This window comes from Umezawaea sp. (assembly GCF_036375055.1).
Classification (GTDB): Bacteria; Actinomycetota; Actinomycetes; order Mycobacteriales; family Pseudonocardiaceae; genus Umezawaea.
Genome location: NZ_DASUSQ010000013.1, coordinates 1 through 57,671, shown reverse-complemented (window position 1 = coordinate 57,671; position 57,671 = coordinate 1). Strand labels below are relative to the sequence as shown.

Genomic DNA, 57,671 nt, shown 5'->3' with positions numbered 1-57,671 from the left:
CGCCCTTCGTCAGCGGGTGCGCGGGCTTGGTGCCCTCGTAGCGCTGGTTCCACGTGAAACCTTGGCGCTTCACCTCGACGTCGACGGCGGTGGACAGCGCGTTCACGACCGAGATGCCGACGCCGTGCAGACCGCCGGAGACGGCGTAGGAGTCGCTGTTGAACTTGCCGCCCGCGTGCAGCTTGGTCATGACGACCTCAAGGGTCGGGACCTTCTCCACGGGGTGCATGTCGACCGGGATGCCACGGCCGTCGTCGATCACCCGCACGCCGCCGTTGGCCAGCAGCGTCACGTCCACGAAGGTGGCGTGACCCGCCATCGCCTCGTCGACGGAGTTGTCCACGACCTCCTGGATCAGGTGGTGCAGACCGCGCTCGCCGGTGGACCCGATGTACATGCCGGGCCGCTTGCGGACCGCCTCCAGGCCCTCAAGGACGCTGATTGAGGACGCGCCGTACTCATTCTTGTCTGCCACGGGCCTGGTGTCTCCTCGACATGAAGCGACAGGACGTCGCCGAGCGGCGACGCTGATGGTCATGCTCCCCATTATTCTACCGGTCGGGTACGACGAGGATGCACCAAGGACACCCCTGATTTGGCCTCAGAGGCTCTGAACTTGACCCGGTTGGGTTGGATCGGCTGACCCCAGTGGTCAATTCGGCTGGTGAGCGCTCAGTGCGCCACAGGATCGCCGCTGAACGATCGGCGGCCCTCAGCCATAGGTATCACGTGGGCCGCGCCCTGGAGCGTGCCTGGGGCCGAATCGCCAGTTGGGAGCCTGGGGGCCCTGCACCTTCAGCTTCTTCACCACGCCGTCGCCCACCCCGGCGGCGATGCGCTTGATGAGCTCGCGCTGGAGCAGCCTGAGCTGCGTCGCCCACGCCGTTGAGTCCGCCTGCACCGTCAGTTCGCCGTCGCTCAGCGTGATGGGTTTCGCGTGCTCGGCCACGTCCTCGCCGACGAGCTTGGCCCACTTGCCGAACACGTTGCCGCCCGCGAGCCGCTCGGCCCACCCGTGCTCGGTGGCGACCCGCGAGGCCAGCCTGCCCAGCGGCTGGGGGTCCCGGTCGTCCGGACCCGCGCCCGACCAGCGGCGGCGCTTCGAGCGGTTCGCTCCCCCGGTCGTCCGGCGTCCCGGCTGCTTGGCGCGGCTCTTCGCGGAAGCCCGCGCGGCGGCCAGCGCGGCGCGCGCGAGGTCGGGTCCCCTCAACGTTTCACCGTCTGCTGGGGACAGAACACCCTCTGGAGTGACATCGCCTGTGGATATGTCCGCAATTTGTGGTGAGTTATCCACACCATCCACAGGGTTGTCCCCAGCTGTGCGACTTGTCACACCCGTTCGAGGGACGTCCTCAGACACTGCGCACCTCTCCGTCGCGAACGTCGAACCGAGCACCCGACAGTTCCTCCGGCACGTCCTCGGCCACGGCCGCGGTGATCAGCACCTGCTCCGCGCCCGCCGCCACCTTGGCGAGCTGGCGCCGGCGACCCCGGTCGAGTTCGGCGAACACATCGTCCAGCACGAGCACGGGTTCGGTGCCGTCGACACGCAGCAGTTCGTACCCCCCGAGCCGGAGCGCCAGGGCGAACGACCATGACTCCCCGTGACTGGCGTAGCCCTTGGCGGGCAGCTCGCCGAGCGCCAGCTCCAGCTCGTCGCGGTGCGGGCCGACCAGGCAGACCCCCCGGTCCACCTCCTGCGAGCGGACGCGGTACAGCTCCACGAGCATCGCGTCCTCCAGCTGGCTCCGGTCGGCCCTCGGCCCGCCCGGCACGCCGAAGCCCTCGGGCTGCGACTCGCCGAGGCTCGACCGGTACCGGATCCGCGCGGGCCGCGACTCCGGGGCGACCTCCGCGTACGACGCGGCCACGTGCGGCGCGATGTCCGCGACGAGGTCGAGCCGGGCGGCGAGCAGTTCCGCGCCGTGCTTCGCCAGGTGCCCGTCCCACACGTCCAGGGTGCTGAGGTCGCCGGACCGCCCGGCCCGCTTCGCCGCCCCCGCCGTCTTCAGCAGTGCGCCGCGCTGCTTGAGCACCCGCTCGTAGTCACCGCGCACCCCGGCGTACCGGGGCGCGCGCGCCACGAGCATCTCGTCCAGGAACCGGCGGCGTTCACCGGGGTCGCCGCGCACCAGCGCCAGGTCCTCCGGCGCGAACAGCACGGTGCGCAGGATCCCCAGCACGTCGCGCGGGCGGGGAACCGGGCCGCGGTTGATCCGCGCCCGGTTCGCCTTGCCCGGCGTGATCTCCAGTTCCACCAGCAGTTCGCGGCCGTCGTTGACGACCGCGGTCCGCACCACCGCGCGGGGACTGCCGTGCCGGATCAGCGGCACGTCCGTGGCCACCCGGTGCGACCCGAGCGTGGCCACGTAGCCGAGCGCCTCGACCAGGTTCGTCTTGCCCTGGCCGTTCGGCCCGACCAGCACGCTGACCCCCGGCTCGAACGCCAGGTCGGCGCGCTCCCACGAGCGGAAGTCGCTGACCTGGAGGTGCCTGACGTACAACGGCGGCGTCAGCTCTGCGTGCTACCGCTGCCGGACGTGGGCCCGGCGGCTTGCACGGCGTGACCACCGAACTGGTTGCGCAGCGAGGCGACCGCGCGCATGGCGGGCGAGTCGTCCTGGCGCGAGGCGAACCGGGCGAACAGCGCGGCGGAGATCACCGGCGCGGGCACGGCGAGGTTGATCGCCTCCTCGACGGTCCACCGGCCCTCGCCGGAGTCCTCGACGTGGCCGCGCAGGTCGTCCAGCTCGGGGTCGGAGTCGAGCGCGCGGACCAGGAGGTCGAGCAGCCAGGACCGGACCACGGTGCCGCGCTGCCACGCCTTGATGGTCGCGGGCACGTTCTCCACGAGCTTGGAGGCCTCCAGCAGCTCGAAGCCCTCGGCGTAGGCCTGCATCAGGCCGTACTCGATGCCGTTGTGGATCATCTTCGCGAAGTGGCCCGCACCGACCTGACCGGCGTGCGCGAAACCCTCCTCGCGCGGACCCTCGGGCCGCAGCGCGTCGAAGATCGGCATCGCCTTCTCGACGTCCTCGGCGGCGCCGCCGACCATCAGGCCGTAGCCGTTCTCCAGGCCCCACACGCCACCGGACACGCCGGTGTCGAGGTAGCCGATCCCCTTGCCCGCCAGCAGCTCCGCGTTCACCTTGTCGTCGGTGTAGCGGGAGTTGCCGCCGTCGATCACGAGGTCGCCCTCGGCCAGCAGCTCGCCCAGGTCGGCGATCGTCTGCCTGGTGATGTCACCGGCCGGGACCATCACCCACACGACGCGGGGGGCTTCGAGCTTGTCGACCAGGTCGGCGAGCGAACTCGCGTCGGTGACCTCGGGGTTGCGGTCGTAACCGACAACCTCGTGGCCCGCGCGGCGAATCCGCTCGCGCATGTTGAAGCCCATCTTGCCGAGGCCCACAAGTCCGAGCTGCACGGTGCTGACTCCCCTGTTTTCGAGTTGACGTTTAGCCGGGCAGGCGAACGGGCATCAGCAGGTACAGGTAGCCCGGCGCCACACCGCCCTCATCATCGACCGGCTTCAACAGGGCGGGCCTGCTGGGGGTCGTGAAGGACAGGTGGGCCTTGGCCGTGCGCACGGCGTGCACGCCCTCCAGGAGGTACGTGGGGTTGAACGCGATCGTGACCGGCTCACCGGTGTACTCCACCGGCAGCTCCTCCTCCGCGCTGCCCTCGTCGTCGCCACCCGCCGACAGGCGCAGACCGCCGTCGACGAACTCCAGCCGGACCTGGGTACCCCGCTCCGCGACGAGCGACACGCGCTTGATCGCCTGGACGAGCGAGTCGACCTCGATGATCGCGGCGGCCGAGTGCTCGCTCGGGAGGAGCTGGCGGTACTTCGGGAAGTCGGCGTCGAGCAGGCGGGTCGTCGTGCGCCTGCCGTTGCCGGAGAGGCCGAGGAGCCCGTCGTTGGCCGCGAGCGACAGCTCGACCTTGTTGCCGGAACCGCCGAGGGTCTTGGCCGCGTCGGCGAGCGTGCGCGCCGGGACCAGCACGGCGGTCTCGCTCAGGGTCTCGTTCGGCTCCCACGCGAACTCGCGCATCGCCAGCCGGAACCGGTCGGTGGCGACGAGGGTGAACTTGCCCTCGCCGATCTCCAGCCGGACACCGGTCAGCATCGGCAGCGTGTCGTCCTTGCCCGCCGCGACGGCGACCTGGGCCACGGCCTCGCTGAAGACCTCACCGGCCAGCTCGCCCGCCAGCTGCGGCATGTTCGGCAGCGCGGGGTAGTCCTCGACCGGCATCGTCGGGAGGCTGAACTTGGCGCTGCCACAGGTGATCGTCATGCGGGAGCCGTCGACGGAGATCTCGACGGGGTGGTTCGGCAGCGCCTTGGTGATGTCCGCGAGCAGACGACCGGAGACGAGCGTCTTGCCGCCGTCCGCGATCGTGGCGGGGACGCCGACCGTCGCCGAGACCTCGTAGTCGAAGCCGGAGACGGTGAGCGAGTCGCCAGGCGCGCCGTCCGGGGAACCGGCGTCGAGCATGACTCCACCGAGCACCGGAACGGGCGGCCTGGACGGCAGGCTGCGCGCGACCCAGGCGACGGCGTCGGCCAGGCCGTCGCGCTCGACGCGGATCTTCATGAGCGTCCTTCCTCAGATCGGCATGACCGACCGAGGGGACGGTCGGTCCAACGTGGCGAAGCGTTGGGTGCTGTGGGGGGTGGTGAACCGCTGGGAAGCGGACCGCGTTCGCCTCAGGAGGGGCGGGTTTGGGCTCCGACCTCCCGGCGTGGTTGCTCCACCGTAGAGCGTCCGGAGCCCTCACGTCATCTCGGGGCGGGGAGCGCGGGAGCGCCGTCCGAGCGCTTGTCCCCGGGTTTCGCCACCCCCTGTTTTTCTTTTGTTCTTCTCTTCAAGAGAGAACAACAGCAGTAACAGTAAGGGCTGTGGATAGTGTGGACAACGCACGTCCTTGCTGCTCAGAGGCCCTTGGAACCTGTGGGCAACCGGGGGGTCCCACCCGGGGACAACTCGACGTCCCCGGGGACAACTCGTGGACTGCTCCGTTTGGTCCACAGGAAGGCCGACTTGTCCCCGGGTGCATCCCCGGGTGTGGGTGCAGTTGTACCCGGGTGCTGCACAGGGTCCGAGGCCGAAAACTCCCCCGTTCGGACAACTTTTCTGAGGTTGTGCACAGGCCTTGACCCGTGGTCCAGGAGAAAAGTGGCGGTGCCGCACGGGCTTCCCGGCCCGCGGGAGGTGCTCGCCCCGGTCGTCGTCGAGGGGGCATGGCGGCCTGCGCGGAGGGGTTCGGCGGGGCGCGCGGACGCCGTCCTGGTTTCTGGTCGGGCGCTCGCCGCGGGTCGGGGGCGTCACCGAAAAGCACGCCGCGTCCGACCGGAGGGTCGGGGGTCCCGCGGAACGCAGCGGGCGGGACCACCTCCGTGAGGTGGTCCCGCCCGCTGCCCGGTTCCCGTACTAGACGGTGTGCCGGGACCTCTGCTTGATCCGCGAGGTGAGTTCCTGGACCTGGTCGTAGATCCGGCGGCGCTCGGCCATCTCCTTGCGGATCTTCTTGTCCGCGTGCATCACCGTCGTGTGGTCGCGACCGCCGAACGTCTGGCCGATCTTCGGCAGCGACAGGTCGGTCAGCTCGCGGCACAGGTACATGGAGATCTGGCGGGCGTTCGCAAGCGCTTTCGTCTTGCCCTTGCCGCACAGGTCGTCGATCGTCACGCCGAAGTACTCCGCCGTGACGGCCATGATCGTCGGCGCGGTCACCTCGGGCGCGTGCGAGTCCGGGATGAGGTCCCGCAGCACGATCTCCGCGAGCTGGACGTCGACCGGCTGCCGGTTGAGCGACGCGAACGCCGTCACCCGGATCAGCGCGCCCTCCAGCTCGCGGATGTTCCGCTCGATCCGGGCCGCGATGAACTCCAGCACCTCGGCGGGCGCCGCCAACCGGTCCTGCGCCGCCTTCTTGCGGAGGATCGCGATCCGGGTCTCCAGCTCGGGCGGCTGGATGTCCGTGATCAGGCCCCACTCGAACCGCGTCCGCAGCCGGTCCTCCAGGGTCTCCAGCCGCTTGGGCGGCCGGTCCGAGGACACGACGATCTGCTTGTTCGAGTTGTGGAGCGTGTTGAAGGTGTGGAAGAACTCCTCCTGCGTGCCCTCCTTGCCCTCCAGGAACTGGATGTCGTCGACGAGGAGCACGTCGATGTCCCGGTAGCGGCGCTGGAAGGCGACCTTGCGGTCGTCGCGGAGCGAGTTGATGAAGTCGTTCGTGAACTCCTCGGTCGACACGTACCGCACGCGCATCCCGGGGAACAGGCGCTGCGCGTAGTGGCCGACCGCGTGGAGCAGGTGCGTCTTGCCCAGCCCGGACTCGCCCCAGATGAAGAGCGGGTTGTACGCACGGGCGGGCGCCTCGGCCACCGCGACCGCGGCGGCGTGGGCGAACCGGTTCGAGGCGCCGATGACGAACGTGTCGAAGTTGTACTTCTCGTTCAGCCGGGTCTGCGACGTCGGCGGGTTCGCGGGCCGGGTGAACGGCGTTCCGCTGACCGGGGCGCTGCCGCTGAACGTCGGCCAGATCTCGTGGACGGTCGCGAGCGCCTCGCGGGCCTCGCGCTCCTCGTCCACCTCGTCGCTGTCCGACTCGCCGTCGCCGTCCTCGCCGCCCGGCCCACCCGGCACGGGCGGACCCGGAACGGGCTGGCCGGGCATCGGCGGACCCGGCATGTGACCGGACATGTGGCTCGGCATCTGGCCGGGCATCTGCCCCGGCATCGACTGGTCGAGCAGACCGATCGGCTGGCTGATCCCGTTGCCGCCGGGAACGCCGTGCGCGACCGGGATGGGCGCGGTCGGGGTGTTCACCGGTTCAGGTGAGTCGACCTTCACGGCCAGCGAGACGGCCCGGCCGAGGTGGCGGGACAGCGCGGCGGTGATCGGTTCGCGCAGCGCGCGCTCGATGGCTTCCTTGGCGAAGTCGCTCGGCGCGGCCAGCAGCGCGGTCCCGTCGAGCAGACCGATCGGCCTGGTCACGCGCATCCACGCTCGCTGCTGCGGGGACAGGGTGCTGGCGGCCAGTTCCGCGACCACCTGCTCCCACACGAGACCGAGATCGGTCTGGTGGTTGGACACCTCCGCGCTCCCCTCCCCTCGACGTGCTCCCCCCGTGGAGCTGCCCGCTTCACGGTGTGGACTCGGAGAATAGAGGCATCCACAGAGTTATCCACAACTGTGCACGAACGTGCGTCGGGACGCGGCGGATCCCGACGGTGATTTCAACGCACCGCACGGGCCGTTCGGCGACATCCAGGTGCGCCTCGAAATCCGCGGAGGGTGCACGCTAACAAGCTGGGCGCCGCGTCACAAGGTGGTGCCCCCGCCGATCACCGGGCGTGTCGGGGACCACCCCGATTTGAGAACCGGGCACCCGCTTGCGTACCCTCGGAGAAGTCTCCCGCGAGCGACGGGTGCGTTTGGCGCGCTCTTGCCGCGACCGTCCTGCCCAGGTGCCGGACGGCGCCGGATTGTTGATCGGCTGGGGACGCCCACAGACCTGCTTGGTAGTCAGCACCGGGAGATCCAGCCGTGAGCAAGGGTAAGCGCACCTTCCAGCCCAACAACCGCCGCCGCGCCAAGACGCACGGCTTCCGGCTGCGCATGCGCACCCGCGCCGGCCGGGCCATCCTCGCCGCGCGGCGCACCAAGGGCCGCGACCGCCTGTCCGCCTGATAACAGCAGCGCCGTGCTCCCCGCGGCCGCCCGGCTGACCCGCAGCCAGGACTTCGGCCTGGTGGTTCGCCGAGGCCGCCGTGCAGGACGGCCCCGGCTGGTCGTGCACGCCCTGGTGCGGTCCACAGGGCAGCAGACGTCTACTGAATCCTCGGCGCGGCCCACCTTGGACATGTCCAAGGTGGGCTTCGTCGTGAGCAAAGCCGTCGGCAACTCGGTGGTCCGCCACCGGGTCAGCCGCAAGCTGCGCCACGTCGTCCGCGACCGGCTGGCGCGGCTGCCCGAGGGCACCTCGCTCGTCGTGCGGGCACTGCCCGCCTCGGCCGAGGCGTCCAGCGCGGATCTCGCGGCCGACTTCGACGCCGCATTGCGAAAGCTGTTGCGATGACCACCACGCAGTCGAGTCCACTGGCGCGGGTGCTCATCCTGCCGGTGCGGCTCTACCAGCGGTTCATCTCGCCGTTCCTGCCGCCGAGCTGCCGGTTCTACCCGAGTTGCAGCGCGTACGCCGTCGAAGCGCTGACCGTCCACGGCGCGCTCCGCGGCACCTGGCTGACCCTTCGCAGGCTGGCCCGCTGCGGACCCTGGCACCCTGGAGGCCTGGACCCCGTTCCACCGAGGAGACCTCGCCAGGAACAGGTCCCCGACACATCCGCCGAGGAGTAGCTCAGTGCTCAACTTCATCTACTACCCGGTGTCCTTCATCCTCTGGTGTTGGCACTGGGTTTTCGGCCACGTCTTCGGCGAGTCCAGCGGTGTCGCGTGGGCGCTGTCGGTGGTCTTCCTCGTCTTCACCCTCCGCGCGCTGCTGTTCAAGCCGTTCGTCGGCCAGGTGCGCTCCATGCGGAAGATGCAGGAGTTCGCGCCGGAGCTGCAAAAGATCAAGAAGAAGTACGGCAACGACCGCCAGCGCCAGGCGGCCGAGATGCAGAAGCTCCAGTCCGAGCACGGGGTCAACCCGCTCGGCGGCTGCCTCCCCATGCTCGTCCAGATCCCGGTGTTCATCGGTCTGTTCCACGTGCTGCGCTCGTTCCGGCCCGGCTGGGGCGAGGTCTACTTCTTCGACGCCAAGGGTGTCGAATCCTTCGTCCAGGCGAAGCTCTTCGGCGCGAACCTGTCGACGTTCATCACGATGCCCGCCGACCAGCTCGCCGCGTTCAGCACTCAGCGCAGCTCGGTCATCATCGTGGCGATCCCGCTGATGATCATCGCCAGCATCGCGACCCACTTCACCGCACGCCACTCGGTCGCCCGGCAGACGCAGTCCGCCATGGACAACCCGCAGACCGCCATCATGAACAAGCTGACGCTGTACATCTTCCCGCTGGGTGTGCTCATCGGTGGCCTCTTCTTCCCCATCGCGATCCTGCTGTACTGGCTGAGCAACAACGGCTGGACGCTCGCGCAGCAGCACTTCGTGTACCGGCGCATCGACCGCGAGGAAGAAGCGAAGAAGGTCGAGGCGATCAGCCAGCGCAAGGACCTCGCCCCCAAGCCCGGCGCGAAGCCGAACGCCCCCCGCGCGGGCCAGAAGCCCGCTCCCGGCGTGCGGACGGGCAACGCGAAGGCCATGGGTACCGCGAAGAAGCGACCCGCCCAGCCCGCCCAGGACAAGCAGCCCACCGCGGCGGACTTGACCCCTGAGAGCAACGGCAGCAGCGCGTCGTCCAACACCGAGATCCCCGGCCTGATCACAGGTCGATCCCCTGGCAAGAAGCAGGGCAACAAGAAGCGTCGTTGACCGGGCGCTGGCCCTGGAGAGGAGACATCGTGTCGGAGACGTTGCAGGCGGCCGAGGTGGACGCGGTGGAGGAGACCGCCGAGGCGGAGCCGAAGACGCGTGGCAGTTCGGAAGACCTGCTCGTCCAGGAGGGCGACATCGCGGGTGACTACCTGGAGCGCCTGCTCGACCTGCTCGACTACGACGGCGACATCGACCTGGACGTTGAAGCCGGTCGGGCGATCGTCAGCATCGACGGTGGCGAGGACCTGGAGAAGCTCGTCGGCACCCGCGGCACCGTGCTGGAGTCGTTGCAGGAGCTGACCCGCCTCGCGGTCCAGCAGGAGACCGGCGTGCGCAGCAGGCTCATGCTCGACGTGGCGGGCTGGCGCGCGGGCCGCCGCGCGGAGCTGGCCGACCTCGGCCGCACCACCGCCGAGAAGGTGCTGTCGTCGGGTGAGCGCATCCGCCTGCACCCGATGACGCCGTTCGAGCGCAAGGTCGTCCACGACGCCGTCGCGGCCGTCGCGGGCGTGCACAGCGAGAGCGAGGGCGAGGAGCCCCAGCGTCGAGTGGTGATCCTGCCGCAGGCCTGATCCAGCCAGACCAAGCGAGGCCCGCTCCCCCGTGGAGCGGGCCTCGCTTGGTGTTGGGCGTGTTTCACGTGGAACACCGAGCAGCGGCTCCTGTGACGGGACTCGGGTAGTCGACCGGCGTGTGAGAGCTGGTTGGCGGAGGTGCGGCCCGCCCGACCCTGGTCGCCCGGTGCCGAGCGCCGCCGGAGTCGGCTGGTCGACCCGTTCACCCGCCTGGACGAGTGAGTTCGGGCGGTGTGCCGATGCGGCTCCTGTTCACCAGGTGGTCGTCGATCTCGACGTGGAGTGCGGTGAGAAGGGTGTTCAGGTCGGTCGTCACGCACTGAGCTTGGACACCCTCCGTCCGTCCCGGCTACTGCCTCGTCCAGCCCCGGATCGTCACGCGCGTCGACTCCGGGCCGTTGCCACGGCGCGACACCGCCGGACGACCCCGGTCCAGGGCGGTTCGGTCCACCTCGCCGATCAACCGGTTCGCGGTGATCGACCGCTCAGCCGGTCCGCCGTCGGTGGTGGCGTCGAACTGGGGGTCCACCGCTCACACCCGGCTCGGCGCGTCCGCGTCGAGCCGGGTGCCGCGAGCAGGCGTCGCTGAGCGCCCCGGTGCCGCCTGGTTCACCTGGCCGGTGAACCGTCCGCGCATCAGGTGGTCCACTGCTTCCCGCCGTCGGCCATCGACCCGCCGAACTCCCGCGGGCGCTCGATCAACTCGACGTGGTCGTGCCACCTGTTTCACGTGAAACGCGATCCGTCGGTCGGTCGTGTTTCACGTGGAACGGATCAACCCAGGAACGCTGCTCGGCCGTCTCCGGCACGGCGACGCCCCGCGCGTCGGAGATCAGCCGCCACGCGTCGTCCGGCTCGACGCCGTCCAGGACGAGGAGGCTGGCGGCCAGGAGCGAGGACCGGCCGATGCCCGCCCAGCAGTGGACGACGAGGTGCGCTCCCCCGTGCAGCCGATCCAGGAGGTGCGCCAGCGTCGGGGTGATCTCCTCGCGATCGGGGATGCCGAAGTCGCCGATCGGCGCGCCGTGGAACTCCAGTCCCGCCGCGCTCGCCGCTGCCGCCTCTCCGGTCAGGTCCAGCCTCCGCTGCTCCCCCGGCGTCAGCGCGGAGACGAGGATGTCGGTTCCGCGTGCCCGCAGCGACTCCAGTTCGGCGGCGAGGTGACGTCCGCCCGAGGGATGTGGCATCGTGCTGACCCTGCCCGGAAAGTGGTGCAGGATTGGGTAGGTCTTCGGCTTCGCCATGATTCCCCCTCGTTTCACGTGAAACGCGACCGATCTAACCACCCGATTTGGCGTGTCGACGGGTTCATCCGTCATCATGGACGGCGGCAGTTTTCGCGGATTCTGCGGACGCCCTACCTACTTGCCCATCCACCCGGTCGCCCTCGTGTGCCGCGTGGTTTCACGTGAAACGTCACGGATGGAGACATGGTCGGAGACATGGAAGACCGCGCGAAGCGAGTCTTCGGCGACCACCTCGACCGCGCGATCTCGTTCGCCCAACTGCTCGCCGACCACGGCGTCGAGCGCGGGTTGATCGGACCTCGTGAGGTCGAGCGCCTGTGGGAACGCCACCTGCTCAACTCCGCGGTGATCGCGGAGCTTCTTCCTCAAAATTGTCGGGTGGTGGACGTAGGCTCTGGCGCAGGCCTGCCGGGCGTCCCCCTGGCGATTGCTCGACCTGATCTGGACCTGACCCTGCTGGAGCCGATGGCCCGCCGGGTGGCGTGGCTGGACGAGGTCGTGGAGACGCTGGGGTTGTCATCGGTCACGGTCGTCCGGGGTCGAGCCGAGGAGGCTTCCGTGCGTGAGCAGTTGTCCGGCGTGGATGTCGTGACAGCACGCGCGGTGGCTCCGCTGGAGCGGTTGGCGCGGTGGTGCCTCCCCCTCCTCAAGCCCGGCGGCCAGCTCGTTGCTCTCAAGGGCGAGAGCGCGTTGGAGGAGATGGAGCGCGACGCCGAAGCGGTGCGCCGTGCCGGGGGTTCCCGGCAGCGCGCCGTGTCGTGCGGCGCGGATGTACTCGAAGTGCCGACCACGGTGGTGCTCGTCGAGCGTTCCGAGCCGAGTGGTCGTCGTGACGGAGCACGTCGACGAAGGAAGGATCGGTGAGCGTGTATCCGGATCCGGTACCCCCGCCCGGCAACCCAGCTCTGCAGCCGTTGTTCCAGACGGCTGATGTTCCACGTGAAACAGCGCGTCCGACCGCTTCCGACGGCGCTGTCGGAGCAAGCGAACGTCCCCCGATCAACTCGCACACTGGAACGGCAGGAGACAGCGCCGTGTGGACACCGATCGCCGAAGAGGCCGCCCGCGCAACCCGCGTGCTGCACCCCGACTCCTCGCAACTCCCCCGCCCCACTCGCCGCCGGATCCTCACGGTGGCGAACCAGAAGGGCGGCGTCGGCAAGACGACCAGCACGGTGAACCTCGCCGCGGGTCTGGCGATCCACGGGCTCAAGGTGCTCGTGATCGACCTCGACCCGCAGGGCAACGCGAGCACCGCGCTGGCCATCGAGCACCGCTCCGGCACCCCCTCCGTGTACGAGGTGCTGATCGGTGAGATCTCGGTCGCCGAGGCCGCTCAGGTCAGCAACCAGTCCCCCAACCTCTACTGCGTGCCCGCGACGATCGACCTGGCGGGTGCCGAGATCGAACTCGTCTCGATGGTGGCGCGCGAGTCGCGGCTCAAGGAGGCGCTCAGCTCCGAGGCGCTGGCCGAGCTGGACCCGGACTACGTCTTCATCGACTGCCCGCCGTCGCTCGGTCTGCTGACCGTCAACGCGATGGTCGCCGCGCAGGAGGTGCTGATCCCGATCCAGTGCGAGTACTACGCGCTGGAGGGGCTGGGGCAGCTGCTCCGGAACATCGAGCTCGTCCAGGCGCACCTGAACCCCACGCTGAACGTCTCCACCATCCTGCTCACCATGTACGACGGCCGGACCAAGCTGGCCGACCAGGTGACCAGCGAGGTGCGCGGCCACTTCGGCGACACGGTCCTCCGCACGGTGATCCCGCGCAGCGTGAAGGTCTCCGAGGCACCGGGATTCGCTCAAACGGTGCTCACCTACGATCCGGGCTCACGGGGCGCGATGAGCTACCTGGACGCAGCACGCGAGATCGCCGAGTTCGGCGCGAGGATGGGGTTGGCATGACGGAGCAGCGCAAGGGTGGACTCGGACGAGGGCTCGCCGCCTTGATCCCGAGCGGCCCGCCACCGGGGTCGGGCCCGGTTCGTCCGCCGGCCACGAACGGCAACGGCTCCGCCCCTGCGCGCACCGACACCGCGGAGATCGGCGGCGAGGTGGCGGGCGCGGTGTACCGGGAGCTTCCGGTCAACGCGATCCGCACGAACCCGAAGCAGCCGCGGCACGTCTTCGACGAGGCGGCGCTCAACGAACTCGAACACTCGATCCGCGAGTTCGGCCTCATGCAGCCGATCGTGGTGCGCGAGCTGGGCGGCGACACCTACGAACTGGTCATGGGTGAGCGCCGGTGGCGGGCCACCCAGCAGGCCGGGCTGAAGACGATCCCGGCGATCGTGCGGCACACGCACGACGACGTGATGCTGCGGGACGCGCTGCTGGAGAACATCCACCGGGTTCAGCTGAACCCGCTCGAAGAGGCGGCGGCGTACCAGCAGCTGCTCCAGGAGTTCGGTGTCACGCACGAGGAGCTGGCCGACAAGATCGGTCGCAGCCGCCCGGTCGTGACGAACACGATCCGGCTGCTGAAGCTCCCCCTCCCCGTTCAGCGGAGGGTCGCGGCGGGCGTCCTGTCGGCCGGGCACGCGCGCGCGTTGCTCAGCCTGGAGGACCCCGGCGCACAGGAGGACCTGGCGACGAAGATCGTCGCGGAGGGCATGTCGGTGCGGGCGACCGAGGAAGCGGTGACGCTGGCGAAGAGCGCCGAGCCCGCCAGGGCGAAGGTGGTCCGCAAGAAGACGATCCACGCGCCGGGGCTCCAGGATCTCGCCGAGCGGCTCTCGGACAACTTCGACACCCGCGTGAAAGTCGAACTCGGGCAGCGAAAAGGCCGAATCGTGGTCGAATTCGGGTCCGTTGACGATCTTGAGCGGATCATCCAGCTGATGGCGCCGGAAGCGACAAATCGGACATCGTTGGAGGCCTAAGGGATCCCACCAGGCCCCTTTGTCACGGTGACGATAGCCCTCCGCATCTGAAAGGACACGGAGGGCTATCGAATGTTCACCGTGAAACAGCGCGCTCGATGAGGCCGGCGTAGATCTCCCCGAGCGACTCCCCGGCCGCTTCGACGGCCATCGGGAGCAACGAGGTCTCGGTGAGACCGGGCGACACGTTCACTTCGAGGAACTGGACGGTGCCGTCGTGCGCCACGATCGCGTCCGTCCGCGACACGTCCCGCAGACCGAGCAGCCGGTGCGCGGCGACCGCCAACTCCCCCACCGACTTGGCCGCGGCGGCGTCCAGTCGCGCGGGCGCGTGGAAGTCGGTGAGCCCGGCGGTGTACCGGGACGTGTAGTCGTAGATGCCGCCGCTCTCCGGGACGATCTCCACGGGCGGCAGCGCGTACGGCCCGTCGGGCCCGTCGACGACCGCCACGGCGACCTCGACCCCGTCGACGTACCGTTCGGCCAGCACCGTCTCCCCGTACGCCAGGCACCCGACCATCGCGGTCGGCAGTTCCGCCGCGTCCCGGACGACCTGAGCCCCCAGCGCGGACCCACCCTGGTCGGGCTTGAGCATCAGCGGCAGACCGAGGCTCTCGACCATCGCGTCCAGCACGGGCTGCGCGCCGAGTTCGCGGAACGTCGCGTGCGGCAGCACGACCCAGTCCGGCGTCGACAGCCCCGCCCGTGCCAGCTCGGCCTTCGCGGTCGGCTTGTCCCACGCCCGGCGGCACGCGCGCGAGTCCGTGCCCACGTACGGCACGCCGGTCATCTCCAGGATCGTCTGCACCGACCCGTTCTCGCCCTCACCGCCGTGCAGCGCGACGACGACGGCGTCGGGGCGGTGTTCCCGCAACCGGGCCAGGAGGCCGCGGTCGGTGTCCCACTCCTCCACCGTCACGCCGACCGAGCGCAGCGCGGCAGACAGGCGGCGGCCGGACCGCAGCGACACCTCGCGCTCGTGCGACAGCCCACCGGCGAGTACCGCTACCCAGCGTTCCGACACGACTTACTCCCCAACTAGACGATTGACGTGGAACTGACGAGGCCATCCGCATACCGTCCACAGTGGACAATACGCGGATGGCCTCGGGACGAACTCGGCGGACGGCTCGGGCTAGGCGGTGTCCGGTGACGGGTTCTGCGGACCGGACAGCTCGCGGCTGGTCGTCGGCCCGAACGTGGCGTGCAGCTGGGCCTCGTCCTCCAGGACGTTCGCCAGCCTGCGGACACCCTCGCGGATGCGCTCCGGCGTCGGGTAGCAGTAGGAGATCCTGAGCTGCCTGCTGCCGAGCTTGTCCGCGTAGAACCCGGTGCCCGAGGCGTACGCCACCCGCTGGGTGATCGCGCGCGGCAGCATCGCCTTGGTGTCGATGCCCTCCGGCACCGTCACCCACACGTAGAACCCGCCGTCCGGCCGGTTCCACGAGCAGCCCTCGGGCATGTGCTGCTCCAACGCCGAGATCGCCGCGTCCCTGCGGTCCCGGTAGGCCTCGCGGTAGGTCTTGATCTGGCCCTTCCAGTCGTGCGTCGCCAGGTAGCGCGACACGATCATCTGGTTGAGCGTCGGCGGGCACAGCGTGGCCGACTCGGCCGCCAGGACCAGCTTCTCGCGCACCGCGTGCGGTGCGAGCACCCAGCCGACCCGCAGGCCGGGGGCGAACGTCTTGGAGAACGACCCGAGGTACACGACGTTGTCCGGGTCGGTCGACCGCAGCGCCGGGTACGTCTGGCCGTCGAAGCCGAGCAGCCCGTACGGGTTGTCCTCGACGACGAGCACGCCCGCCTGGCGGCAGATCTCCAGGACCTCGGCGCGACGGGCGACGGACAGCGTCACACCGGCGGGGTTGTGGAAGTTCGGGATCGTGTAGAGGAACTTGACCCGGCGGCCGGACCTCTCGACGGCCGCGAGGGCCTCGCGCAGCGCCTGCGGGACCAGCCCGTCCGCGTCCATGGCGACGTGCACCACCTGCGCCTGGTAGGCGGCGAACGAGCCGAGCGCGCCCACGTACGACGGCCCCTCGGCCAGCACGACGTCACCGGGGTCGACGAAGATCCGGGTGACCATGTCCAGCCCCATCTGGGAGCCGACCGTCACGACGACGTCGTCCGGGTGGCCGTGGATGCCTTCGAGGGCCATCACGTCGCAGATCTGCTCGCGCAGCTCCGGCATCCCGTGCGCCGAGGCGTACTGGAGCGCGACCAGGCCGTCGGTGGCGACCATCTCGCCGATCTCGGTGGCGAGGCCGTCCAGCGGCAGCGCGGCGAGGTGCGGCATCCCACCGGCGAGGGACACCACCTCGGGGCGGCTGGCCACCGCGAACAGTGCCCGGATCTCCGATGCCGTCATGCCCGCTGTCCGTGCCGCGTAGCGGCGCAGGTGGGGGTCGAGGCTTCGGTTGCCCTGCTTGGCGGGCTGTCCGGGTGTGGTCACGGTGTACTCCTGCACTCGCGCTGGGAGTGATGATTTACCGGCGGGTATGTCCCGAGCGAGTGTAACCGTCGTCCCGTTAGTGGCATCTGCCTTCCGGCAGCCGTCACATCCGCCTATCCTCGTGGGAGTTCTTGAATCCGGGTTTTGGAGGTCAGGGTGTCGCGACGCGTTGTGGGCGTCACTCTGGACAACCTGGAGCACCTCTCCAAGCACAGCCGCACGTGCGTGTTCTGGGAGCTGGCTCCGCACCTCAAGGCCCAGGCCGAGGAGTACGGCGACACCGAGTTCGAGAAGGAGGCCTGGGTCTCCAGCGTCCTGCTCGAATGGGGGTCGTGCGGCCGCATCATCTACTGCGACGGCATCCCGGCCGGGTCGGCGTTCTACGCCCCGCCCGCCGCCGTGCCCCGCTCGCTCGCGTTCCCCACGTCCCCGGTCAGCGCCGACGCCGTGCTGATGACCTCGCTGGAGGTGCTGCCGGAGTTCCGCGGCGGCGGCCTCGGCAGGGTCCTCGTGCAGTCCGTGGCCAAGGACCTGACCAAGCGCGGCGTGAAGGCCGTCGAGGCGTTCGGCGACAACCAGCCCAACGAGGACGAGCCCGGCTGTGTCATCCCGGCCGACTTCCTGCTCCAGGTGGGCTTCAAGACCGTCCGCCCGCACCACCGCTGGCCAAGGCTCAGGCTCGAACTGCGCACCGCCCTCGGCTGGAAGGAAGACGTCGAGGCGGCGCTGGAGCGCCTGCTGAACACCGTCACGGTGTCCACGGCCGAGCCGAGCTTCCGCCCCGCGTCGGCGAAGATCTAGCCCGGTCCACGACGAAGGCCCCCTGCTACCGGCAGGGGGCCTTCGTCGTGCGGATCAGAACTTCGAGAGTTCGCGCTTCATCAGGTCGTCCATCGTGAAGGTCCCGGTGGGCTGGTCGTCCTTGCCCAGCAGGTACAGGCGCTTCACGGCGACGAGGATGCCCTCGGCGACGACGTCGCGGAAGGCCGGGTCGGCCAACCTGCGCCGGTCCTGCTCGTTGGTCAGGTAGCCGACCTCGACGCGGACGGCCGTGCACCTGGTCATGCGGAGCACGTCCCACGACTTCGGGTGCGTGCCGCAGTCCGGCATGCCCGTCCTGGCCGTGATCTCGCGCTGGATGAACCCCGCGAGGGCCTCACCGACCGTCGAGCTGGTGCCGTTGCCGGTGCCGTAGTGGAAGCTCGCCACACCCGACGCCCTCGGCGAGGAGTTCCCGTCGGTGTGCAGCGACAGGATCAGGTCGGCGCCCGCCTCGTTGGCGAACTTCGCCCTCTCGGCCTCGTCCGGGCAGTTGCCGGGGCCGCGCGTGAGCAGGGCCTCCATGCCGGTCGCGGCCATCTTGCCCTCGAGCCTGCGGGCCAGGTCGAGCATGAGCCTGGCCTCGTTCAGGTGCTCGACCACGACACCGAGGTCGTCGCCACCGTGACCGGGGTCGATGATGATGCGCTTGCCCGACAGCCTCGGACCGGCGTTGCGGACCCGCTCCTGCTCGCGCAGGAACACCGGGCGACCACCGCGGACCTTCGGCTGGAGCTGGCGGAGCGCGCGGACCGTGTTCGGGCCGCACATGCCGTCGCTGGTCAAGCCGTAGTCGCGCTGGAAGCTGCGGAGGGCCTGTTCGGTCTGCTGACCGAACTCGCCGTTGGCGCGGCCCGCGTCGTAGCCCATCTCCAGCAGGCGTTCCTGGAGCGCGAACACGTCGTCGCCGGTCACCGGCTGGGCGATCAGGTAGGCCAACGGCCGGTCGCCGAGGCGGAAGGTGGCGTCGCGCAGCGCGCGGTAGGTGGCCGGTCCGACGATGCCATCGGTGATGAGGCCCCGCTGCTGCTGGAAGGCACGCACGGCGTGCTCGACGGAGAGGTCGAACACCGGTGACGCCTGCGGATCCGACAGCAGACCGATCTTGGTCAGTGTGGACCTGATGTCGGCAACGTCCGGCCCGACATCCCCGCGGCGGAGTAGCAGCATGCACCCCTCGCTCGACTAGGGCGCCGACCGAGGTCGGCGCTGACGTGAAGCCCCCATTGTGCCCTGCCGCGCCAGCAGCTCCACGCAGGGCTGCTCGGTGTGGCCGAACGACCACCTGGCAGCCCGTGGGGTGCTCCGAACGGACGTGGCTCGTCCGTCACACCAGAGGACGGACGAGCCACGTCGTGCGTTGCAGGTCGAGATCAGGAAAGTACGTCCGACAGGTCGTTCAGCAGCGCGGCCTTCGGCTTCGCGCCCACGATCTGCTTCACCGGGCGACCGCCCTGGAAGAGGATCAGGGTCGGCACCGACATGATCTGGTAGTCGCGGGCGATGCCGGGGTTCGCGTCGATGTCGAGCTTCGCGACGGTGATCTTCTCGGCGTGCTCGGCGGCGATCTCCTCCAGGACGGGGGAAACCATCTTGCACGGACCGCACCAGGTCGCCCAGAAGTCGACCAGCACCGGCTTCTCGCTGGTCAGGACGTCATCGGCGAAGGTCTTGTCGGTCACGACCACTGTGGCGCCAGCCATGTAACTACTCCCTAACTAGTGAATGGATCTCGGAGATCAGCTGGTGGTGACAGGGCCGTAGCCGCCGCCGACCGCTTCGGACGCCACGGCCGCGTGCTCCTCGCCCCGCTCGGCGAGCCAGCGCTCGGCGTCGATCGCGGCGGCGCACCCGGAGCCCGACGCCGTGATGGCCTGGCGGTAGGTGTGGTCGACGAGGTCGCCCGCGGCGAACACGCCGTCCAGCTTCGTGTAGGTCGACGGGGCCTTGACCTTCACGTACCCGGCGTCGTCCACGTCGACCTGGTCGCGGACCAGCGCGCTGCGCGGGTCGTGGCCGATCGCCATGAAGACGCCCGTGAAGGGCAGCTCCGAGGTGTCGCCGGTGATGGTGTTGGCCACCTTCACGCCGCTGACGGTGCCCTCGCCCAGCACTTCGAGGACCTCGGTGTTCAGCAGCCACTTGATCTTCTCGTTGGCGCGGGCGCGCTCCAGCATGATCTTCGAGGCGCGGAACTCCTCACGCCTGTGGATGATCGTCACGGACTTGGCGAACTTCGTCAGGAAGGTCGCCTCCTCCATGGCCGAGTCGCCGCCGCCGACGACCGCGATGTCGTGGTCGCGGAAGAAGAAGCCGTCGCAGGTCGCGCACGCCGACACACCGCGGCCGAGCAGCTCCTGCTCGCCCGGCACGTTGAGGTAGCGGGCAGCCGCACCCATCGCCAGCACGACGGCCTTCGCCGCGTACCGGACGCCGTTCGCGGTCACGTGCTTCACGTCACCGGTCAGCTCGACGGCGTCGACGTCCTCGGAGCGCAGCTCGGCGCCGAAGCGCTTCGCCTGCTCCCGCATCTGCTCCATGAGCTCGGGACCCATGATGCCGTCGCGGAACCCCGGGTAGTTCTCGACCTCGGTCGTCGTCATCAGGGCACCGCCGTACTGGCTGCCCTCGAACACGAGCGGTTCGAGCTGAGCCCGTGCCGCGTACACCGCGGCGGTGTACCCGGCGGGCCCGGATCCCACGATGATCAGGTTCCGAACGTCCGACACCCTCGACCTCCGATACGTCGCGACGGGCCGGGAATGAGTCCCGGCCGCGCACTCAGCTACAACGCGATCGTAGGCGTCCGGAATTCCGCGCCCACCCGGTGAGGTTCGCTACGTCCGGCGCGGACGGGTGCTACGGGGACATCACCGAGTCGGCCAGCACCCCGCTCGGGTTGTCGGGACCGCAGGTGTTCGGGTCGAGCACGACGATGCGGAACGCCCCCGGCCTGCCCGCGGTCAGGATCGCCATCACGGCGGGCCTGTCGTCGAGCTGGATCGGGCTCACGCCGAGCGGCTTCGAGGCCGGGATGTTCCCGCCCTTGAGGCACCCGTCGAGCGTGTCCTGGTTGTCCAGCGGCCCGTAGTTCTGGGCCTTCAGGACGTCACCGATGACCGGGCCGAAGTTCTCGCCCCTCACCGCCAGGTCCGGTTTCGCCTCCGCGCCGGGGACCTCCCTGGACGCGGACGGCTGCGGGAACGACGACATGGCGCCGTCGGTGTTGTTGCTCATGCTCGGGATGGCCACCGCGACCACGCCGACCGCCGCCGCGGCGGCCACGAGCACCCCCGCACCCCACCCGGCGCGCTTGTACTTCCGCTGCCGGGCGCTGTTGAGGCTGACGACCGGTGCGGGCCGCCCGTGGGCCTCGGCCGCCAGCGCCGCGTCGATCCGCGCCGCCACGTCACGGGGCATCGGGATCGGCGGCAGCGACGACAGGTCGGCCAGGGTGGCGTCCAGCGCCTCCAGGACCGCCCGCGCCTCCGGGTCGGCTTCGACGCGCGGACGGAGCAGTGCTTCCGTCTCGGCGTCGAGCACACCGGCGTGCAAATCGGCCAGCAGATCCACGGACCACGGCGGATCGATCGGCGTCCCGTGACGCCTCTCACTGCCGCTCATCGTGCCTCCCGCTGACGTTGCTGTTGCACATTCACACCGTCAACTGGGACGTTCGCATCTGCACTCCGGTTCCGGAGGTGTCCTAGGCTTTTTGCGAGCTTGGCCCTGCCACGAGCGCACCTGCTCTTCACCGTGCCTTCCGCGATCCCCAGCATCTGGGCCGTTTCCGCCACCGAGTAGCCCTCGACGTCCACCAGGACGATCGGTGCGCGCTGCTCCTCGGGCAACTCCGCCAACGCCGCCGCGACGACGAGCTTGGTCTCCCGCTCGGCCATGTGGTCGCGCGGCGCCACCGGCTCGCCGGGGCCTGCCTCTGGTAACGGCACGGTCGGCTTCGTTTGTCGACGTCTCATCCGGTCGAGGCAGGCGTTGACCACGATCCGGTGGAGCCACGTCGTCACCTGCGACTCGGCCCGGAACGAACCCGCCGCCCGGAACGCCGAGATGAACGCCTCCTGGAGCGCGTCGGCGGCTTCTTCCGGGTCGCGCAGGGTGCGCAGGGCGACCGCCCACAGCCGATCTCGGTGCCGTCGCACGATTTCGGGGAATGCGTGCGGGTCACCCGCGGCGTGCGCCGAGATGAGGTCTGCGTCCGAGCTGGCTGCGGCCGTCACCCGAAGAGGGTATCCAGGTGGGGGTCGTGCTCTGCCAGGGTGTTCCTACTCAAGTGCGCGGCCGCTGCTCCCGAGCGGCTGGGAGCGGCCGAGCCGCCGTCTGCGCAGCGGCGGCCACGTCACTGCGCGCGGGTGTAGACCAGCTCGCCGATCTCCGTCTGGTTGTCCTTGCCCGTTCCCGCGAGCTTCGTGATCCACAGCAGGACGTGGGCGCCGGGCTCGTACTCGTTGAGCTGGATCTGCGTCTGCCCGGCCGACAGGGTGGCCGTGGCGATCACCTTGGTCTCCTCCAGCGGCGCGTCCTCGGCCGCGGCGATGCGGATCTCCACGACGGTGCCCGCGCTCTTGGACGTGACCGTCACCGACGCCAGCTTGACCGGCTCGGCGAACGACGCCATCAGACCGATCCCCGGCTTGAGCGTGGGGAACGGCTGGAAGTAGTTGTCGGTGTTCCACGCGGTGTCGGGGTTGGTGTCGACGGCCCGGTTGGCCCGGTTGGCGTTGTCCGGGTTGTTCGTCACGTCGTAGACGCCGACGGAGGCGGGCTGGATCGGACCAGCGGGCACGGGTGCGGGCGTCGAGCTCTGGCCCGGTGACGCGGACTGGCCGATCACCACCGTGGGGCCGCCCTTGTTCGTCGACTCGTCGCTGAAGAAGCTCACGATCTGCACGCCGAGCCAGGCGATGACGCCGAGCGTGGCCACGGCCAGCACCGCGACGGCGATCGTCAGCTTCCGCCGGTGGCTGCGCCCGCCGAGCGGCTTCTGGGTGGTCCACACCGCCCGGTCGCCGTCGTCGTCCTCGTCGCTGATCGGCTCGATCAGCGCGGTCTGCGCCTCCTCCTCGGCGATCTGGTCGAGGACCTGGAGGATCGCGGCGCTCGTGCGGATGCCGCCGACGCTGGTGTCCTCCAGGCTCCGGACCGCGACCGACGACAGCTCGTGCGGCACGTACGGCTGGAGCGCGCGGGGCGCCACGACGGCGCCGTCCGGGCCGGTGGGGGCCACGGGCACGCCCGCGGGGCCGCCCGGCAGCGCCCACCGGCCGGTGAGCAGCAGGTACAGGATGGCGCCGAGGCCCTTGACGTCGTCGCGGGCGATGGCTTCCGGGCGGGCGCCGGGGAACGCGAGCCGCAGCCTGCCGTCCGGGGTGACCCGGATGCGCTGCGGGTGGTCCGCGCCCAGCACCAGACCGGCGTGGTGCGCGCCCTCGATGGCCGCGCCGAGCGGTTCGAGGAGCCTCGTCGCGGCGCCCGCGGGCAGCGGACCCTCCGTGATGAGGTCCATCAGGTCGGTGCCCTGGGTCCACTCGGCCACGACGACGCCCAGCACGCCCTCCTCCATGCGGAGGCCGCTGCCGGGGGTCAGCACGTCGATCACCCTGGACACGCCGGGGTGGGTGAAGCTCGACGCGTGCATGGCGCGCTCGGTGGTCCGCCGGGCCCTGCCCGCGGCCTGGAGGTCGCCCAGGTCGCCGGTCAGGATCGTCAGCGCGACGTCGCGGTTGAGCTGGCCGTCCCGCGCGCGCCAGAGCTGCGCGGAGCCCCGGTCGTCGATCCCGGAGCGCGTGAGCAGCCGGTACCGACCGTCACCGATCACCCCGCCGGGTACCAGCGAGGTGTTGTTGGCACCGGGGTTGTTCCCCAGCTTCGGCCCGCTACTCACGCGACCTTCCCCTGTCCGATCCCCCCAAGGCGGGTTCCCTCAAGTCTTGTGACCGAGGGTACGGGACCGAGCTATCCCTCCGCGGTCACCGGCGCCGCACCAGACGGATGATCTTGTCGATCGCGGGCTTCATCTCGGGTACCCGGAAAACGGCGAGCAAACCGAAGCTGAGCGGCAGCCCGATCACGGTCTGGACGATGATCTCGACCCACGCGACGGGGACCGGTGCCTCCAGCCCGAGCAGCTCCACCACGAGGAGCGAGACGCCCATCGCGACGGCGCAGCCGATCGCCGAGGCGACCACGGTCAGGCACACCGTCCACAGGGTGAAACCGGTGCGGAGCCTGCCGAGGCGGATCCGCAGCCACACCTGGCCGACGACCGCGCCGACGACGAAGCTCAGGGACATGGCGATGGACACGCCGACCGCGAGCTTCTCCGGCGGGGAGATCGCCAGGAACGCGTAGAGCAGTCCGATCCGGACCACCACGATGATCGCCTGGATCAGCGTCGGCGTCCGCGCGTCCTTCATCGCGTAGAACACCCGGAGCTGGAGCAGCGTGATCGCGTACGGCACGAGGCCGAACGCGGACAGCGCCAGCGCCATGCCGATCCGGGTGCCGCCCGCGAGGCCGGACGCGCCGAGCGAGAACACGCCGATGCCGATCGACAGGCCCGCCACGGTGAGCATCGCGCTGAACGGCATCAGCATGATCGAGGACATCCGGTTGCCGAACGACAGGTCGCCGACCAGTCCGTCGACGTCCTTCGCGGCCGCGGCCCGGCTCATCTTCGGCATCAGCGCGGTGAGCAGCGAGACGCCCAGCACGCCGTACGGCATCTGCGAGACCAGCCACTGGTAGTTGTAGGCGACCAGCGCGCCCTCGCCGTTCAGCGCGACCCTGGTCAGCACGAACATGCTGAGCAGGCCGAGCCCGACGTACAGCATGACCCAGAAGCCGAGCGTGCCGAAGTCGGCGAGCCGCGAGTCCCAGCCCCAGCGCCACTTGAACTTGAAACCGGTGCGCTTCATCGCGGGCAACAGCACCAGCGCCTGGAGCGCGACGCCGAGCATCGTGCCGATGCCGAGGACCAGCAGCTTCGCGTTGCCCATCTCGACCGGGTCCAGCGAGATCTCGCCGGGCATCACCCAGTACACGGCCAGCGTGACGATGACGACCAGGTTGTTCAGCACGGGCGCCCACGTCGGCAGGCCGAACACGTTCTTCGTGTTCAGGATCGCGCCGATCAGCGCCGACAGGCCGTAGAAGATGATGCCCGGCAGCACCAGGTAGGCGAACGCCGTGACCAGCGCGGGGTTCGCGTCCTCGGAGCCGCTGGTCAGCGCGGACGTCAGCAGCGGGGCGCACGCCACCGCGATGGCCGTGCCGACGCCCAGCAGGACGATCGACATCGTCACCAGCCACTGCGCGTACGACTCGCCGCCGTCGGCGTCCTCCTTCTCGGCGCGGACCAGCAGCGGGATCGCGACGCTGGTCAGCACACCGCCGAGCAGCAGCTCGTTGATCATCGTGGGCAGCGTGGTCGCCGCCTGGTAGGAGTCGTTCAGCACGTCCGAGCCGATGATCGCGATGAGCATCAGCTTGGACAGCAGACCCGAGACCCGGCTGACGATCGTGGCGATCGCCATCGACCCGCTGGCCTTCGCGACCGACGGGGCGCTCGGCACGGGTTCGATGACCACGGTTGCTGACTCGCTCAACTCGCACTCGACTTCTCTGGTGTGACGCTGCTGGCGTCTTCGGGTACCTCGACCTTGGCGCGCGAGGCCCTGACCCGCCGGTAGATCCTCCGGGCGGACAGGAGCACGAGCGCGGCCGCGGCCGTGGCGGTGATGACAATGGTGATGGTTCCGTACGCGGAAGACGAGACCTCCAGCCGCACGGAATCGCCCAGCGCCACGCCGGTGGGGGTGGTGAGCTGGACGTTCACGCTGAACCGGCCGGACCGCAGCACCTCGACGGGCACCCGGACCAGCAGGTCGCCGCGGGCGGGCAGGATGAGCTGGGACAGCTGGTTCGCCTTGATGCCGGGTTTGTCGTCCACCACGATGAGGACGGAGATCCGCACGTCGAGCCGGTTCTTGATGGTCACCGGGATGGGGCTGTCGCCGGAGCCGAGCAGGATCGGGCTGTTCGGCTCGACCACCGTCACCTGGCCCTGCAACTGGGCGATCCCGTCCTCGCCGATGGCGATCGACCCCCTGGCGGCGGCCTCGTTGCCGCGCCACGCCGAGGAGACGCCGCGCAGCAGCTCCAGCCGCACCGGGTCGACCAGGTCGGCGGGCTTGGAGGACGTGCTGTCCTCCTGGACCATCGACTCGAACATCGCCTGGAGCGTCGTCCACGAGGCGCCGACGGCGGCGGTCACCGCGGGCGGCACCTCCCGCCCACCCGCCTCCACGGGGTACGCGAGCGCGCCGACGGTCTCCGGCACGGAGGCCCCGGACACCATCGCGTCCAGCCCGACCGGTGCCAGGAACCCGCCGCCGACCAGGGTCTTCACCGTCTCCAGGAACACCTGCATCTCGCCGACCGGCGCGTTCCAGCGGCGCGGCGGGGCGATGACCACGCTCTGGCCCGCGCCCTGGAAGCCCGCCCGGAACGCCAGCGCGGCCAGCGCGTTCTGCACCGACACGGGTTTCGACTCGGTCGGGGTGCTCACGCCGGTCAGGCCGCCGGAGCCGTCCGTCCCGCCGCGCAGCGCGTCCGACACCATCGAGTCGATGCGCACGGCCGTCACCGGGGGCGTGTCGGCGGACTCCAGCCGCACGGGCTGGGTGCCGGGCGCGTTGGCGACCCCGGACTGGTCGAGCACCACGGCCCGCACGCCCTGCGCGGTGAGGTCGGTCAACGTCTGCTGGTCGAGCACACCGTCCTCGGGCCACACCACGCCCGGCAGCGCCTGCACGGACGGGAGCACCTGCTGGACGACCGAGGCGCCCTTCACGGCGAGCGCCTCCAGGTCGACCAGCTTCGCGCGGGCCAGCGCGACCAGGTCGGCGTCCGCGTACGGCACCGCGAGCACGCAGCGGCCCGCGGTCAGCCTGCGGATCTGGTCGAGCCAGAGCTTGGCCTCGTTCTTGCCGCGGCCGGGGCCCGCGCCCTGGACCTGGTAGCCCTCGCTCATCGCCTCGACGGTGCGCAGCAGGTCCGGGTCGACCGCCACGCACACCGACGACGCGAGGCCGCTGGTCACGGCGAACTCGTAGGCCTTGAGGAGGCTGTGCAGCCTGCCGCCGAGGGCGAGCGACCCGGCCAGGTCGTCGTCGGTGAGGACCGACTCGCCCGCCGGAGCGGTGGACACCAGCCTGGGGCGGTCGACCAGCGGCCACAGCACGGTGATGTTCGCGGGGTTCGGCGGCGCGGACACGCCCTCGCCGCCGGGTACGGACATCACCGGCAGCAGCGTGCTGAGCGCGGCCAGCCGCGCCCGGCCGCCGTAGTCCGGCTTGCCGTTCACGTTGGCCAGGATCGGGTAGATGCCCGGTTGGGCGATCTGGAGCGACGTCGGACCGTCACCGGTCAGCGGGACCGTCAGGTCGAACGCCTGCGTCTGACCGGGGTCGAGCGACTCGCTGATGGGGGTGAACTGCGGCTGGATCAGCTCGGACGGCACGGGTTCGCGCAACGCGCCGCGCACCTCGTCCTCGGCGGTCAGCGGCTTCCCGCGCTCCAGCCGGAGGTCGATCTCGGTGATCTTGCGGTCGACGCTGACGTTCGTGATCTTGCCCGTGACCCGCACGGAGTTCGGCATCCCCGCCGTGATCACGCGCGGTATGAGCTGGTCGACCTCCATTCGCAGCCACACCGGCGACGAGGAGCCGGGCTGCGACAGCTGTCGCGTCGCCCACACCTGGGTCGCCGGAGCGGGTTTGACCGGCAGTCGGCCGCCGTCGGTCGGGGCGGCCGCGGCGGGAGCCGCCAAGGCTCCCGACATGACCAGCACTCCGGCCGCCGCCAGCGCGGACAGCAGTCTCTTCACGCCGACTCCACCCCGTCCGGGTTCAACAAACCCGACGGAGGGGCTGGTTCGGCGAGCAGTTCGGCGGCTCGACGGACCAGACGGCGCTCATCCGCGTAGGCGAGCCTGCCGTCCAGTTCGCCAAGGGGCACCCACGCCACCTCGGTGACCTCCACGTCCTCATCGGAAAGCTCCCCGCCCAAGGCTTCGAGCAGGAAGTGGTGAACGGTCTTGTGAACTCGGCGGTCCTCGGCGACGAACCAGTAGTCGATCGCTCCGAGGGGCCGCAACACCCTGCTATGAATACCGGTCTCCTCGGCGACTTCCCGCACCGCGGTCTGCTCAGCGGTCTCACCAGCCTCGATGTGCCCCTTGGGCAGCGACCAGAGCAGGCGACCACGCCGGTCCAGCCGACCGATCACCGCGGCGTTCCGGTGGTCGGCGTCCAGCACCAGACCACCAGCCGAGGTTTCGTCGACGGTTTTGAGCCTGCGGCCCCGGCGTCTGTTCCGGCGCCCCGGCTTGGTACCGCCGGAACGACCGGACGACGGGGGCATGGTGCCGATGGTAGTGGCGAGTCCGCACCACGGGACGTCGCCCGTCAAATGCGGTGCGTGATCAACACCGGGTGCCTATACCCTGGCTCCTCGTGCCCCGACCGCTCGTGAACGACAACGCGCCCGCCACCCAGGACAATGCGGTGGTGGAACTACCGCACATCACCCCGGTGGTCGACGAACTCGCCGCCCGCTTCGCCGAGGCGGGCCACCGGTTGTACCTGGTCGGTGGGAGCGTCCGGGACGCCGTGCTCGGCAGGCCGACCAACGACCTCGACTTCACCACCGACGCCCGCCCGCCGCAGGTCCTGGCGCTGCTGAAGGGGTGGGCCGACGCGATCTGGGACACCGGGATCGCGTTCGGCACCCTCGGCGCGACCAAGCGCGGGGACACGGTGGAGATCACCACGTTCCGCGCCGACACCTACGACGGCGTGACCCGCAACCCCGAGGTCACCTTCGGCGACACCATCGAGGGCGACCTGGTCCGCCGGGACTTCACCGTGAACGCGATGGCGTTCGAGGTGACCTCGCGGACGTTCGTCGACCCGACCGGTGGTCTCGCCGCGGCGGAGGCGGGGGTGCTCGACACCCCGGCCGCGCCCGAGGAGTCGTTCGGCGACGATCCGCTGCGGATGCTGCGCGCCGCCCGGTTCGTGTCGCAGCTCGGCTTCGTGCCCGCGCCGCGCGTCGTCGAGGCGATGACGGCGATGGCGGGCCAGCTCGCTCGGATCACGCCCGAACGGGTGCAGGTCGAGCTGTCCAAGCTGCTCTGCGGGAAGCACCCCCGGCTCGGTCTGGAGCTGATGGTGCGGACGGGCCTGGCCGACCTCGTCGTGCCGGAGCTGACCGCGATGAAGCTGGAGATCGACGAGCACCACCAGCACAAGGACGTCTACGAGCACTCGCTGGTCGTGCTGGAGCAGGCGATCGACCTGGAGGACCCCGACCTCTCCCCCGACCTGGTGCTGCGCCTGGCCGCGCTGCTGCACGACATCGGCAAGCCGGACACCCGGCGGTTCGAGGACGGCGGCGGCGTCTCGTTCCACCACCACGAGGTGGTCGGCGCGAAGATGGTCCGCAAGCGCTTGCGGGCACTGCGGTACTCGAAGGAGATCACCGAGGACGTCGCCCAGCTCGTGTACCTCCACCTGCGGTTCCACGGCTACGGCAAGGGCGAGTGGACGGACTCGGCGGTCCGCCGGTACGTCACCGACGCCGAGCACCTGCTGACCCGGCTGCACAAGCTCGTCCGGGCCGACTGCACCACGCGCAACAAGCGCAAGGCGAGCACGCTCCAGCGCACCTACGACGAGCTGGAGGCCAGGATCGCCCGCATCGCGGCCGACGAGGACCTCAGGCGCGTCCGGCCCGACCTCGACGGCAACGAGATCATGCGGCTCCTCGGCCTCCCGCCGGGTCCGCTGGTCGGCAAGGCGTGGAAGTTCCTCAAGGAGCTGAGGCTCGACCGGGGGCCCCTCGACCACGACGAGGCCATCGCCGAGCTGTACGCGTGGGCCCGTTCCGAAGGGGTCGAGCCCCCCGCGAGCTGACGCTTTGTCACCCTTCGTGTCGGGGTGGAATCGCCGCGTTAGCCAAGTGACAGCGGGTTGCGGGACGATGACCGTGTGCGGCGGGGCAGGGTGCCCATCGCAGCCGCTGGGGGTGGTGTCGATGAACACGTGGGGACTGAGCGGAACGACGACCGGTGCGGTCGGCGCGCTCAGCGATCAGCAGCGCGCGGTGCTCAGGTGCCTGGCGCGGGGGCTGGCGGACCACGAGATCGCCCGCGTGCTGGCGATCAGCCAGGAGCAGGTGGCTGGGGAGGTGGTGGAGATCCTCCGCGTCCTCGACCTGCGCGACCGGATGGCGGCCGTGGTGTTCGCCCACGAGACCGGCATCATCCGGCTACCCCTGCCGCGGTGACCGCCTCAGCAGGAGCAGGTAGCCGCCCAGCCCGACCAGGTACAGGGCCGTGGCGACGATGATCAGACCGGGCGAGCGGCCGTCGAACGAGACGACGGCCGCCGCCGCGGACACGGCGGCGACCTGGGTGACGTTGAACAGCGTGTCGTAGAGCGCGAACACCCGGCCGCGCACCTCGTCACCGATGTCGCCCTGCACGGCCGCGTCCACGCACAGCTTCACGACCTGCCCGGCGAACGTCAGCAGGAACGACGCGACCAGGATCGTCGGCAGCAGCATCGGCAGCCCGAGCCCGAGCTGGCTCGCGGCGGCCAGCACCAGCGCCGCGCACACCGTCGCCCTGCGCCCGAGCACGTCCACGACCCGGTCCGTGATGAGCCCGGCGAGCAGGATGCCCGCACCGCCCGCCACGGCGATCTTCCCGAGCCCGGCGAGACCCGTGCCGAAGCTGTGGCGCATCAGCAGCAGCGTGAGCAGCAGCGACATGCCGAAGGCCGCTCGGTGGGCGAGCAGCGCCACCAGCACCGCCGACACCTTCGGCGCCCGCCACGCCGCTCGGGCGCCGTCCAGCAGGCCCATCGCCACGGCGGTGGCGGTCCGGTTCGGCTCGACCACCTCGTCCGGGCCCAGCACACCCGCCTTGAACCGGCTGGCGACGAACGCGGCCACCAGCGAGCCCACGATCGCGAAGCACGTCGTCCGCGCGGACCCGCCGTCACCCTCGCCGAGCAGCGCCCGCAGCCCGACGGCCGACCCCGCCCCGAGCACGGCGGTCAGCGCGCCGAGCGTGGTCGCGAAGGCGTTCGCCTCGACCAGGTTGTCGCCGGGCACCACGTGCGGCAGCGAGGCGGACAGCCCCGACCCGACGAACCGGCTGACCCCCGTCACCATCAGCGCGGCGGCGTAGAGCGGCACGTCCGACAGCCCGGCACCCACGGCGGCGACCGTGAGCAGGATGAACACGGCACGGGTCAGGTTCGCGACCACCAGCACCCGGCGGCGGTCCCACCGGTCCAGCAGCGCGCCCGCGAACGGGCTGACGACCGAGTACGGCAGCAGCAGCACGGCGAACCCGGCGGCGATGGCGGCCGGGTCGGCGTGGCGCTCGGGGTTGAACAGCACGGCCCCGGCCAGGCCGGCCTGGAACAGGCCGTCGCCCCACTGCGAGGCGAGCCTGCTGAGCAGGAGCCTGCGGAAGTCGCCGGTCGCGAGCAACCGGCGAACACCGAGGTGGTGCTTCGTCGCGGGGCTGCCCACGGTGGTCACGCAGCCACCCTACGTCCTGCCGACGACGGCCCCCGCGCGCCTGATCGGTCTACCGGTCCGAGTTGGCCGCGGGTTCACCGACCGTCCACGGACGCTCGGGTCCGGGTACGACGAAGGCCGGACCCGAAGGTCCGGCCCAGTCGGTCAGATGCCAAGGTCGCCTCTCGGCGTGGTGCACAACCCGGCTCCGGCCGAACCGGTATTCCGAGAAGGCAGTGGAGTGGGCCCGGGGGACTCGAAGGCATCCAACGAGGTGTCCAACGACCGAGTGGGCTCAGATGTTCCGCGCGAGGTGTGACACACGTCGCGGGGGTTCGGGTGAAATCATGTGCTGGTGCGCCCAGATGCAGAAGTCGAACCGGGTTCCCTGCTCGTGGCGGCGCCCACGCTGACGGACTCCAACTTCCAGCGGACCGTCGTCTACCTGATCGACCACCGGAGCGAGGGCACGTTGGGCGTGGTGCTGAACCGGCCCAGCGAGGTGGCGGTGCACGACGTGCTGCCCGCCTGGGGTCCACACGTGACCCGGCCGCAGGCCGTCTACATCGGAGGGCCGGTCGAGCAGAAGACCGCGCTGTGCCTGGCGGCCCTGCGAACGGGCGAGGACCTGGCCACGTTGGAGGGTGTCGTCGGCGTGCGCGGCCCGGTGGCGCTGGTCGACCTGGACGCCGACCCGGACGCGCTGGTGCCGCGGGTGCGCGGGATGCGGGTGTTCGCCGGGTACGCGGGCTGGGGGTCGCGGCAGCTCGCGGGTGAGATCGACCGCGGGGACTGGATCGTGGTGCCGGGTCTGCCGGACGACGTGCTCACGCCGTCCGGCGTGGACCTGTGGGGGCGCGTGCTCCGCAGGCAGGGGATGCCGACGGCGCTGCTGGCGACCTACCCGCTGGACGTCCACCGGAACTGATGTTTCACATGAAACATCAGGCCTTCGAGAACGGGCTGCACCCTCCGCCGCCGCAGGCGCACCCGCCGCAGCCCTTGGGCGCCTCCGGCACGGGCATCGCCTCGGCGGCCCGGTGGCCCGCGGCGGTGGCGGCGATCGTGATCGCGACCGCGCCGACGACCCCGACCAGGCCCACGGTCAGGGCGGCGGCCGGGTTGACGACGGCCGCGGTCCCGGCGCCGACGGCGACGAGCGCCGCGACGAGGTTCGGCAGACCCGCGACCCGGTTGGCGAGCTGGAACGCCTCCTCGTCGCGCATCGCCGGAGCGGTGCGGACGCCGACGTAGCGGTTGCGCGGCAGCTTGCCGGTCAACCCGAGGTAGCCGATCAGCGCGAGGAAGACGCCGAGCAGGCCGAGCACCACTGGCAGCACGATGTTCACGCCGTCGAGGGTAGGTGTGCCCACCGGTCGGTGTCGCACGAGCCCCGGCCCGGAGTCGCGCGGATCACCTCCTCCGCGGATAGCCTTTTCGCTCAGCGTCGTCAACCGGGTACTCTGGTGACCATGGGCAAGGCCTGCCTGCTCCTTATCTAGCCGCGCTGACCGACATGACTGGTCGGCGCGGCAACCCCTCACGCCCCGTTCTGGGCTGGGGGGTTTCGTCGTGTCAGGGGCGGGAAATCGATGGAGAGGGATCGTTCGATGAGCACGGACGCGGCCGCGGAAACCCCGGCCTTCCGCTACACGGCCGAGCTGGCAGGTCGGATCGAGAAGCGCTGGCAGCAGTACTGGGAGGACCACGGCACGTTCCACGCGCCGAACCCGGTCGGTCCGCTGTCCACCGGTGAGCCGGTGCCCGCGGACAAGCTGTTCGTGCAGGACATGTTCCCGTACCCGTCGGGCGCCGGGCTGCACGTCGGCCACCCGCTGGGTTTCATCGGAACGGACGTGTTCGCCCGGTACCACCGGATGAACGGCCGCAACGTGCTGCACACGATGGGCTTCGACGCGTTCGGGCTGCCCGCCGAGCAGTACGCGGTGCAGACGGGGCAGCACCCGCGGAAGACCACCGAGGACAACATGGCCACCTACCTGCGGCAGATCCGCAGGCTGGGGCTGGGCCACGACGAGCGCCGCCGGATCTCCACGATCGACGTCGAGTACTACAAGTGGACGCAGTGGATCTTCCTCCAGATCTTCAACTCCTGGTACGACGCCGATGCGGGCAGGGCGCGGCCGATCGCCGAGCTGGAGGCGCGGTTCGCCGACGGCACCCGGCCGACGCCGGACGGCCGCCCGTGGGCCGGGCTGACCAGCGCCGAGCAGCGCAAGGTGCTGAACGAGTACCGCCTGGCCTACCTGTCCGAGGCGCCGGTGAACTGGTGCCCCGGCCTGGGGACGGTGCTGGCCAACGAGGAGGTCACCGCCGACGGCCGCAGCGAGCGCGGCAACTTCCCGGTGTTCCGCCGGAACCTGCGCCAGTGGATGATGCGGATCACCGCGTACTCGGACCGGCTGATCGACGACCTGGACCGGCTGGACTGGCCGGAGAAGGTCAAGGCCATGCAGCGCAACTGGATCGGGCGCAGCAACGGTGCCCGCGTGCGCTTCCCGGTCGGTGACCGGGAGATCGAGGTCTTCACGACCCGTCCCGACACGCTGTTCGGCGCGACGTACGTGGTGCTGGCGCCGGAGCACCCGCTGGTCGACGAGATCGCGACCGCCGAGCAGGCGGCCGACATCGCCGCGTACCGGCGGGCCGCGTCCCTGAAGTCCGAACTGGACCGCCAGGAGAACAGGGAGAAGACCGGCGTCTTCACCGGCGCGCACGCGACGAACCCGGTCACCGGCACCGAGATCCCGGTCTACATCGCCGACTACGTGCTGATGGGCTACGGCACCGGCGCGATCATGGCGGTGCCCGGCCAGGACCAGCGCGACTGGGACTTCGCGACCGCGTACGACCTGCCGATCATCCGGACCGTGCGGCCGTCCGAGGGTTTCGAGGGCGAGGCGTTCACCGGCGACGGGCCCGCGATCAACTCGGGGTTCCTGGACGGGCTGGGCGTCGCCGAGGCCAAGACGAAGATGATCACTTGGCTGGAGGAGAACGGCCACGGCAGCGGCACGGTGCAGTACAAGCTGCGCGACTGGCTGTTCTCCCGCCAGCGGTACTGGGGCGAGCCGTTCCCGATCGTCTACGACGAGGACGGCACGCCGATCCCGCTGCCGCAGGAGATGCTGCCCGTCGAACTGCCCGAAGTGGACGACTACTCGCCGCGCACCTTCGACCCGGAGGACGCGAACAGCGAGCCGTCGCCGCCGCTGTCCCGCGCGACCGACTGGACCGAGGTCGAGCTGGACCTGGGCGAGGGCAGGAAGAAGTACCGCCGCGACTTCAACACGATGCCCAACTGGGCGGGCTCGTGCTGGTACCAGCTGCGCTACGTCGACCCGACGGAGTCGGAGCGGTTCGTCAACGCGGAGAACGAGCAGTACTGGCTGGGCCCGCGCACCGCGGAGCACGGCGCGGACGACCCCGGCGGTGTCGACCTGTACATCGGCGGCGTCGAGCACGCGGTGCTGCACCTGCTGTACTCCCGCTTCTGGCAGAAGGTCCTGTTCGACCTGGGCCAGGTGTCCGGCGACGAGCCGTACCGCAAGCTGTTCAACCAGGGGTACATCCAGGCGTACGCGTTCCAGGACGCGCGCGAGACGTACGTGCCCGCGGACGAGGTCGTGGAGGAGAACGGGAAGTTCTTCTTCAACGGCGAAGAGGTCAAGCGCGAGTACGGCAAGATGGGCAAGAGCCTGAAGAACGTCGTCACGCCGGACGAGATGTGCGAGAACTACGGCGCCGACACGTTCCGCATGTACGAGATGTCGATGGGCCCGATGGACGTGTCCCGTCCGTGGGCGACCAAGGACGTCGTCGGCGCGCAGCGGTTCCTCCAGCGGCTGTGGCGCAACCTGGTGGACGAGAACACCGGTGAGCTGCGGGTCGTCGAGGACGCTCCCCCGCTGGAGTCGCTGCGGGTGCTGCACAGGACCATCGCGGGCGTGCACGACGACTACGTGAACCTGCGCTACAACACGGCGGGCGCGAAGCTGATCGAGCTGAACAACCACGTGACCAAGACGTTCAGCGCGACCGGCACGCCGAGGGTGCTGGCCGAGGCGATGGTGCAGATGCTGGCGCCGACGAGCCCGCACATCGCCGAGGAGCTGTGGGCGAAGCTGGGCCACGACGAGTCGCTGGCGCACGGGCCGTTCCCGAAGGCGGACGAGCAGTACCTGGTCGAGGACTCCGTGGAGTACCCGATCCAGGTCAACGGCAAGGTGCGGGCCCGGATCACGGTCGCCGCCACCGCAGGCCAGGACGAGGTCAAGGCCGCCGCCCTGGCCGACGAGAAGATCGCCGAGCTGGTCGCGGGCGGCACGCCGCGCAAGGTCATCGTCGTGCCCGGCCGACTGGTGAACATCGTTCTGTAGTGCGGAGGACGCGGGGCGCCCCGGTGGCGCCCCGCGTCGTCACTCCTCGACGCCCATGGGGATGAAGATGCTCCCCAGCATCGCGTCGAACATCGGCTCGGGGTCGGACACCGCGAACGGGAAGCGTCCGAACACCTCCAGCGCCACGTGCCCGTAGAGCCGCACCCACGCCTGGAGCAGGTGGAAGATCGCGCCCAGCGGCAGCGACTCCTCGTCCACCTCGACGCCGCGGGCGGTCACCGTCCTGATCAGCACCTGCTGGAACGCGCGCAGGTCGTCGTGCAGCACCGCGGGCGGCTCCGGCGGCTCGCCCTCGCCGTGCGGGTGCTCGTGCTTGGCGATCAGCCTGCTGGCGACCTCCAGGAACACCTTCCCGAACTGGTCGCCGACCTTCAGCCGGTCGGTGGGCTTGAACGTCCCGATCACGTTCTCGGTCGACGCGAACACCAGTGAGAACTCCTGGGGGTGCGCCAGCGCCCACCGCCGGAAGCCCCGGCACACCGCGTAGACCTGCTCGGTCCCGGCGTCCTCGCCCAGCGGTTCGAGCGCCGCGTACAGCTCGGCCTCCAGGTCCTCGCAGATGTCGTCGCACAGGTGGCGCAGCAGGTCCTCGCGCGAGTCGTAGTAGCGGTACAGCGCCGGGGCGGTGATGCCGACCTCACGAGCGATGGCACGCAGCGTCACGGCCTCGCGACCGTGGTTCACCAGCAGGGTGCGTGCCTGCCGTCGAATGTCACGCTCGGTCTCCGCACGGAGCCGTTCTCGGCGAGTGGCCTGGGTCATATGTCACCCCATCGGGTTGTTCACGTCTGTACCGTCGGCCGAGTTCAGTGAACGGTGTTTACGAAGTTGACGCTGTTTGCAGAACCGTAACGCCACTCAGCCTAGGAGGACGAACTTGTTCGCGAAGTGGGGCTCGCTGGCCTACCACCGCCGATGGGTGGTGTTGATCGCGATCGTGCTGCTGTCCGTCGGTGGCGGCATCTGGGGACTCGGCGTCTTCGACAAGCTGAGCCAGGGCGGCTACGACGCGCCGGGCAGCGAGGCCGCGCGGGCCACCCAGGTCGCGCAGGACGCGTTCGGCAGGCAGGGCGGTGACGTCATCGTCATCTACACCGCCCCGCAGGGGAGCACGGTCGACTCCCCCGAGGTCGCCGCGAAGATCGGCAAGCAGCTCGACGGGCTGCCCGCCGACGCGGTGAAGCAGGTGGCCTCCTACTGGAACACCCAGCTCCCGACGTTCACCACGGCCGACAAGGGCAAGGCGCTCGCCGCGATCACCCTCCAGGCCGGTGACTCGAACGCGCAGATCAAGCAGTTCCAGCAGATCTCCGACCAGCTCGCGGTCGACGGGGTCGAATCCCAGGTCGGCGGGCTGATCCCGACCCAGAAGGCGATCAACGACATCACCGCGTCGGACCTCACCAAGGCCGAGGCCGTGTCGCTGCCGATCGTGCTGGTCCTGCTCATCATCATCTTCGGCGGCCTGGTCGCGGCCACGCTGCCGGTCCTCGTCGGCGGCCTGTCGATCATGGGTTCGCTCGGCGTGCTGCACGCCGTCGCGCTCGGCGCCGACGTGAACTCCTTCGCCGTCAACGTCGCCAGCCTGCTCGGGCTCGGCATGGCCATCGACTACGGGCTGTTCATGGTCGGCCGGTTCCGCGAGGAACTCGCCGCGGGCCGCGCCGTCGAGGACGCCGTGCGCCGCACGGTCACCTCCGCGGGCCGCACGGTGGCGTTCTCCTCCACGATCCTGGTCATCGCGCTCGCCGGTCTGCTGCTGTTCCCGCAGGGCTTCCTCAAGTCGCTGAGCTACGGCGGCATGTCGGCCGTCGCCATCGCCGCGGTCGTGTCGCTCACGCTGCTGCCCGCCCTGCTCGGCATCCTCGGCCACCGCGTCGACAAGTTCGCCATGCCGTGGCGCAAGCGCGCGGCGAAGGGCGAGGAGGGCCGCGGCTGGGAGCGGCTCGGCCGGAGCGTCATGAAGCGGCCGGTCCTGGTGGCCGTGCCGATCATCGGTGTCCTGCTCGCGCTCGGCGCGCCGTTCCTCGGTGTGAAGTTCGGCGAGGTCACCGAGAAGGTGCTGCCCGAGGGCAACCCCGCCCGCGTCGCGGCCGAGACGATCAACTCCGACTTCAGCGCGCTGGGCGGCAACGGCTTCAAGATCGTGGTCTCCGGCGGTCCGGACGCCGCGGCCGTGCAGGCGTACGCGGCGGCGGTCGGTGACGTGGCGGGCGTGGACACCGCGCAGATCACCGCCGAGCCGAAGAACGGCGTCTGGTCTCTCGCGGCCGGTCTCGACGGCGGCGACGCGCACTCCGACCAGGCCAAGCAGGCGTTGGAGGACGTGCGGGCGCTGGACGCGCCGAGCGGGTCCGAGGTGCTGGTCGGCGGCCCGACCGCGATGGTGTCCGACAGCCTGGACGCCATCGCCGCGAACCTGCCGTGGATGGTGCTCCTGCTCGTCGGCGCGACGTTCGTGCTGATGTTCCTGGCGTTCGGCTCGCTCGTGCTGCCGATCAAGGCCATCGTGATGAGCGCTCTGAGCCTGTCCGCGACCTTCGGCGTGCTGGTCTGGATCTTCCAGGACGGCCACGGCGCCTCGCTGCTCGGCGTCACGCCGTCGCCGCTGGAATCGGGCATCGTCGTGCTGATGGCGGCCATCGTGTTCGGCCTGTCGACGGACTACGAGATCTTCCTGCTGTCCCGGATGGTCGAGGCCCGCGGCAAGGGCGCGAGCACCGAGGACGCCGTGGCGATCGGCCTCGCCAAGACCGGCCGGGTGATCACCGCCGCCGCGCTGCTGCTGATCGTGGTGATCGGGGCGTTCGCGTTCTCGCAGATCACGATGATGCGGTTCGTCGGGGTCGGCATGATCCTGGCGCTGGCGCTGGACGCGACGATCGTCCGGATGCTGCTCGTGCCCGCCGTGCTCAAGCTCCTCGGCAACGCGGCCTGGTGGGCCCCCGGCCCGCTGCGCAAGGTCCAGGAGCGGCTCGCCATCCACGAGGGCGGCGACGTGGACGACGAGGACGAGCCCGTTCGGGAGCGGTCGCCCCAGCCCGTGGGCTGAGGTCCGGGACGGTGCAGGACATTGAATCCTCAACCACCACGGCGTACCGTGGTGGTTGAGGATTCAACTACTGGGAGCCCTTCATGCCGATCCAGCGCCTGAACCACGCCGTGCTCCACGTCCGCGACGTCTCGAAGGCGGTGGCGTTCTACACCGACGTGCTCGGCTTCCGGGTGACCGCCGAGATGTCCGGCAGGGCGGCCTTCCTCCAGGCGGCGGGTTCGACCAACGACCACGACCTCGGCCTGTTCGCCATGGGTCCCCAGGCGGCCGAATCCCCCGCGGGCCGCACCGCCGTCGGCCTCTACCACCTCGCGTGGGAGGTCGACACGCTCGGCGAACTGCGGAACACCCGCGCCAAGCTCGTCGAGCACGGCGCGCTCGTCGGCGAGTCCGACCACGGCACGACCAAGGCGCTCTACGCCCGCGACGTCGACGGCATCGAGTTCGAGGTCTGCTGGCTCGTGCCCGCCGACCAGCTCACCGACGAGCTGAGGGCGTTCACGGGCTCGAAGCCGCTCGACCTGGACGCCGAGATCGCGGGCTACGGCGCCGACCGCCGCGGCGGCGTCGGGGTGTCAGTCCCCGCGTCGAGCTGACTCCGGCGCGAACGCGACCATCGTCGCCTCGAACCCGGCGGTCGCGCCGGTGATCCCCGGCAGGTCGACCTCGTCCAGCTCGAACGTCGCCAGCTCGGCGTCGTCCGACCCGTCCAGCACGGTCGTCGTCGACCCGGTGGCCAGGAAGATCCGCCGGTCACCGGGCGCGTTCGACAGCCCGCGCGCGTCGTAGGGCAGCCTCCGCAGCAGCGTCCGGGTCGCCGTGTCCACCACCGCGACCCCCCGCTGCCCGGTCAGCGCCACGTACACGCGCGACCCGTCCGGCGTGACCGCCACGGCGCCCGCGCCCCTGCCGACCTCCACGGACCCGACCGCCCGCCGCGACCGGGCGTCGACGACCGCGAGCGTCGCGCGCGGGTCGCGGCCGAGGTGCAGGACGCTCACGTAGACGGTCCCGCCGTCCGGGCTCACGGCCACGTGCTGCGGCATCCCGCCGACCTCGATGGTGGCCTGCTTGGTGAGCGTCAGGGCGTCGACCACGGTCACCGCGCCGTCCTGGCTGCCCGCCACGTACAGCAGCCTCCCGTCCGGGCTCATCGTGATCCCCCGCACCTGCCCGCCGACCCTGATCAGCGCCGTGAGGTGGAACGTCGCCGGGTCGACCACGGCGACCACGCCCCCGTCGGAGGACCCGGTCACGTAGAGCCGCGCGCCGTCCGGGGTCATCACGGCCTGCGCGAGCTGGATGCCGGTGCTGAGCCGGTCCACGACGGCGCCGGTCTTCGGGTCGACCGCGCTGATCACGCCGGTCCAGCCGTTGACGACGTAGACGAGGTGGCCGTCCGGCGCGACGGCGACGCCGGTCGCCCGGCCGCCGGTCCTGGCGGTGGCGAGGACCCTGCCCCGGACCGTGTCCACGACCTGCACCTGACCCGACCGGCCGATCACGTACGCCTGCGGCGAGGCGCCGCTGGACGCGGGTTCGACCGCGGGTGGCGGGCCCTCGGACAGGGCGGCGGGGGCCGCGGACACCACGAAGGCCGCCGCGAGGGAGAAGACCGCTGTGCCGAGTCGGCGAGGTCCGGCCGTGCTCTGCGCCCACATGGCGCGAATGGGAACACCCCCTGGCGGAGCCGTTCCACTCCCGCCCCTCGTCCGGGTGGTTTCACAACCCGGACGAGTGGTGTGGCTCGAAAGGAGCCGGTGTGCCCGACGCCGGTCGCTCGGGGGGCGAAACGACCGACGCCGGACCCCTCCCGATGCGTTGCACCGGTTGGTCGAACCCCGACGAAACGAGACTTACCACTAGCGCCGTGAAAAAGTCGGCATTTCGAGGGCAATCCTCTACGAATTCGTCGAAATCCTCCGGATCGCCACCAGTTTGGCGTAACGGGTGCCCGCCGTCAGGAGAACCAGCCCGGCGCCGATGAACGCCGCCACCCTGGCGATCCCGTCGAGCGCCGAGAGGTCGAACAGCACCAGCTTCGCCACCGCCGCGGCGACCAGCACCAGGCCCGCGATCCGCAGCGGCAGGACGTCGACGCCCCTGACCAGCAGCACCAGCGCGGCGACCGTCCACGAGACGGTCACGACCGTGTGGCCGAACAGGAAACCGCTCGGCGTCTGCGACACCAGCAGGGCGGCGCAGAGGACGAAACCCGCGGTGGCGTAGAGCAGGACCAGCCCGGCGGCGACCAGCGCGAGCGGGTTCTTCCCCGGCTCGGTGAGCACCCCGCGGCGGCTGGCCACCCACGGCAGCCCGATCGCGACCAGCGCCAGCACCAGCGCGGTCAGCATCCCGCCGACCAGCGCGCCGGGCGTGCGGAGCGCGAACCGGGGCGCCTCGACGAGCAGGCTCGGCGGGATCGCCCCGCCCGCCAGCAGCAGGCCGAGACCGCCGAACACCGCACCGCCCAGCAGCGGGCCGCGCGAGGCGGTCCGGTCGGCCAGCACGATCAGCAGCAGCGCCTCGAACAGCACGGTGGCGGCTCGCGCGCTGCCGTCCAGGGCGATGGTCGTGGTCTGGAGCAGGCCGAACACGGCGACGACCCCTGCGGCCGTGACGTACCCGGCGGGCAGCGACCTCCGGCCGACCGACCACAGGGCGATCATCAGCACGGTGATCGCACCCGCCATCGCGGTCGCCCACACCCGGTCCAGCAGCACGGTCGCGAGCAGCGCGGGCACCGGCGACGCGGCGACCATGATCACCGACACCACGTCCTCCGGACGGCGCCGGACCGAGATGAGCGAGCTGAGCACGCCGACCACCGCGGTCAGCAGGATGATCGCCGCCGTCGGGGCCTGCTCCTGGGCGGGCACCGCGAAGCCGATCGCGAGCACGGAGCCGATCACCGCGGGCGCACCGGCCGCGATGGCGAGCCACGGCCAGTTCCGGCGCCACTGCACCGGGCTCGCGGCCGTCTTGAGCACGAGCAGGAAGCCGACCAGCAGCGGCGTGAAGCCCTCGGTGAGGATCGGCGCGAACACCGCGCAGGCCAGCACGACGCCGATGGCGAACGTCGGCGAGTCCCAGCGCATGGCCAGCAGCAGGCCGCCGAGGGCGACCACCAGACCGACGACGAGCCCGGCCCACTGGGGCAGGAACGAGTACAGCTTGGTCGCGGCGACCACGTCCAGGTACAGCGCGGCGACACCCGTCGCGGCCAGCGCGAACGCACCCGTGCGCGCGGTCTCCGTGCGGTGCAGCCGCAGCCCGATCCCGACCAGGCCGAGCGCCAGCACGGCGCCGCCGACCACGCGGGGCAGCGGGCCGAGGTAGTCGCGCTGCACGGCCAGGACCAGCAGCAGCACCACGCCGAGCAGCGTGACCACACCACCGACCCAGGCGAGCAGCTTGCTGCCCGCACCGTCCTCGCCCAGCCGGTCCATCAGCGTCCGACGCGGCACGGGCGGGGGCATCGGCCTGCTGGACCACTGCTGCTGCGGGGGTCCGGCGGGCTGCCAGGGCATCTGGCCCGGCAGCGGCTGCGCGGGACCGGCCTGCGCGAACGCGGCCTCCCGGACCGGCTGCACGGGCGGGATCGGCGCGCGGCCGGGAGCGGCCTGGGCGGGCACGCCCTGGCCCGGCGTGGTGGGTGCCTGGGCGGGTGCGCCCTGGCCCGGCGTGGTCGGGCCCTGGACGGGCACGCCCTGCCCCGGCGTGGTGGGGGCTTGGCCAGGTCCGCTGTGGCCGGGCGTGGTGGTGGGTGCCTGGCCGGGCGCGCCCTGGTCCGGCGTGGCGGTGGAGGTCTGGGCGGGCGCGCTCTGACCCGGCGCACCGGGCGCCTGGCCGGGTGCGCTCGCGGCCTGTGGTCGGCCGGACTGGTCCCGGCCCGTGGCGGTCTCCGTCGCGGCCTGGCCCGGCACGTACAGGGCGCCGGGGCTCTGGGTCGAGGCGGCGAGCGCGGCCTTGGCCGCCTCCAGCTGCGCCGCGGCCTCCTGGGTCTCCACCGCCGCGCCGAGCCCCTGCCCGGCGGGCGCGGAGGCCGCCTGCCTGACCTGGTGCCTGCGCAGCTCCATGCCGACGTCACCCAGCTTGCGGCCGAGTTCGCCCAGCTCGTCGGCGAGGCGCAACAGCGGGTCTGGTCCAGTCATGCGCTCAGCTTGAGGCCTGGATGTCCGTTTTTGATCCGTATCCCTACTCATCGCTGATGACGATGTGGTCACCGAGCTGAATCGATGAACTTGACGAACACCCCTGTGTAACCGATTAACTAGACCGTGTAATCGATTCCAGTGCACGAGGAGGCGCGCAGCGTGACGACGATGAAGGATGTCGCGAGCCACGCCGGGGTGTCCACGGCGACGGTGTCGCGCGTGCTCAACGGTCACGCCGCCCCGACCCAGGAGACCCGCGCCCGCGTGCTGGCCGCCATCGAGGAGCTCGGCTACCGGCCCAACGCGCTCGCCCGCTCCCTGCGGACCACCGCGACCAAGACGTTCGGGCTGGTGATCAGCGACCTGGTCAACCCGTTCTTCGCGGAGATCGCCCGCGCGGTCGAGCAGGAGGCGCGCGCCCACGGCTACTGCGTCGTGCTGGCCAACGCCGACGAGAGCGCCGAGCAGCAGACCACCTACGTGCGCACACTCCTGGACCGCCGCGTCGACGGGCTGCTGGTCTGCCCGGCCACCGACGACGCGGAGTGGATGGACGAGGTCGTCGCGACCGGGCTGCCGCTGGTCCTGCTCGACCGGTCGGTGCCCGGCGCGGACTGCCCGGTCATCCGGGTGGACGGCGCGGGCGCGCTCGCCGACCTGGCCGCGTCCCTCGTCGGTGCTGGTCACGAGCGGGTCGGCGTCATCGCGGGCCCGTCGGACACCAGCACCGGCCGGGAACGGCTGGCCCAGTTCGGCTCCGCGCTCGCCGAACTGGGCCGCCCCGTCCACCCCGAGCACGTGGTGCACGGCGACTTCCGCTGGGAGAGCGGCGCGCAGGCCGCGGCGAAGCTCATGGGGCTGCCGGACCGGCCGACCGCACTGGTCGCGATGGACAACCTGATGGGCCTCGGCGCGCTGGAGCAGGTCCGCGCGCTCGGGCTCTCGGTCCCCGGCGACGTCGGCATCGCCGTCTACGACGACCAGCCGTGGTTCCCGCTGCTCGACCCGCCGCTCACGGTCATCGCCCAGCCGACGGTCGAGATGGGCCGCGCCGCCGCGCGCTGCCTGATCGCGCTGATCGCCGACGAGCAGCCGCCGGACGTGCGGCTCACCGCCCGCCTGGTCGAGCGCGGCTCGTGCGGGGAGGCGGGTCGTGGCTGAGCTGCTGAGGGCCACCGGCATCACCAAGCGCTTCACCGGCGCGCTGGCGCTGGACGGCGTGGACTTCGAGGTCCGGTCCGGCGAGGTCCACGTGCTGCTCGGCGAGAACGGCGCGGGCAAGTCGACGCTGGTCAAGGTGCTGGCGGGCGTGCACCGCCCCGACCACGGCGAGGTCGTGCTCGCCGACGGCGTGCGGCTCGCGGTGATCTACCAGGAGCTGACGCTCGTGCCGGAGCTGTCGGTCGCGGAGAACCTGTTCCTCGGCCGCCCGCCGCGCCGCTTCGGCGTGGTCGACCACGCCCGGATGCGCCGCGACGCCGTCGGCCTGCTCGACCGGGTGGGCCTGGCGGTCGACCCGCGCGCCCGGCTGGGGGACCTCGGCATCGCCCAGCAGCAGATGGTCGAGATCGCCCGCGCGCTCGACCAGGACGCGGGCGTGCTCGTGCTGGACGAGCCGACGGCCGTGCTCACCGACACCGAGACGGACCGGCTGCTGGAGATCATGGCCGAGCTGCGCGACCAGGGCGTCGGGCTCGTGTTCATCACCCACCACCTCGACGAGATCCGCCGGATCGCCGACCGCAGCACCGTCCTGCGCGACGGCCGCAGCGTCGGCGTGCTGCCCAGGGGGGCGAGCGTCGAGCAGATGATCGAGCTGATGGTCGGCCGGACGATCTCCGAGCAGTACCCGCGCCACCGGCAGGACCCCGGCGAGGTGCTGCTCAAGATCGACGGCCTGACTCGCGACGGGGTGTTCCGAGACGTCTCGATCGAGGTCCGCGCCGGTGAGGTCGTCGGCGTCGCCGGGCTCGTCGGCGCGGGTCGCACCGAGGTCGTGCGGGCCGCGTTCGGCGCGGACCGGTACGACTCCGGGCACGTCGAGGTGGGTGGCGAGCGCGTGGCCGGTGGCGACGTGCGGGCCGCCGTGCGTGCCGGACTGGGCCTGGTGCCCGAGGACCGCAAGGGCCAGGGGCTCGTGCTCACGTCCAGCGTCGGCGAGAACCTCGGCCTGGTGACGCTCAAGTCCGCCACCAGGGTCGGGATCGTCGACCGCAAGGGCCAGCGCGGGCGGGCCGCCGAGATGGCGGCGGCGCTGCGGATCAAGACCTCCGGCCTCGACCAGGAGGTCCGCGAGCTGTCCGGCGGCAACCAGCAGAAGGTCGTCATCGGCAAGTGGCTGCTCGCCGACCCGAAGGTGCTCGTCCTCGACGAGCCGACCAGGGGCGTCGACGTGGGCGCGAAGGTCGAGATCTACGAGCTGGTCAACCGCATGACCGCGGCGGGCCGGGCCGTGCTGCTGGTGTCCAGCGACCTCCCCGAGGTGATCGGGATGAGCGACCGGATCGTCGTGATGGCGCACGGCCGCGTGGCGGGCGAACTCCCCGCCGTCGGAACCACCCAGGACCAGGTGATGGCGTTGGCCGTTCAGGAGATCTCCGCATGACAACCTCGATCGACGCCCGCAAGGTCCTCTCCGACAACGGGGCGCTGGGCGGGCTGCTGGTGCTGGTCGTGGCGCTGTCGGTCCTCGCGCCGTCGTTCCTCAGCACCCAGAACCTGCTCAACGTCGGCGTGCAGGCGGCCGTGGTCGCGGTGCTCGCGTTCGGCTCGACGTTCGTCATCGTCTCCGGCGGCATCGACCTGTCCGTGGGCAGCGTCGCGGCCCTGTCCGCGATGGTCGGCGCGTGGAGCTCGACCGAGGCCGGGCTGCCCGGTCCGCTCGCGCTGCTGCTCGGCCTGGCCACCGGCGTGGTCGCCGGTCTCGTCAACGGCGCGCTGGTCAGCTACGGCCGCCTGCCCGCGTTCATCGCGACCCTCGCGATGCTCAGCGTGGCCCGCGGCCTGACGCTGGTGGTCTCGCAGGGCACGCCGCTGGCCACGCCGGACGTCGTCAGCGAGCTGGGCTCCAACCTCACCCCGTTCCTGCCGGTGCCGCTGCTGGTGATGCTGGTGTTCTTCGGCCTCACCGCGTTCGTGCTGACCCGCACCTACCAGGGCCGCGCGATGTACGTCATCGGCGGCAACGAGGAAGCCGCCCGCCTGTCCGGCATCGACGTCCGCAAGCAGAAGCTCGTCGTCTACGCGCTGTCCGGCCTGTTCGCGGCCGTGGCCGGGATGCTCCTCGCGGGCCGCCTCGCCTCCGCGGGACCGCAGGCCGCGGTCGGCTACGAACTCGACGCCATCGCGGCCGTCGTCATCGGCGGCGCCTCGCTGTCCGGCGGCGTCGGCCGGGCGTCCGGCACGTTGATCGGCGCGCTCGTGCTCGCCGTCCTCCGCAACGGGCTCAACCAGTTGCAGGTCTCCCCGTTCTGGCAGCAGGTCGTCATCGGCGTGGTCATCGCGCTCGCCGTCCTGCTGGACACCCTCCGCCGCCGCAGCAGCACCCGTTAGGAAAGGAACACCATGAACTTCCCCCGCAGGGCAGCGGTCGCAGCCCTCTCCGCCACGGCCCTCGCCCTCACGGCGGCGTGCGGCTCGGGTGGCGAGACGGGTTCCGGCGGTGACCTCACCGTCGGTCTCGCCGTGTCGACGCTGAACAACCCGTACTTCGTGGAGCTGAAGCAGGGCGCCGAGGAGGCCGCCGCCGAACTGGGCGTGAAGCTGACCGTGGTCGACGCGCAGAACGACTCGACGAACCAGGTCAACCAGGTGCAGACGTTCGCCACCCAGGGCCTGAAGGCGATCATCATCAACCCGGTCGACTCGAAGCAGGCGACGCCCGCCGCGAAGGCCGCCGAGAACGCGAACATCCCGCTGATCGCGGTCGACCGCTCCGTCGACGACGGCAAGGTGGCCTCCGAGGTCGCCTCCGACAACGTCCAGGGCGGCAGCCTCGCGGCCGTCGAGCTCGGCCGCGCCACCAGCGGCGAGGTCGTGCACCTCCAGGGCATCCCCGGCGCGTCCGCCGCCCGCGACCGCGGCCGGGGCTTCGAGCAGGGCCTCAACTCCGGCGGCATCAAGGTCGTCGCGAGCCAGCCCGCCGACTTCGACCGGGCCAAGGGCCTGGACGTGATGACCAACCTGCTCCAGGCCAACCCCGGCATCAAGGGCGTCTTCGCCGACAACGACGAGATGGCGCTCGGCGCGATCAAGGCGCTCGGTGACAAGGCGGGCACGCAGGTCCAGGTCGTCGGCTTCGACGGCACGCCGGACGGCCTGAAGGCGGTCGAGGACGGCACGATGGCCGCGACCGTCGCCCAGCAGCCCAAGGTGCTCGGCCGCAAGGCCGTCGAGCAGGCCGTGAAGGCCGCCAGGGGCGAGGCCGTCCAGCAGGTGGTCGACGTCGAGGTGAAGGTCGTGACCAAGAAGAACCTGGCAGAGTTCAAGAAGTGACCTCGGTACTGGTACTCGGATCGGCCAACGCGGACCTCGTCGTGGAGGTCGCCAGGCGACCCGGCGGCGGTGAGACGGTGCTGGGTGGCGACACCGTCGTCATGCCCGGCGGCAAGGGCGCGAACACCGCCGTCGCCGCCGCCCGCGTGGGCGCGTCGGTCGACCTCCTCGGCGCGGTCGGTTCGGACCAGTACGGCGAGCTGCTGCGCTCGTCCCTGGCCTCGTCGGGCGTGCGCACGACGTTCGTGCGCACGTCGGCCCGTCCGACCGGGATCGCCTACATCACCGTGACGCCGGACGGCGAGAACTCGATCGTCGTGGCGCCCGGCGCGAACGGCGACGTGGCACCGGCCGACGTCGACGCCGTGCCGTCCGACGGCGTCTCGGTGCTGGTGTGCTCGCTGGAGGTCCCGGTCCCCACCGTCGAGCACGGCGTGGCGTGGGCCGCCGAGCACGGCGTCCGCCCGGTGCTCAACCTGTCCCCGGTGGCCCCGCTGTCGCCGTCGACGCTGGCGCTGCTCGACCCGCTGATCGTCAACGAGCACGAGGCCGCCCAGCTCGCGCCGACGGTGCGGGGCCTGCTCGACCTGGGCCCGCGGTCCGCCGTGGTCACGCTCGGCGCGCGCGGCGCCGCCGTGGTCACGCGCGACGGCGTGGTCGAGGTGCCCGCTCCCGCCGTGACCCCGGTCGACACCACGGGTGCGGGCGACGCCTTCGCGGGCGCGCGCGCCGCGCGGCTCGCGGCGGGCGACCAGCTCGTGGACGCCGCCCGGTACGCGGCGCGCGTGGCCGCCACCTCGGTGACCAGGCCGGGTGCCCAGCCGTCCTACCCGCAGGCAGCCGACGTGCTGCCGTGAAGCGGTCGGGCATCCTGAACGCCGAGCTGAGCGGCGCGCTCGCCCGCCTCGGGCACACCGACGAGCTGGTGGTCGCCGACTGCGGCCTGCCGATCCCGTCCGGTCCGACCGTCGTCGACCTGGCGTTCACCTTCGGCGTGCCGTCGTTCCTGGAGGTGCTGGACGGCCTGCTGGCCGAACTCGTCGTGGAGCGGGCGGTGATCGCGAACGAGGTGGACGACGCGAACCCGATGTGCGCGGCGGCGATCCTCCAGCGGCTGCCCGGCGTGCGGCGGGTGCCGCACGCCGAGTTCAAGCGCCGGACGGCCTCGACCCGGTTGATCGTCCGCACCGGCGAGGCCACGCCGTACGCGAACGTCCTGCTGCGCTGCGGGGTGCCGTTCTGAGGTAGCGGCTGGTGCGGGCGGGCCCGGCTGTCGGGTGCCTGGTGTTCACGTCACACTGGGCGGAATCGCTGCCCACCCGAAGGGTATGGTCTAGACCATGTCGAGCGCGCGCCTGAGCGGTGTCGGTGTCAGTTCCGGTCGGGCCTCCGGCCCCGTTGTCCGAGTCGCCGAACCACTGGGCGAGCCCCCCGCCACCCCCGCGCCCGCCGACGCCCAGGCCGAGGCGGCGCGCATCCGCCCCGCCGCGGACGTCGTCGCGGAGCGGCTGCTGGCCCGCGCGGCGACCGTCGAGGGCGACGCGAAGGCGGTGCTGGAGACGACCGCCGCGATGGCGGCGGACCCGTCCCTGCTGGCGCAGGCCGAGAAGCTGGTGACCGACGAGTCGCTGCCCGCGGCCCGCGCGGTGCACCGGGCGGCGGGCGGCTTCATCACCATGCTCCAGGCCGCGGGCGGCTACATGGCCGAACGTGCCCGCGACGTGCAGGACGTCCGCGACCGGCTGGTCGCCGAACTCCTCGGCCTGGCCGCGCCCGGCGTCCCCGACCTGGCGGGGCCGAGCGTCCTCGTCGCCCGCGACCTCGCCCCCGCCGACACCGCGGGCCTCGACCCGACCAAGGTGCTCGCGCTGGTGACCGAGGAGGGCGGCCCGACCTCGCACACCGCGATCCTCGCCCGCTCGCTCGGCATCCCCGCCGTCGTCGCCTGCCGCGGCGTCCTCGCGCTCGACGTGGCCGCGCTCGCCGTGGACGGCGACACCGGCGACGTGCGCGAGTCCGACGGCACCGTCCGCGCCGCGGGCGGTACCGGCAAGCCCACCTGGAACGGCGTCGGCATCCTGCGCGACGGCCACCGGGTCAAGGTCCTCGGCAACGTCGGCTCCCCCGCCGACGCCGCCGCCGCGGCGGCGGCGGGCGCCGAGGGCGTCGGCCTGTTCCGCACCGAGTTCTGCTTCCTGTCCGCCACCGAGGAACCGACGGTCGAGGAGCAGCGCAAGGCCTACGCGGCCGTGCTCACGCCGTTCGCGGGCAAGCCCGTGGTCGTCCGCACGCTCGACGCGGGCGCCGACAAGCCCCTCGCGTTCCTCGAACCGGAGCCCGAGCCGAACCCGGCGCTCGGCGTGCGCGGCGTGCGGGTGGCGTTCGACCGGCCCGAGATCATCGACCGCCAGCTCGAAGCCATCGCCCTCGCCGCGAAGGACAGCGGCGCCGAGGTGTCGGTCATGGCACCCATGGTCGCCACCGCCGCCGAAGCCGCGTGGTTCGTGGAGCGCGCCCGCGCCGCGGGCATCGCACGGGCGGGCGTGATGATCGAGATCCCCGCCGCGGCGATGACCGCGCGCGAGATCGCCGCCGTGGTCGACTTCGTGTCGCTCGGCACGAACGACCTGGCCCAGTACCTGTTCGCGGCGGACCGCCAGGTCGGCGCCGTGGCCGCGCTCAACGACCCGTGGCAGCCCGCGCTGCTCCGCCTGATCAAGCTCGTCGGCGAGGTCGGCGTGGAGACCGGCACTCCGGTCGGCGTGTGCGGCGAGGCGGCGGCCGACCCGCTGCTCGCGTGCGTGCTCACCGGCATGGGCGTGACCAGTCTGTCGATGAACCACACCGCGCTGGCGGGTGTCGGCGCCAAGCTCGCCACCACCAGCCTGGACGTGTGCCAGCTCGCCGCCCGCGGCGCGCTCGGCGCCCACGACCCGGCGTCAGCCAAGGTCGCGGCCAGGGCCCCCCACTAGGGCGCCCACCACAGCCTTGATCAACGGGTGGCCCTCGCTGCCCCGGCGGGTCGCGGCGTAGACCCGGCGCAACGGCGGCGTCCCCCTGACCGGGACGACGATCGCGCCGGGCACGTCCACGAGCGCGTTGCGCGGCACCAGCGCCACCCCCGCACCGGCCGCGACCAGCGCCACCACCGCCCGGAAGTCGTCGGACGTGTGCACGATCCGCGCGTGCGGCACGGCCGCGGTCACGACGTCCCGGCACGGGTTGCCGGGCAGCGGCGCGACCCAGTCGTCCTCGACCAGGTCGCGGGGGTCGATCGTGGTCCGCTCGGCCAGCCGGTGGTCGGCGGGCACCACCACGTCGAACGGCTCGGCGTACAGCGGGAACCGGCTCATCCGCACGTCGTCGGGCCGGTAGTCCTCGGTGATCGCCAGGTCCACCTCGCCGTCCAGCAGCAGCGGCAGGCTCGCGTGCCCCTCGACGTCGCGGACCACGATCGTCAGCTCGGGCGCGGTCCTGCGCAGCGCCGCGATGGCGGGCGCCACGACCTGGCTGATCGCGGACGCGAACCCGGCGATCTTCACCTGCCCGGCGGCCCCGTCGGCGAACGAGGCCAACGACGCCCGCGCCCGCTCCAACTCCGCCGCGACGGCGTCCGCGTGCCCGACCAGCAGCTCACCGGCGGCCGTCAACGACACCCGCCGCCCCCGCCGCCGCAACAGCTCCTGCCCGGTCTCGGCCTCCAGCGCGGCGAGCTGCTGCGACACCGCGGACGGCGTCAGGTGCAGCGCCCTCCCCGCCGCGGTCACGGTGCCGTGGTCGGCCAGCGCGCGCAGCACCGGCAGCCTTCGAGGATCGATCACGGGCCTATCGTGCCCCGGCCCGCTCGTCGGCGCGGCCGGTGCTCCTCGCACAGGGGCGGCCCGCGATCACACCGGCCTCCGCTGCACCGCGACCTTCGACGCCCTCTCGACGGCCCCGTTCGACCGCGGCGCCGATGGCCGCCGCGGTGACAGGGCGGTGGCCAGCGGGTTCGCCGCCAGCACGGTCATGGTCCTGCCCCGCACGTACGCGGGTGTGGTGGTCCAGTTGTCGATCAGGTTCCGCACGCCGGCGCTGACCCTCTCCGCCTTCGGCGGCCGACCCCGCTTCTGCGGTCGAGGACCTGGTCGGACGGGTGCTGGTCGCGGTGCAGTGGTCGACGCTGACCCCCGCGAACAGCGCCAGCTCCTCCTGCCGCGGCCCGGCGTGCACCCGACCGCCAGGGCAGCCCCACGTCGGCCGCCACCCGTGCGAGGGCGAAGGGGCACCGGTGGTGACCAGGTTCAGCGGTGCCCGCGAGACCGCTCCGAACCGCCCCCCGCAGGCCGTGGCCGAACTGGTCGCGCGCGGTCTCGGAGAAGCTCCCCGGAGCGGGTGCCTGACCTACATCCGGGCCCGAGCCGCCACGAACGCGTCCACGGCCCGGTTCACGTCCGCCGTCGTGTGCCCGGCGGACATCTGGGTCCGGATGCGGGCCTTGCCGTGCGGCACGACCGGGTAGGAGAAGCCGATCACGTAGACCCCCTGCTCCAGCAGCAGGTCGGCCATCCGCGCGGCCTCGGCGGCGTCGCCGATCATGACCGGGATGATCGGGTGCGAGCCGGGCAGCAGGTCGAAGCCCTCGTCGGTCATCCGCGCCCTGAACAGCGCCGAGTTCTCCCGCAGCCTGGTCAGCAGCTCACCGGACGAGCTGATCAGGTCCAGCGCGGCGATCGACGCGGCGGTGATCGACGGGGCCAGCGAGTTGGAGAACAGGTACGGGCGGGACCGCTGGCGGAGCATCTCCACGATCTCCCGGCGGCCGGAGACGTAGCCGCCGCTGGCCCCGCCCAGCGCCTTGCCGAGCGTGCCGGTGACGATGTCCACCCGGTCCTGCACGCCGAACAGCTCGGGCGTGCCGCCGCCGTTCGGGCCGGTGAAGCCGACGGCGTGCGAGTCGTCGACCATGACCAGCGCGTCGTACCGCTCGGCGAGGTCGCAGATCTCGTCGAGCGGCGCGAGGTAGCCGTCCATGGAGAACACGCCGTCGGTCGCGATGAGCCGGTAGCGGGCGTCGGCGGCGTCCTTGAGCTGCCGCTCCAGGTCGTCCATGTCGCGGTTCACGTACCGGAACCGCTTGGCCTTGCACAGCCGGACGCCGTCGATGATCGACGCGTGGTTCAGCTCGTCGGAGATCACCGCGTCCTGGTCGGTCAGCAGCGTCTCGAACAGGCCGCCGTTGGCGTCGAAGCAGGAGCTGTAGAGGATCGTGTCCTCGGTGCCGAGGAACTCGGCGAGCCTGGCTTCGAGCTGCTTGTGCGGTTCCTGGGTGCCGCAGATGAACCGCACCGACGCCATGCCGAAGCCCCAGCGGTCCAGCGCGTCCTTGGCGGCGTCGACCAGCACGGGGTGGTCGGCGAGACCCAGGTAGTTGTTGGCGCAGAAGTTCAGCACCTCGTCACCGCCACCGACCCGCACCTCGGCGTTCTGCGGGCTGCCGATGACCCGCTCGGCCTTGTACAGACCGGCCGCCCTGATCTCCTCGATCCCCGCGAGCAGGTCGTCCTTCATCGCGCCGTACATCAGGCCTCCGTCCAGTCGAGCACGACCTTGCCGCACTTGCCTTCACGTGCTGTCGCGAACGCCTGCGCGTGGTCGCGGTAGCCGAACTTGTGGGTGATCACCGGGGTCAGGTCGAGGCCGCGCTGGAGCAGCACGGACATCGAGTACCAGGTCTCGAACATCTCGCGGCCGTAGATGCCCTTGACGTGCAGCATCTTCAGCACGACGCTGCTCCAGTCGACCGAGAACTCCTCGGACGGCAGGCCCAGCATCGCGATGCGGCCGCCGTGCGCCATGTTCGCGATCATGTCCCGCGTCGCGACGGGCTTGCCGGACATCTCCATGCCGACGTCGAAGCCCTCGGTCATGCCGAGTTCGGCCTGCGCGTCGGCGATCGTGGCCGTGGCGACGTTGAGCGCCAGGTCCACGCCGACCTTGCGGGCGATGTCGAGGCGGTGCTCGCTGATGTCGGTGATCACGACGTTGCGCGCGCCCGCGTGCTTCGCGACGGCGGCGGCCATGATGCCGATCGGGCCCGCGCCGGTGATCAGCACGTCCTCCCCGATGACCGGGAACGACAGCGCGGTGTGCACGGCGTTGCCGAACGGGTCGAAGATCGCGGCCACGTCCAGGTCCACCTTGTTGCGGTGCACCCAGGCGTTCTCCTGCGGCAGGACCGCGTACTGGGCGAACGCGCCGTCGACGTGCACGCCGAGGCCGCGGGTGTTCGCGCAGAGGTGCCGCCTGCCCGCCTTGCAGTTGCGGCACGTGCCGCAGACCAGGTGGCCCTCGCCGGAGACCAGGTCACCGACCCGGACCCCGTTCACGGCCGTGCCGATCTCCACGACCTCGCCCACGAACTCGTGCCCGAGGACCAGCGGCGCCTCCACGGTGCGCGCGGCCCAGTCGTCCCACGAGTCGATGTGCAGATCGGTGCCGCAGATGCCGGTCCGGAGGACCCGCACCACGACGTCACCGGGGCCCGCGACGGGGTCGGGGACGTCGACGAGTTCGAGTCCCGGCCCGGCGGCCACCTTGACCAGTGCCTTCATGACGCGCAGTGTCACCTGTCTCGAGTTGTGCAGTCCATCAGGACTTTCTGCAATCCCTTGTTAGCGCTTCTTCACAGGGACTGCGCGCTCGACGGCACGGGTGCACCCGGTCGTGTCACCGGGTCCGCGGATCAGGCCCTGCGCACCCGGAACCCCGGCATCCGCACGAGGTACGGGCCGACCCGCACCATCCGGACCTGCTTGACGTGCACCGAGCCCGCGCGCACCGCACCGGTCATGACGAAGTGCGGCCGACCCGCGCCGCCACCCGTCTTGTCGGTCACGCTGCCCGCGGCCATCTCGATCTCCTCGGTGTTCGCGGTCGCGCCCTCGGGCAGCAGGATCGACACCGACCCGGCCGTCACGTCCAGCTCGATCGTCACCACCGCGTGCGGGATGTCGGCCTCGGAGAAGTCGAGTTCCGTCGACCCCATCCGGTTGCGCACCACCAGTTCCCTCGGCACGGCCCACCGGCCCTTGCGGGACACCGTCGACATGGTGTTCTTGATCTCGACGCGGTCCCTCGGCGCGACGGCCTTGGGCGCCTGCTCGTTGTGCGTCATGCCGGGCAGGTCCACGAGCACCGCGTTCAGGTCCCCGCGCGTCTTCGCGACCAGGGCGGTGTCGGTGCGGGAGGAGAACTCGTCCAGCGTGATCAGGCCCTGGCCGATGGCCTTCTGGAGCAGGCCGATCACGTGCTCCCTCTCGGCGTCCGAGACCCTGAAGTCCTTGGGGTCGGTCATGGTCTACGCCTCCGGTTCGGCGTCGAGGCCGTGCTCGATCGCGTAGCGGGCCAGCTCGACCCGGTTGTGCAGCTGGAGCTTCCGCAGCGTCGACTGCACGTGGTTCTCCACCGTGCGGTGGGAGATCACCAGTCTGGTCGCGATCTGCCGGGCTGTCAGGCCTTTCGCCACGAGCCTCAGGACCTCGGTCTCCCGCTCGGTCAACTGCGGCTTGTCCTCCTCGTCGGGGTTCGCGGCCATCCGGCGGTACTCGCCGAGCACCAGACCGGCCAGCCCGGCGGTGAACACCGCGTCGCCCACCGCGGTCCGGTTGACCGCGTCCACCAGCTCCTCCGCCGACGCGGACTTCACCAGGTACCCCGACGCGCCCGCCTTCACGGCCTGGAGCACGTCGTCGTGCTCACCGCTCGCCGACAGCACCAGCACCCTGGTCGCGGGCAGCTCACCGGTGATCATGGCGGTCGCGTCCACGCCGGACAGCTCACCCAGGTTGAGGTCCATCAGCACCACGTCCGGCCGCACCGCGCGGGCGATCCGCATGGCCGCGTCCGCGTCCGACGCCGTCGCGACCACGTCGAAGCCGCGTTCCGCCAGGTCCCTCGCCACACCGTCGCGCCACAGCGGGTGGTCGTCGACCACCATCACCGAAACCGTCACCGAACTCCCCCTACTCGGAACACGCGCACTTCCCACTCCGTGCCCTCGCCGGGCCCCGTCTCCAGTTCGAGGGTGCCGCCGAGCAGCGCGACCCTCCCCCGGATCGACTTGGCGATCCCCATCCTGCCCTCGGCCTCGGCGAGGTCGATGCGGCCCTCGGGGATGCCCGGCCCGTCGTCGCGGACGCTCAGCACGACCTCGTCGCCCAGGTCCTCCAGCAGCACCCACGCCTTGGCGTCGGCGCCCGCGTGCTTGTCCACGTTGGACAGCATCTCCCGGACCACCGAGGTCAGCTCCAGCGCGACCACCGCGGGCAGCATCACCTGCGTGGCGGGCGTGGACACCTGCACCCTCTGGGTGGCCAGCAGCTGGAGCGCGGGCCGCAGGTCGGCGTCGCCGTCCACCGTGGACTCGACGGGGGACGCCGCGACCAGCGACCGCAGGGCCACCTCCTGCTCACCGGCCAGCTCGGCCAGCTCAGCGGCCTCGCCGCCCAGTTCCAGACCGCGCTTCCGCACCCGTGCCAGCACCTGGAGGACACCGTCGTGGATCGACCTGGCCAGCCGCTCGCGCTCCGCCGTCGCGGCCTCGGTCCGCAGCGCCTGCGCCAGCCGCACCGCCGAGCGGCGGGCCGTCGACGAGGCCATGCCGACCACGAAGCCCGCGCCCGCGAGCAGCACCACGTCCCGCACCAGGTCGACGCTCATCGCCCCGCGGTTGAGGTAGGTCGCGAGCCCGATGATCCCGCCCGCCGCCGCGCCCGCGTACCGGCCCGCGAGCGAGCCCGCCGCCACCGCGGGACCGCACGCCCAGATCGTGGTGATCAGCGGGACGTTCGCCAGCAGCTGCAGGTCGGTCATGATCAGGCTCGACGTGGACATCAGGCCGCACGCCACCACCAGGTCGGCGGCGACGATCCACGGCTTCCGCCCCGACTCGCGGCTGTAGGCCTGGATCGTGAACACCGACCAGGCCGCCATCACCCCGATGACCAGCCACGCCAGCCACGGCCGCGCGAACCCGCTGGAGTGCACGACCGCGTTGCCCAGCGCGAACAGGAAGGTCACTACGCGTAGTGCGACCGTCCCCCGCCACAGGTGCGCGACGGGGTCCTCCAGCACGGATGGCCCCTCGTCGTCCGACTTGATGTGCACGGTGTGCTCCCTTCGGACCCCATCCTGCCGTGCGGGAGTGGCCTGGCTAACCCCCAGGTGGACGTCTACTGCCTGTGAGAACGATGTGCAAGGCTTGCGGCCGAGTCTGGTGGCCCGCTGCGGGGGCACCACGTCGGCACTCCCACGGCGGGGGAGGGATGCAGTGCGCGACTGGCCCTTGTGGACGCTGCGCTGGCCGGCGCTCGTCTACTGGCTCGTGATCGACTTCGCCGCCCTCGCCGTGGTCACGTTCGTCATCGTCGACACCCCGACCCCCACGCCCGGCGACATCGGCCGGTTCGCCGCCGTCGCGGGCACGGCCGGTGCGGTGATCATCGGCAGCTCCATCTACAGCCACCGGCTCGGCGAGACCGAGCGCAACCCGTGGGCCGCGCACCTCTGCTACCTGACCGCGGGCATCATCGCGCTGCCGCCGAACCTGCTGGTCCTGCTCCTGTTCGGGCCCGCGCTGCACGGGGTGCTCGCCCAGCGCCCCGAGTCGTACCGCTGGATCTTCACGCTGTGCGCGACGGCGCTGGCGGTGTTCGCCACCCGGTTCGTCTTCGGCTGGAGCGACCCCGCCGCTGACCTGCCGATGATGCTCGTCGGCGCCGTCGTCCTGCTGCTGCTCCGGTCCGGGCTGATCGCGCTGGGGCTGCACCTGCGTCGACCGTCCGCGCCGCGCGAGGAGGTCGTCGGCGAACCCATCGACGTGATCCTCGGGATCGTCGCCGTCAGCCTCGGCGGGTTGATGGGGTGCGTGGCGGGCACGATGGCGGTGCACGCGTTGATCGCCGGGCCGCCGATGGCGCTGCTGGAGCGGGCGGCCCAGCTCCCGCAGTGGCGCCGGTCGGCCCAGCGGGACGCGAAGACCGGGCTGTCCAACGCCGTGCACTGGGACGGCCAGGCGCGCGCCGAACTGGCGAAGGGCCGCAACGACAACCGGTCCATGGCGGTGATGCTGATGGACCTGGACCACTTCAAGCGGGTGAACGACCGGGTGGGGCACCTCGCCGGTGACGCGGCCCTGGCCGCCGTCGCGCTGTTGTTGAGCACCAGCACCCGGCGGGGGGACCTGGTGGGGCGGTTCGGCGGGGAGGAGTTCGTGGTGCTGCTGCCGGAGGCCTCGCCCGAGGTGGCGGAGGCCGTGGCGCAGCGGATGAGGCACGCGGTGGCCGGGTTGTCGGTTCCCACGGTGGCCACCGATGGACGGCACCACGTGCTGTCCGGGTTGACGGTGAGCATCGGGGTGGCGACCACGGAGCGGTTCGGGTACGAGTTGCCGGATCTGCTGGTGGCCGCTGACGCGGCTCTGCTGGCCGCCAAGGGGTACGGGCGGAACCTGGTGGAGATGGCGTGAGC

53 protein-coding genes and 2 pseudogenes (1 of these 55 running past the window's edge) are annotated in these 57,671 nt (G+C 71.2%); 23 read left to right on the top strand and 32 right to left on the bottom strand.

Annotated elements, in window-relative coordinates; all coding sequences use genetic code 11:
- The 6 genes and pseudogenes from gyrB to dnaA form a co-directional block, all read right to left on the bottom strand.
- On the bottom strand, positions 1-475 hold the beginning of the coding sequence (gyrB, locus tag VFZ92_RS04990) for a DNA topoisomerase (ATP-hydrolyzing) subunit B (RefSeq protein WP_330874512.1). 1,493 nt of this gene lie to the left of the window's left edge; only the first 475 of its 1,968 coding nucleotides appear in the window; its start codon is at positions 473-475; its stop codon lies off the left edge, out of view.
- 237 nt (positions 476-712) lie between these two features.
- A complete protein-coding gene (locus VFZ92_RS04985; protein WP_330874510.1) occupies positions 713-1,210 on the bottom strand; it encodes a DciA family protein in 498 nt (165 codons plus the stop codon).
- A 142-nt stretch (positions 1,211-1,352) separates the two neighbouring features.
- Positions 1,353-2,504 carry a DNA replication/repair protein RecF gene (recF, locus tag VFZ92_RS04980; protein WP_330874508.1) on the bottom strand — a complete coding sequence of 384 codons (1,152 nt, stop codon included), beginning with the start codon at positions 2,502-2,504 and terminating at the stop codon, positions 1,353-1,355.
- Between the two features lie 8 nt (positions 2,505-2,512).
- A pseudogene (gene gnd / locus VFZ92_RS04975) lies at positions 2,513-3,442 on the bottom strand (phosphogluconate dehydrogenase (NAD(+)-dependent, decarboxylating)); the annotation flags it as partial.
- 16 nt (positions 3,443-3,458) lie between these two features.
- Positions 3,459-4,598 carry a DNA polymerase III subunit beta gene (gene dnaN, locus VFZ92_RS04970; protein ID WP_330874506.1) on the bottom strand — a complete coding sequence of 380 codons (1,140 nt, stop codon included), beginning with the start codon at positions 4,596-4,598 and terminating at the stop codon, positions 3,459-3,461.
- A gap of 837 nt (positions 4,599-5,435) precedes the next feature.
- The gene (gene dnaA / locus VFZ92_RS04965; RefSeq protein WP_330874504.1) at positions 5,436-7,103 is read right to left on the bottom strand and encodes a chromosomal replication initiator protein DnaA; all 1,668 of its coding nucleotides are present in this window, start codon (positions 7,101-7,103) and stop codon (positions 5,436-5,438) included.
- Between the two features lie 453 nt (positions 7,104-7,556).
- On the opposite strand from dnaA, the gene rpmH reads away from it, so the two are divergent.
- The 5 genes from rpmH to VFZ92_RS04940 are packed head-to-tail and all read left to right on the top strand — an operon-like array spanning position 7,557 to position 10,016.
- Positions 7,557-7,700 (top strand): 50S ribosomal protein L34, encoded by a 144-nt coding sequence (gene rpmH, locus VFZ92_RS04960; protein WP_106184999.1) that lies wholly within the window; start codon positions 7,557-7,559, stop codon positions 7,698-7,700.
- A 13-nt stretch (positions 7,701-7,713) separates the two neighbouring features.
- Positions 7,714-8,088: a ribonuclease P protein component gene (gene rnpA / locus VFZ92_RS04955; protein ID WP_330874500.1), complete on the top strand. Its 375-nt coding sequence runs from the start codon at positions 7,714-7,716 to the stop codon at positions 8,086-8,088.
- Entirely contained in the window at positions 8,085-8,366 is a 282-nt protein-coding gene (yidD, locus tag VFZ92_RS04950; protein ID WP_259627553.1) for a membrane protein insertion efficiency factor YidD, read from the top strand. Before rnpA ends, yidD begins: the two co-directional genes overlap by 4 nt.
- A gap of 4 nt (positions 8,367-8,370) precedes the next feature.
- Positions 8,371-9,441: a membrane protein insertase YidC gene (yidC, locus tag VFZ92_RS04945; RefSeq protein WP_330874497.1), complete on the top strand. Its 1,071-nt coding sequence runs from the start codon at positions 8,371-8,373 to the stop codon at positions 9,439-9,441.
- Between the two features lie 29 nt (positions 9,442-9,470).
- Positions 9,471-10,016 carry a protein jag gene (locus VFZ92_RS04940; protein WP_330874496.1) on the top strand — a complete coding sequence of 182 codons (546 nt, stop codon included), beginning with the start codon at positions 9,471-9,473 and terminating at the stop codon, positions 10,014-10,016.
- Positions 10,017-10,236: 220 nt separating this feature from the next.
- Here the strand turns inward: VFZ92_RS04940 and VFZ92_RS42570 are convergent.
- The 3 genes and pseudogenes from VFZ92_RS42570 to VFZ92_RS04930 form a co-directional block, all read right to left on the bottom strand.
- A pseudogene (locus VFZ92_RS42570) lies at positions 10,237-10,335 on the bottom strand (IS982 family transposase); the annotation flags it as partial.
- A gap of 33 nt (positions 10,336-10,368) precedes the next feature.
- Positions 10,369-10,548 (bottom strand): hypothetical protein, encoded by a 180-nt coding sequence (locus VFZ92_RS04935; RefSeq protein ID WP_414719814.1) that lies wholly within the window; start codon positions 10,546-10,548, stop codon positions 10,369-10,371.
- 169 nt (positions 10,549-10,717) lie between these two features.
- Entirely contained in the window at positions 10,718-11,341 is a 624-nt protein-coding gene (locus VFZ92_RS04930) for a hypothetical protein (protein WP_330874494.1), read from the bottom strand.
- 120 nt (positions 11,342-11,461) lie between these two features.
- On the opposite strand from VFZ92_RS04930, the gene rsmG reads away from it, so the two are divergent.
- From rsmG to VFZ92_RS04915, 3 genes are all read left to right on the top strand, one after another.
- Entirely contained in the window at positions 11,462-12,130 is a 669-nt protein-coding gene (gene rsmG / locus VFZ92_RS04925) for a 16S rRNA (guanine(527)-N(7))-methyltransferase RsmG (protein WP_330874492.1), read from the top strand.
- Positions 12,131-12,300: 170 nt separating this feature from the next.
- Positions 12,301-13,173, top strand: coding sequence for a ParA family protein (locus tag VFZ92_RS04920; protein ID WP_414719813.1), 873 nt, complete (start codon positions 12,301-12,303; stop codon positions 13,171-13,173).
- Complete coding sequence (locus VFZ92_RS04915; RefSeq protein WP_330874490.1) at positions 13,170-14,150, top strand: ParB/RepB/Spo0J family partition protein; 981 nt, start codon at positions 13,170-13,172, stop codon at positions 14,148-14,150. Before VFZ92_RS04920 ends, VFZ92_RS04915 begins: the two co-directional genes overlap by 4 nt.
- Before the next feature lie 76 nt (positions 14,151-14,226).
- Here VFZ92_RS04915 and VFZ92_RS04910 read toward each other — a convergent pair whose 3' ends face one another.
- Entirely contained in the window at positions 14,227-15,174 is a 948-nt protein-coding gene (locus VFZ92_RS04910; protein ID WP_330874488.1) for a D-alanine--D-alanine ligase, read from the bottom strand.
- Positions 15,175-15,285: 111 nt separating this feature from the next.
- Positions 15,286-16,602 carry a PLP-dependent aminotransferase family protein gene (locus VFZ92_RS04905; protein ID WP_330874487.1) on the bottom strand — a complete coding sequence of 439 codons (1,317 nt, stop codon included), beginning with the start codon at positions 16,600-16,602 and terminating at the stop codon, positions 15,286-15,288.
- Positions 16,603-16,758: 156 nt separating this feature from the next.
- On the opposite strand from VFZ92_RS04905, the gene VFZ92_RS04900 reads away from it, so the two are divergent.
- Entirely contained in the window at positions 16,759-17,403 is a 645-nt protein-coding gene (locus tag VFZ92_RS04900; RefSeq protein ID WP_330874485.1) for a GNAT family N-acetyltransferase, read from the top strand.
- Positions 17,404-17,457: 54 nt separating this feature from the next.
- Here the strand turns inward: VFZ92_RS04900 and VFZ92_RS04895 are convergent, their stop codons facing one another.
- From VFZ92_RS04895 to VFZ92_RS04855, 9 genes are all read right to left on the bottom strand, one after another.
- Positions 17,458-18,591: an N-acetylmuramoyl-L-alanine amidase gene (locus tag VFZ92_RS04895; RefSeq protein ID WP_330874484.1), complete on the bottom strand. Its 1,134-nt coding sequence runs from the start codon at positions 18,589-18,591 to the stop codon at positions 17,458-17,460.
- A gap of 203 nt (positions 18,592-18,794) precedes the next feature.
- A complete protein-coding gene (gene trxA, locus VFZ92_RS04890; protein WP_330874482.1) occupies positions 18,795-19,124 on the bottom strand; it encodes a thioredoxin in 330 nt (109 codons plus the stop codon).
- Between the two features lie 36 nt (positions 19,125-19,160).
- Positions 19,161-20,150, bottom strand: coding sequence for a thioredoxin-disulfide reductase (trxB, locus tag VFZ92_RS04885; protein WP_330874480.1), 990 nt, complete (start codon positions 20,148-20,150; stop codon positions 19,161-19,163).
- Positions 20,151-20,280: 130 nt separating this feature from the next.
- Positions 20,281-21,045, bottom strand: a complete 765-nt coding sequence (locus VFZ92_RS04880) for a hypothetical protein (protein ID WP_330874479.1) — start codon at positions 21,043-21,045, stop codon at positions 20,281-20,283.
- The gene (sigM, locus tag VFZ92_RS04875) at positions 21,042-21,659 is read right to left on the bottom strand and encodes an RNA polymerase sigma factor SigM (RefSeq protein WP_330874478.1); all 618 of its coding nucleotides are present in this window, start codon (positions 21,657-21,659) and stop codon (positions 21,042-21,044) included. The genes VFZ92_RS04880 and sigM overlap by 4 nt, the downstream gene beginning before the upstream one ends.
- Positions 21,660-21,778: 119 nt before the next feature.
- Entirely contained in the window at positions 21,779-23,323 is a 1,545-nt protein-coding gene (locus VFZ92_RS04870) for a protein kinase family protein (RefSeq protein WP_330874477.1), read from the bottom strand.
- An 85-nt stretch (positions 23,324-23,408) separates the two neighbouring features.
- Positions 23,409-25,046 carry a murein biosynthesis integral membrane protein MurJ gene (gene murJ, locus VFZ92_RS04865; protein ID WP_330874476.1) on the bottom strand — a complete coding sequence of 546 codons (1,638 nt, stop codon included), beginning with the start codon at positions 25,044-25,046 and terminating at the stop codon, positions 23,409-23,411.
- Positions 25,043-27,328, bottom strand: coding sequence for a DUF6049 family protein (locus VFZ92_RS04860; RefSeq protein ID WP_330874475.1), 2,286 nt, complete (start codon positions 27,326-27,328; stop codon positions 25,043-25,045). Before VFZ92_RS04860 ends, murJ begins: the two co-directional genes overlap by 4 nt.
- Positions 27,325-27,864: an NUDIX hydrolase gene (locus tag VFZ92_RS04855; protein ID WP_330874474.1), complete on the bottom strand. Its 540-nt coding sequence runs from the start codon at positions 27,862-27,864 to the stop codon at positions 27,325-27,327. Before VFZ92_RS04855 ends, VFZ92_RS04860 begins: the two co-directional genes overlap by 4 nt.
- A 92-nt stretch (positions 27,865-27,956) precedes the next feature.
- On the opposite strand from VFZ92_RS04855, the gene VFZ92_RS04850 reads away from it, so the two are divergent.
- Both VFZ92_RS04850 and VFZ92_RS04845 read left to right on the top strand, forming a co-directional pair.
- On the top strand, positions 27,957-29,417 hold the full coding sequence (locus tag VFZ92_RS04850; protein WP_414719811.1) for a CCA tRNA nucleotidyltransferase: 1,461 nt from the start codon (positions 27,957-27,959) through the stop codon (positions 29,415-29,417).
- Positions 29,418-29,538: 121 nt separating this feature from the next.
- A complete protein-coding gene (locus tag VFZ92_RS04845) occupies positions 29,539-29,790 on the top strand; it encodes a response regulator transcription factor (RefSeq protein ID WP_330874473.1) in 252 nt (83 codons plus the stop codon).
- On the opposite strand, the gene VFZ92_RS04840 is transcribed toward VFZ92_RS04845, so the two are convergent.
- On the bottom strand, positions 29,773-31,056 hold the full coding sequence (locus VFZ92_RS04840; protein WP_414719810.1) for an MFS transporter: 1,284 nt from the start codon (positions 31,054-31,056) through the stop codon (positions 29,773-29,775). The two genes, VFZ92_RS04845 and VFZ92_RS04840, sit on opposite strands and share 18 nt — an antisense overlap.
- A 334-nt stretch (positions 31,057-31,390) precedes the next feature.
- Between VFZ92_RS04840 and VFZ92_RS04835 the strand changes: the two genes are divergently transcribed.
- Entirely contained in the window at positions 31,391-31,963 is a 573-nt protein-coding gene (locus tag VFZ92_RS04835; protein WP_330874472.1) for a YqgE/AlgH family protein, read from the top strand.
- A 16-nt stretch (positions 31,964-31,979) separates the two neighbouring features.
- On the opposite strand, the gene VFZ92_RS04830 is transcribed toward VFZ92_RS04835, so the two are convergent.
- Positions 31,980-32,384, bottom strand: a complete 405-nt coding sequence (locus VFZ92_RS04830) for an SdpI family protein (RefSeq protein WP_330874471.1) — start codon at positions 32,382-32,384, stop codon at positions 31,980-31,982.
- 261 nt (positions 32,385-32,645) lie between these two features.
- On the opposite strand from VFZ92_RS04830, the gene leuS reads away from it, so the two are divergent.
- Positions 32,646-35,435: a leucine--tRNA ligase gene (leuS, locus tag VFZ92_RS04825; protein ID WP_330874470.1), complete on the top strand. Its 2,790-nt coding sequence runs from the start codon at positions 32,646-32,648 to the stop codon at positions 35,433-35,435.
- 39 nt (positions 35,436-35,474) lie between these two features.
- Here leuS and VFZ92_RS04820 read toward each other — a convergent pair whose 3' ends face one another.
- Entirely contained in the window at positions 35,475-36,218 is a 744-nt protein-coding gene (locus VFZ92_RS04820; protein ID WP_330874469.1) for a TetR/AcrR family transcriptional regulator, read from the bottom strand.
- Between the two features lie 115 nt (positions 36,219-36,333).
- Here VFZ92_RS04820 and VFZ92_RS04815 point away from each other — a divergent pair, with 115 nt between their 5' ends.
- The gene (locus tag VFZ92_RS04815) at positions 36,334-38,508 is read left to right on the top strand and encodes an MMPL family transporter (RefSeq protein WP_330874468.1); all 2,175 of its coding nucleotides are present in this window, start codon (positions 36,334-36,336) and stop codon (positions 38,506-38,508) included.
- 83 nt (positions 38,509-38,591) lie between these two features.
- Complete coding sequence (locus tag VFZ92_RS04810; protein WP_330874467.1) at positions 38,592-39,107, top strand: VOC family protein; 516 nt, start codon at positions 38,592-38,594, stop codon at positions 39,105-39,107.
- Here the strand turns inward: VFZ92_RS04810 and VFZ92_RS04805 are convergent.
- Both VFZ92_RS04805 and VFZ92_RS04800 read right to left on the bottom strand, forming a co-directional pair.
- Complete coding sequence (locus VFZ92_RS04805) at positions 39,087-40,172, bottom strand: YncE family protein (RefSeq protein WP_330874466.1); 1,086 nt, start codon at positions 40,170-40,172, stop codon at positions 39,087-39,089. The genes VFZ92_RS04810 and VFZ92_RS04805 overlap by 21 nt on opposite strands.
- Before the next feature lie 240 nt (positions 40,173-40,412).
- Complete coding sequence (locus VFZ92_RS04800) at positions 40,413-42,665, bottom strand: DUF2339 domain-containing protein (RefSeq protein ID WP_330874465.1); 2,253 nt, start codon at positions 42,663-42,665, stop codon at positions 40,413-40,415.
- A gap of 171 nt (positions 42,666-42,836) precedes the next feature.
- Between VFZ92_RS04800 and VFZ92_RS04795 the strand changes: the two genes are divergently transcribed.
- The 7 genes from VFZ92_RS04795 (at position 42,837) to ptsP (ending at position 50,134) form a co-directional block, all read left to right on the top strand.
- Complete coding sequence (locus VFZ92_RS04795) at positions 42,837-43,829, top strand: LacI family DNA-binding transcriptional regulator (protein ID WP_330874464.1); 993 nt, start codon at positions 42,837-42,839, stop codon at positions 43,827-43,829.
- Positions 43,822-45,273 (top strand): sugar ABC transporter ATP-binding protein, encoded by a 1,452-nt coding sequence (locus tag VFZ92_RS04790; RefSeq protein ID WP_330874463.1) that lies wholly within the window; start codon positions 43,822-43,824, stop codon positions 45,271-45,273. Before VFZ92_RS04795 ends, VFZ92_RS04790 begins: the two co-directional genes overlap by 8 nt.
- Positions 45,270-46,220 carry an ABC transporter permease gene (locus VFZ92_RS04785; RefSeq protein ID WP_330874462.1) on the top strand — a complete coding sequence of 317 codons (951 nt, stop codon included), beginning with the start codon at positions 45,270-45,272 and terminating at the stop codon, positions 46,218-46,220. Before VFZ92_RS04790 ends, VFZ92_RS04785 begins: the two co-directional genes overlap by 4 nt.
- Positions 46,221-46,232: 12 nt before the next feature.
- Positions 46,233-47,162 (top strand): substrate-binding domain-containing protein, encoded by a 930-nt coding sequence (locus tag VFZ92_RS04780; RefSeq protein ID WP_330874461.1) that lies wholly within the window; start codon positions 46,233-46,235, stop codon positions 47,160-47,162.
- Positions 47,159-48,019, top strand: coding sequence for a ribokinase (locus VFZ92_RS04775; protein ID WP_330874460.1), 861 nt, complete (start codon positions 47,159-47,161; stop codon positions 48,017-48,019). The genes VFZ92_RS04780 and VFZ92_RS04775 overlap by 4 nt, the downstream gene beginning before the upstream one ends.
- Positions 48,016-48,405 (top strand): D-ribose pyranase, encoded by a 390-nt coding sequence (gene rbsD / locus VFZ92_RS04770; RefSeq protein WP_330874459.1) that lies wholly within the window; start codon positions 48,016-48,018, stop codon positions 48,403-48,405. The genes VFZ92_RS04775 and rbsD overlap by 4 nt, the downstream gene beginning before the upstream one ends.
- A gap of 97 nt (positions 48,406-48,502) precedes the next feature.
- Entirely contained in the window at positions 48,503-50,134 is a 1,632-nt protein-coding gene (gene ptsP, locus VFZ92_RS04765; RefSeq protein ID WP_330874458.1) for a phosphoenolpyruvate--protein phosphotransferase, read from the top strand.
- Here the strand turns inward: ptsP and VFZ92_RS04760 are convergent.
- The 7 genes from VFZ92_RS04760 to macS form a co-directional block, all read right to left on the bottom strand.
- Positions 50,102-50,983, bottom strand: coding sequence for a LysR family transcriptional regulator (locus tag VFZ92_RS04760; protein ID WP_330874457.1), 882 nt, complete (start codon positions 50,981-50,983; stop codon positions 50,102-50,104). The two genes, ptsP and VFZ92_RS04760, sit on opposite strands and share 33 nt — an antisense overlap.
- 66 nt (positions 50,984-51,049) lie before the next feature.
- Positions 51,050-51,229: a hypothetical protein gene (locus VFZ92_RS04755; RefSeq protein ID WP_330874456.1), complete on the bottom strand. Its 180-nt coding sequence runs from the start codon at positions 51,227-51,229 to the stop codon at positions 51,050-51,052.
- 316 nt (positions 51,230-51,545) lie between these two features.
- Positions 51,546-52,724: a glycine C-acetyltransferase gene (locus VFZ92_RS04750; RefSeq protein ID WP_330874455.1), complete on the bottom strand. Its 1,179-nt coding sequence runs from the start codon at positions 52,722-52,724 to the stop codon at positions 51,546-51,548.
- On the bottom strand, positions 52,724-53,755 hold the full coding sequence (gene tdh, locus VFZ92_RS04745) for an L-threonine 3-dehydrogenase (protein ID WP_330874454.1): 1,032 nt from the start codon (positions 53,753-53,755) through the stop codon (positions 52,724-52,726). The genes VFZ92_RS04750 and tdh overlap by 1 nt, the downstream gene beginning before the upstream one ends.
- 131 nt (positions 53,756-53,886) lie before the next feature.
- A complete protein-coding gene (locus VFZ92_RS04740) occupies positions 53,887-54,498 on the bottom strand; it encodes a DUF1707 SHOCT-like domain-containing protein (RefSeq protein ID WP_330874453.1) in 612 nt (203 codons plus the stop codon).
- 3 nt (positions 54,499-54,501) lie between these two features.
- Positions 54,502-55,155, bottom strand: coding sequence for a response regulator transcription factor (locus VFZ92_RS04735; protein ID WP_330874452.1), 654 nt, complete (start codon positions 55,153-55,155; stop codon positions 54,502-54,504).
- Positions 55,152-56,309, bottom strand: coding sequence for a MacS family sensor histidine kinase (gene macS / locus VFZ92_RS04730; protein ID WP_330874451.1), 1,158 nt, complete (start codon positions 56,307-56,309; stop codon positions 55,152-55,154). Before macS ends, VFZ92_RS04735 begins: the two co-directional genes overlap by 4 nt.
- Before the next feature lie 163 nt (positions 56,310-56,472).
- On the opposite strand from macS, the gene VFZ92_RS04725 reads away from it, so the two are divergent.
- Positions 56,473-57,669, top strand: a complete 1,197-nt coding sequence (locus VFZ92_RS04725; RefSeq protein ID WP_330874450.1) for a diguanylate cyclase — start codon at positions 56,473-56,475, stop codon at positions 57,667-57,669.
- The last annotated feature ends 2 nt before the right edge of the window (positions 57,670-57,671 follow it).

Excerpts from the sequence above, each read along its gene's own strand:
- VFZ92_RS04895 (WP_330874484.1), bottom strand. The coding sequence starts at position 18,591 with ATGCTGCTACTCCGCCGCGGGGATGTCGGGCCGGACGTTGCCGACATC.
- VFZ92_RS04820 (WP_330874469.1), bottom strand. The coding sequence starts at position 36,218 with ATGACCCAGGCCACTCGCCGAGAACGGCTCCGTGCGGAGACCGAGCGT.
- VFZ92_RS04795 (WP_330874464.1), top strand. The coding sequence starts at position 42,837 with ATGAAGGATGTCGCGAGCCACGCCGGGGTGTCCACGGCGACGGTGTCG.
- VFZ92_RS04805 (WP_330874466.1), bottom strand. The coding sequence starts at position 40,172 with ATGTGGGCGCAGAGCACGGCCGGACCTCGCCGACTCGGCACAGCGGTC.
- yidD (WP_259627553.1), top strand. The coding sequence starts at position 8,085 with ATGACCACCACGCAGTCGAGTCCACTGGCGCGGGTGCTCATCCTGCCG.
- VFZ92_RS04785 (WP_330874462.1), top strand. The coding sequence starts at position 45,270 with ATGACAACCTCGATCGACGCCCGCAAGGTCCTCTCCGACAACGGGGCG.
- trxA (WP_330874482.1), bottom strand. The coding sequence starts at position 19,124 with ATGGCTGGCGCCACAGTGGTCGTGACCGACAAGACCTTCGCCGATGAC.
- VFZ92_RS04800 (WP_330874465.1), bottom strand. The coding sequence starts at position 42,665 with ATGACTGGACCAGACCCGCTGTTGCGCCTCGCCGACGAGCTGGGCGAA.
- VFZ92_RS04880 (WP_330874479.1), bottom strand. The coding sequence starts at position 21,045 with ATGAGCGGCAGTGAGAGGCGTCACGGGACGCCGATCGATCCGCCGTGG.
- rsmG (WP_330874492.1), top strand. The coding sequence starts at position 11,462 with ATGGAAGACCGCGCGAAGCGAGTCTTCGGCGACCACCTCGACCGCGCG.
- dnaN (WP_330874506.1), bottom strand. The coding sequence starts at position 4,598 with ATGAAGATCCGCGTCGAGCGCGACGGCCTGGCCGACGCCGTCGCCTGG.
- ptsP (WP_330874458.1), top strand. The coding sequence starts at position 48,503 with ATGTCGAGCGCGCGCCTGAGCGGTGTCGGTGTCAGTTCCGGTCGGGCC.
- leuS (WP_330874470.1), top strand. The coding sequence starts at position 32,646 with ATGAGCACGGACGCGGCCGCGGAAACCCCGGCCTTCCGCTACACGGCC.
- VFZ92_RS04810 (WP_330874467.1), top strand. The coding sequence starts at position 38,592 with ATGCCGATCCAGCGCCTGAACCACGCCGTGCTCCACGTCCGCGACGTC.
- VFZ92_RS04780 (WP_330874461.1), top strand. The coding sequence starts at position 46,233 with ATGAACTTCCCCCGCAGGGCAGCGGTCGCAGCCCTCTCCGCCACGGCC.
- VFZ92_RS04930 (WP_330874494.1), bottom strand. The coding sequence starts at position 11,341 with ATGATGACGGATGAACCCGTCGACACGCCAAATCGGGTGGTTAGATCG.
- VFZ92_RS04845 (WP_330874473.1), top strand. The coding sequence starts at position 29,539 with ATGAACACGTGGGGACTGAGCGGAACGACGACCGGTGCGGTCGGCGCG.
- VFZ92_RS04915 (WP_330874490.1), top strand. The coding sequence starts at position 13,170 with ATGACGGAGCAGCGCAAGGGTGGACTCGGACGAGGGCTCGCCGCCTTG.
- tdh (WP_330874454.1), bottom strand. The coding sequence starts at position 53,755 with ATGAAGGCACTGGTCAAGGTGGCCGCCGGGCCGGGACTCGAACTCGTC.
- VFZ92_RS04750 (WP_330874455.1), bottom strand. The coding sequence starts at position 52,724 with ATGTACGGCGCGATGAAGGACGACCTGCTCGCGGGGATCGAGGAGATC.
- VFZ92_RS04740 (WP_330874453.1), bottom strand. The coding sequence starts at position 54,498 with ATGACCGACCCCAAGGACTTCAGGGTCTCGGACGCCGAGAGGGAGCAC.
- VFZ92_RS04855 (WP_330874474.1), bottom strand. The coding sequence starts at position 27,864 with ATGCCCCCGTCGTCCGGTCGTTCCGGCGGTACCAAGCCGGGGCGCCGG.